Genomic DNA, 55,386 nt, shown 5'->3' on the forward strand with positions numbered 1-55,386 from the left:
TCGATTCGTTCCCAGTTGTTACGGACCTTCTGGGTATCAGAATCACTTAGGTCATCAAAATCCTTGTAGATGTAATGACTTATGAAATAAGTCATGAATACTCTTTCTGACTCCCAGTAATAACCTCTGATGGGTATCTTCTTTATAGCCCAAAAATTTTTGCTGGGTTTTCCATTGTAAGAAGGTAAAACCCCCTCCTTTCTAACACTTAGGTCGGGAGTCCTCTTACCAGAGGCTAATCGCTCTATTTGTAGTCTAAGATTGACTACCATAGTTTTTTGCTTTTTGGCTGGAGTCACGCTCCGGATGACATCAGATAGCGTTTTAAGAGCCCCATTACAATGAGTTACTGTGAAGCAGTTACCTTTAAATGTATGTTGAACCATCTACTAATCCATAGTTAACATATATATTAACTCACAAAATGCACGCGAGCCACCATCATCGTACACAGATAATCCAAAATCGTTGTTAGCAACTTAGCTACCCCACTATGGTAGCGGCTGCGATTGTTGACAGACGAAGCTCACCTTTATTTCCAAGATTCATGTACTTAGAATAAAAAATCATCCAGGTCTTCAGGAAAAGCACATAGATGCGGTACATATTTTGTTGCTCTTCTTCTGGTTGTTAGCGATAAAACTCACAAAACTTACTTTTCCGCTTCACAGTAACACCATTACTGTAACCACTACGAATGCTATCAATAGCACTGCCATAACGATGACCGCAAAAGTTGTTGAGTCCTTAAAGTAAGTCTTTTCATGCCCATTCACAGGACCAATGAGCATGATCCAGATGAAAATGAAGGTAAAGCAAAGAACAGCGATGGAAATTAAAAACAGGCCAGTTTTCAATAATGTCCCTCGCCATTTTCATCAGATGCTTCTTACTCAGTATCACCCTTAATCCGCCGCCCCATGTACTTGGCGTACAACTCGTCGAGTTCCTTCAGACGCAGAGATACGATCCGCAACATGTTCTGCTGCTCTTCTTCCGGCAACTGGCGATAGAGTTCCAGCAGGCGCTGCTCGTCGGGCTTCATACCATCTTTCTCGCCGACATCTTCCCCGAGTAGCCAGGCGATCGAAACGCCAACAGCATCGGCTATAGCCAGTGCTGATTTTTTGCTAATAACGCCTTTTTTAAACCAGCTATTGACCGCCTGAGGCGAGACTCCGGCTATTCGCGCCATATCTGCTTTGGTAATGCCTCTGGCATAGACCTCATTGAGTCGCGCTATCAATGCTTTGTTGGGTTCTTCTTTTCTCATTCTCTCATTGTAAATGGTTAGTTTACACACTCAATAAATTGAATATTGCTTGAAATATAAATCTGTGGTTTACTTTCTTCGTTGATAGTTAGGAGAAGAAAATGACAGCACTTGATAAAGCAATTAAGGCTGCTGGTTCAGCGAGAAAGTTAAGCATGGCACTTGGTGTAACCAGTATGTCAATTAGCCATTGGAAACATCGCGACAGAGGCATTGTGCCGCCAGATTACATATTAAAAATTCACAGCATAACCGGTGTTACCCCCCACGAATTGCGCCCTGATCTGTATCCGAACCCAACGGATGGATTACCGGCGCAGGAAGTGAGGGCGTAACCGTGCATTCAATTTCATTTCAACAAAATACCGGGTTTCCACCCGCAGAGATGATAAATCGCAATCAGCCTGATCCGGCGGATAAGCATGACCAGATTCGGGCTGCCGTTCGTGCGTGGTCGGCATCTCTCGATAACCAGGACGTGGTTGCCGGGATCATCGTTGAGGAGTGGGAACGGCAGGGCGGCACCGGGCTGGATTTTCCCGACGACCTGAGCCGTAAGCGGCAGAAACTTTTCCGCTGGCTGGACAGCGATACCGGATATGCGCGCGAAAACATCCGCCAACTGACTCCGGCGATCCTGGCTGTTTTGCCGCTGGAATTTCGTGGGCGCCTTATCGGACAGGATTGTTTCATGACGCGTTTTGCAGCGATGGAGAAGGAAATCAGCGAGGCGAAACAGGCAGTAATGCTGAATGCGCCAGAGCATCAGCTGGTGAAAGAGGTCAGGGAAGGGATTGAGCATCTGCTGAATATGTTGCCGGGTGAGGCCGTTGTTCAGGTTCTGAGTGGTATCGCGGCCATGGCGCCGGGTGTCATGTGAGGCTATCAGATGAATCATTTGGAGTTCATTGAAAAGCACGTCCGGGAAGAGTTAATCCGGCAGGGCTTCACCGTAGCGGTGGCTCAGGGGGGGGGCATTTCAGGCCGTCGATATGTACAAGCGAATGAGTCAGGCAAGCAGAAAGGGGAGGGTTTTTGATGATGTTTTACGCCACGCGAAATTGTGGGCAGAAAAACAAACATTACCGGCTGACCAGTTTGATTCAAAACGGGCTAAACGGGGCAGGCAACAGGGCTTGTTCTGAAAGGGTGAAGACCGCTGTGCTCCAACACAGACGGCCTTCGGTGTAATTCCAGGCAGAAATTACGAGGAAATTATGACAGAAAAATCAGCCGTCAAAAAGATAGATGGGCCACCACTTTAGCGATTAAGAGGTTTTTATGCGTGATTACGCAACTGTTGCGCCTCAGTTCTGGCTTGGAAAGACCGGTCGTGAGTTGAGGAAACAAGGCGCGGAGGCGCAGGTGGTTTCGTTTTATCTGATGACCTCGCCACACGCAAACATGCTCGGGTTGTATTACCTGCCAATTCTATACATAGCCCATGAAACAGGTCTGGGCTTGGAAGGGGCTTCGAAGGGGCTTAAAAGCGCCATTGAAGCTGGATTTTGTAGCTATGACGAGGACACAGAGATGGTCTGGGTGCATGAAATGGCGGCCTATCAGGTAGGGAAGGCATTAAAGCCCGGTGATAACCGCTGCGCTGGCGTCAGGAATGAATATTCCTCGTTGCCTGAAAATCCTTTTCTTTCATCATTTTATGAACGTTACAAGACGGATTTTCATCTGAGTTTTAAGCGCGAATCACGCCATATTTCAGAAGGGGCTTCGAAGGGGCTAGGAAGCCAAGATCAGGAACAGGAACAGGAACAGGATATTGATCATGATGCATCAGCAGGAGCTGATGACCATCAACAGCCAGTAGAAAAAATAAATTACCAACCCATCTTGGAGGCATATCACGAACTGCTGCCAGAAATGCCACAGATAAAAATTCTGACGGATGCCAGGAAAAAACATATCAGGACGTTCTGGAAGAAATACCAGTTTGACGATCAGCGATGGCGGGCATACCTGGGTTACATAGCGACGCACTGTCGTTGGATGCTGGAAGACCGGCCGAACGGTAATGGTGGGTTCTGGAAACGAAAAAATCTGGATTACCTGATTACTGAGCGCTGTTACGTAGCCGTCAAGGAGGAGCGGGCAAATGACAAATAACCAACAGGTGCACTACAGCGTTGACGCTGAACAGGCTGTGCTGGGCTGCCTCATGGTTAACACGGATCGTGAGCGCACAGACCAGGTGTTTGCAATGCTGAAATCAGGCTCGTTTTATCTCCGGGTGCACAGTGTCATTTTTGAGGTTATTCGGGGGTTATACCGTGCAGAACAGCCGACAGATCTGCTGACGCTTGCTGACAAGATGGAGTCTCTTGGTCGTATTGGCGAGGTCGGTGGTTTCGCATATCTGGCCGAGATAAGCAAGAGTACCACGCCGTCGGCAATGGTCCACTACGCAGGAATTGTCCGTGAAAAAGCGATCATGCGTTATGCGGTGGAAAAGCTGAATTCGTGTATGGAAATCATGTTCAGCACTGCTGACATGACGGCAGTCAGCCGTATTGATGCCGTCCAGCAGGTTATTGGCAGCGTGGTTGAGCATTCCCGTACAGGGAGACGCGGTGGGTTAAGACCAGCCGCCGATGTGGTTAATGACTGGGTTAATGATCTCGAGCGCCGTTTCAGCAACCCGGAAAATGCCGCAGGACTGACATTGGGAATTGAAAGCCTTGATCGCCTTATGGCTCCTAAACAAGCACTGCGTGGTTCCCTGGTGGTGATTGGTGCCAGACCGAAAATGGGGAAGAGCGCAACCCTCAACAAAATCACTACGCATTTTGCACTAAACCATCAGTTGCCCACGCTGGTTTTCAGCCTGGAAATGACAGATCGCAGCCTGATTGAACGCATGGTAGCCCAGGAAGCAAAAGTCAATTCAGAGATTTTTTATGTCGGTGCCCAGGACGATACAGACATGAGCAGGGCGATGGCTAAAGCTCTGGAATTGTCGGAATCCAACCTGATGATCGACAGCACCCCGGGAGTGACGTTGGCGCATGTGGTGACGGAATGCCGGAAGGTGAAACGTCAACGAGGGGTCGTAGGTCTGGTGGCTATCGACTACCTGACACTGATGAAAGCCGAGGCAGCAGAACGCCGCGATATTGCCTTTGGGGATATTACCACCGGTTTAAAAAATCTCGCTAAAGAGCTGGATTGCGTAGTCCTGCTGTTGACTCAGTTAAACCGGAAACTGGAAGACCGCGCCGATAAGCGTCCTAACCCCAGCGACAGCAAAGACACTGGACAGATTGAACAGGATTGCGATGTCTGGATCGGGCTGTATCGCGACATCGTTTACAACCAGAACGCCGATCCGCAACTAATGGAATTGCTGTTGCGTCTGAACAGGGAAGGTGCGACGGGGACAGCTTACGCCCTCATGAGCAATGGTTCTGTGGTTGATATCAGCGACGAGGAGGTTGCTCGCCGCCAGATTTCCAGACCGGAAAAAAGCAAGCGTTACGCGCAGACGGAGGATTTTTAGTGAAACGAATCGACGAGGTTTTAGAAAAAACGTTGTTGCAGTTCGGTCGCGGCAATACCCCGGAACAGTGTCAGCGGAACCAGAGAAATATTGTGTCACTCAGAAAAATGATTGATGCAGTAAAAATTTCAGAAGCTATTGAGAAAGAACAGAAATCTTCAACGCGGAGGGATAATGACGATGGCAAGCAAATCACTGTGGGCAATTGTTGATTTCCTTCGGGAAAACCAGACCATCACGCCGCGACAGGTTCAGAACCTGCTGGGATGCGACTGCAAGAAATCTCACAACTTGCTGCTTCACCTGACACGCAAAGCGGTAGTAATCCGTACAGGCGAGCCGCATCACCCGGTTTATTCGCTGTTGCCCGGCGGAGAGCTGAATATCAAGCGCTTCAAATCGACCGTGAGAAAAAACATGGTTACTTCAGTGTGCCGCACAAGTCCGGCGATGAAGAGAGTTCTGGCATTTTACGGGAGGGCATCAGCATGAAATCAACGGTAGAAACAAAAATCATTGAGTTAGTGAAGTTAGGGCATGAGCTGGCGAAAGAACTGCATTGTGCTGAGTCAGCCGCGCTGGTGAGTGATCTGGCTACGCAGCTTGATGTGCAGTTTGCCCGTAGCAATGCGCTGGCTGCAAAGCTGAGCATGATTAACGGCCTCATGGATGCCGCTGAACAGGCCAACAAACTTGCGCAGGAAGCAACGGAAAAGCTGGTACAGGAGCGTGACGCGCTGGCTGCGGAGAATGCGGCGCTGAAGGCTGTTTTACGCCCATCAGACATCCAGAGTGAGTGGACGGATGCATTTGGCGACACTGCAGTAATTGAGCATGACGCGACAGGAGACAATCAGGGTCATTCAGTCTCATGGTCATGGGTTGGTAATCAGGAAGAGGTTATCAAATCCGTTCTGCTTGCTGTTGATGGCAGTATCAAAACTCCGGCTACCGAAGCTTTCCTGGCTGAAGTGCGTGCGCAGGGTGTGGATGCGGCTATCGAGCACCTGCATAAAAAGTTTGAAGGAACCGGTCAAATCGGCGTGCCAGTGATGACGCTTGAGTGGCTGGCGCAGGAACTTCGCAAAGGCGGTGCAGCATGAGCATTCTGGACGTTCTAAATACCGGACTCGCCTTAATGGGATGGCTATTCATCATGTTCAAAACAGGCCAGTGGTTTATCTCCATTGCGTTAAAACAATGGGATAAACGCAGAAAGCAATCTCGTCGTCAAAAAGCAGTAAACGAATTTTACGATGCGTTTGACCTGTCCAGCATCGAACCCGGAACAACGGTTCGTCTGGCTACTAAAGGCGATCTGACAATCATGATGTTTCGCCAGGAGGCCGCCCAATGAGCAACATCGACAAACGCGCATTACGTGAAGCGGCTGATGCGGCAAACAAAACCTCATGGGGTCGTTGGGAATCATATCACCCACACAAAGGCGCGCGGGGCTATGAGGTCAAAGTAGGGGTGAAAGCAATCGCCCAGCACTGCCTCAAGGTTGATTCAGTATTCATCGCCGCAGCCAACCCCTCCACCGTGCTGGCTCTGCTGGATGAGCTGGAAGCCTCACAATCAGAAAACGAGCGCCTGGCGAAGGCGCTGACTGAAAGAAACGGCGAGCCCGTAGAGGGATTAGTGAAACGTGTTACAGAGCTGGAAGAGATAGCCACCGATTACGGCATGAAATTTCAGAGGGCGCAGGACGCACTGAAACATCAGTCGCTGCTGCATAAATCGCAACTGGAAGCCGCAGAGAAGTACATGGCAGAACTGCGAGACTGGAATGCAGGACTTGCGCAAGAGTCATTCGAACGACAGCAGCGTATTGCTGAGTTTTCTGGTCAGAAACGGCTGATTGGGTGGCGAGCATCAGATTACACCGATGAGACATCAGACCCTGAGTTAGCTAAAAACTGGGCTGCTGCTATTGGTGTGCTGCCTATTTTTGAAGGCGACGTGAATACCAAACTTGCCGCCGCTGGCATCGGTAAGGGGGAGTGATGGCTAGCCTGCTCAACTTCCTCGGTATAGATTCCCGGCGTAGCAGCGTGACTCTCGTTGAATACAAATATGATCCAGAGGCGCGAGAGAAGGTCTCAAAGTATCTCGTCAGGCATACGTCCAGCTTTCGCGGAACAACGCTGGAGCAATACGTCACCGTAGAGCGCGACCGTTATGGCGCATTCAAACCTGTAGTCGCGCTGGACGATTTCCCCAGTGGTATGAGTGACAGGGAGTCAATGCTGAAACTGGCCGATTGGCTGCATCGCCTTGGCGTAGCGATTGAAGATGAATGGAGTACACCATGAAAACTAACAGCCACCCGGCCAACGGCCCGCTTACAACCGAACGCCTTATTCACATCCGCGATGTGTTACAGCGTAATCTTCAATACTCAAATGGCGGAAGTATGGACTACATCATCGCTGACGCTGTGAAAGCGATTGATGAATTGCTGGAAGTGCGAAAGGCGGAGCCTGTGGCATGGATGGTTAGAGATATTGATACGGGCGAAAAAGTTATTCGTCCTGATAGGTCGTATTTCGAAGGTTCTTGTCAGCCGTTATACACCGCCCCGTCAGCGGCGGTAGTGCCGGATGAATGGACTATTCAGGATGCCGTGAAGTTTTGCAGGGAAACTGGCAGACAAGACGCTGGCTCAGCTATGGACGCCTGGAACGCCTGCCGCGCCGCCATGCTTCAGGGTGCCGATGGCAACTCTCCGGTGATTCAGAATGGTTGGGTAATGGTGCCTGTTGAGCCAACAGAAGCGATGATTAACGCTTACAGAGGTGCACTTTATTCAGGGGAGTCGGCTGTCTCCTGTATTGATTTGTACAAGGCCATGATTGCAGCAGCGCCACAGCAGGAGGAATGATGGATCAACTTCTGCAATACGCCACCAATCGGATTATAGAACTGGAAAACCTTCTGCTGGTGAATGTTGAGGAAACGGTCTGGCCAGCAGAGGTTCAGATGGTTTTTAGTCAAATCGAAAACGCCGGGAGTTTCCCGGCGCACCACCAGCGTCGATTGCAGCACCACATCAACAGTATGTGGCTGGAAAAAATGCCAGTTACTTCGATTATTGCCGCAGCGCGCTCGCTGGCAGACGCAATGGAGAAATACGCGTGAGAAATAGCGAAATCATTGTTGATAATTTTGCTGGTGGCGGCGGTGCTTCCACTGGAATTGAGATGGCGACTGGCCGCAGCGTGGACATTGCGATTAACCACGATCCGAATGCCGTTGCGATGCACACGACAAACCACCCCAACACACTGCATTATTGCGAATCTGTCTACGATGTCAGGCCGAAGGTAGCGACCGCCGGGCGTCCGGTGGCGCTGGCGTGGTTCTCGCCGGATTGCCGTCACTTTTCAAAAGCCAAAGGTGCGAAGCCGGTAGAGAAAGCGATCCGGGGTCTGGCCTGGGTAGTTCTGCGCTGGGGGCTGGATGTAAAACCCCGTGTGATGAAACTGGAGAACGTCGAAGAATTTAAAACGTGGGGCCCTTTGCTCGCTGGTGAAATGAGGCCAGACCCGGCCCGTGCTGGAGAAACCTTTGAGGCGTTCATTGGTATGCTGACTACTGGCATCCGGGCTGACCACCCGGCACTGGTGGAGTGCTGCGAATTTCTGGGTATTTCTCTTGATAGTGAAGACGCCGCGAGGCTGATCAAGGGGCTGGGCTACGTCGTCGAGTATCGCGAGTTGCGCGCCTGTGACTACGGCGCGCCGACGATTAGAAAGCGATTCTTTATGATTATGCGTTGTGACGGGAAACCGATTGTGTGGCCTGAGCCAACACATGGCGAACCGAAATCACCGGCAGTCCAGGCGGGCAAACTGGCACCGTGGCGTACAGCTGCTGAGTGCATAGACTGGACAATTCCGGCTCCATCGATATTCGATCGCAAAAAGCCGCTGGCAGAAAATACCCTTAAGCGCATCGCGCGCGGCATCCAGCGATTTGTTATCGACAGTGCGTCGCCGTTTATCGTGAAGTGCAACCACACCAGCAGCCGTTCAAGTTATGATTGTTTCCGTGGGCAGCCACTGGAAGAACCCCTGCAAGCGATCACGAAAAAGCATGGTTACGCCGTCGCAGTACCACATCTGACGAAGTTCCGTACCGGCGCAACCGGGCAGGAAGTCACCGAACCTGTACCGACTGTAACAGCTGGCACGTCGGCGCGCCCGGGCGGGAATGGTCATGCACTTGGTATCGTTGAAGCTGCGCTGACTCCGTTCCTGGCTGGCAGCGGCGGCAGTGAGTACCAGGCTAAGCCGCGCCCGTTGGATAAACCAGTTCACACCATACTGAAACAATCCCGGGCATGTGTCGTTGCGCCGGTTATCGCCCGACAGTTTGGCGCCAGCATCGGCCACCGTGCAGATGAGCCAAGCGCGACTATTACCGCTGGTGGCGGCGGTAAGTCTCAGTTAGTTGTCCCAACACTCATTCAAACTGGATACGGTGAAAGACCCGGTCAACATCCGCGAGTACCCGGGCTTGATAAACCACTTGGCACTGTCGTTGCTGGCGGCTGTAAGCATGCGGTTGTGGGGGCCTTTCTCGCAAAGCACTATGGCGGCAACTATACGGGGCCGGGCGTCGGGCTGGATGAGCCGACTCACTCAGTTACGACGGTTGATCATCATGCTGTAGTGACTTCTCATCTTGTGCATTTGCGAGGGTTCTGCAAGGACGGTCAAAAAATGGATCAGCCGGTGCCAACGATTACCGCCGGAGGCCAGCATGTTGGGGAGGTGAAAACCACTCTGGCAGTTGAGCACTACGACGAACAGCGCGCGCAGCAGACGTTGGCGTTCCTGCGTGAATATTGCGGCGAAGACTGTACCGGGCTGGTGGATATCGACGGGATCACATATCGGATTGTTGACATCGGAATGCGCATGCTGCAACCGCATGAGCTTTACCGCGCGCAGGGCTTCCCGGACTGGTACATCATCGATCGGGATTATCGCGGCGTGAAGTATGCAAAGGATAAGCAGGTTGCCCGCTGCGGTAATGCTGTGCCGCCACCGTTCGCCGAGGCGCTCGTCCGCGCGAATCTGCCTGAGCTTTGTCAGCAGAAAGAAATTGCTGCTTAATAAAATATTGCTAATTCGACCCGCTTCGGCGGGTTTTTTTACGCCTGAAACTTGTGTCTACAGGTTAACAATTCGTGCTCTTAAAACGTTGATCATTTCGTTTTATAGGTATACTGTATAAAAATACAGTATACGCAATGGAGGCCACTATGAAAGTTGAGTTAACTATTGATCGAACAAAGAAACTTCCTGATGGTGCAGTGCCAGCACTGGAAAAAGAATTACTTAAACGACTGAATAATCAGTATGAGAATTGCAGCCTGATAGTCCGTCGCGCCGGATCAGATGGACTGAGCGTTTTCGGTGGCGATAAGGACGATAAAAAGAAAATTGAAAAGATCCTCCAGGAGACCTGGGAAAGCGCTGACGACTGGTTTTACTAACATTGCGCTTGGGGCTGGCGCGCATTTTTTCAGAATACCGCAATTTGCGTATCCCTTTGATGCTGCTGCCGACAATTTTTAACCGCGTCTGTATGTCGCTCGAAGGGAGAATAGAATGTGAGTAATTCAGCTTTGCAAACGTCAGAAGATAACTGGTATGACATTGTAAGACGGTCTGACGGCTGCGTGGTGTTTAGCTTTCCTTCGTCGGGCAGGCATCTTATCTATCGCGTCAATGGTATGGTTTCTATGCGGCCTTTGCTGGATGATGAAGAAGTCTTTACTCCCAATGGCTTTATGCAATTTATTCGCCGTCTCGGCTACCGGGTAACGCCACCTTCTGATAATATGAAATCAACGGTCTGAACAGCCGTTAACCTGCTGCGCCACGGAGTGAACAACCATGGCGCAAACACTGTATTTTGAAAAGACCTTCCAGAACGCCCTGATTTCGGTTGATCCCGGAACCAGCGAATTTTTACAACTGTTGCCAACAGGACAGTTGCTCACTGGTGAGTTCCGCAAGCCGCGAAACTACGCATTCCACAAAAAATTCTTCAAGCTATTGTCGCTTGGCTATCACTACTGGACACCAACCGGCGGACTTGTTGAGGAATCAGAGCGGTCGCTAATCTCCGGGTATATTGATTTCCTGTCATCAAACCCGACACAACGTAACGCGCTCCATAACGCTGCTGATATGTATCTGAATACTGTCGGACTGGTGCGTTCCCGCGAAGTCGTACTGCTGAAGCATTTCGAATCCTTCCGCGAGTGGGCAACCATTCAGGCGGGGTTTTACGACGAATATATCATGCCCGATGGCAGCCGCCGGCGCACGGCTAAATCCATTTCCTTCGCCAGCATGGATGATGCCGAATTTAACGGCGTCTATCAGTCGGTGCTAAACGTTCTCTGGAACTACATACTGCGTCGAAAATTTCGATCAGCGAATGACGCCGAGAATGCCGCCGCCCAGCTTATGAGCTTTGCGGGGTGATGGCGATGAAGTATTCATATTTTCATCATACGGAATGCACCACTAAGCAGGCAGAACGCCTGATTGCCGATTATCAGTCTCGCGGCGTCAGAGCCCAAAAGAGCCTCAATCCTGATTTTCTGACCTGGACAGTCAGCGCGAAATTACAAGAGTGCGAACGTCCGGCGCGGACGCCGAGAACCTTCCGACAAAAAGGCTGGGGATGAGCATGGCTATTTATCGAAATAGGAAATGGCTTACCGCCGTCGGGCAGATTGAGCGTTGCGTTCTATGTGGGGCGTGGGGGACGCAAGTGGCGCACCGCAATGAAGGTAAGGGGATGGGGCTTAAGGTTGATGATTGTGCAACTGCTGCGATCTGCGTGACCTGTCATTCAGAGATTGATAACGGGAAAAACCTCTCTCGTGATGAGCGTCGGCAGTTAATGGATCGCGCTATCGTGCTTACTGTCATTGAGATAGTCCGCCGTGGGCTGGTGGTGCCAGTATGAAAATTTACGACATCACGCCGATCGGCAAGCCCAGAATGACCAGGGCCGACAAATGGAAAACTCGACCAGCGGTCATGCGTTACCGGGCATTCTGCGATGAAGCACGCCTGCGCAAAATTCATCTGCCGGAGTCCGGCGCCCACGTCACGTTCGTTATGCCGATGCCAGCGAGTTGGAGCAAAAAGAAGCGAGAGCAGTTCAACGGCAAGCCGCACCAGTCAAAACCCGACTGCGACAACATGCTTAAAGCACTAATGGATGCCCTGTTTGATGATGATTCCAGCGTCTGGGATTGTCGCATCACGAAAGTCTGGGGTGAGAAAGGGCAGATCATTATTGAGGAGGGCGTATGACAACCGAAACCGAAAAAGAACTGAGTAACGTCGTTGCGTTTCCCGAGAGGAAAGAAGATCTGCGCGACGAACTGGCGATGCGACGAGAAGACGGCGGCAAGATTTATTGTCATCACGATTCTGTCTGGGTGGATGAAAAGGAGCGCACATTACGCTGTCGTCGCTGTGATGCGCTGGTGGACCCTTTCAACTACATTCTGCACCTTTGTGATACCGAAAACAGATATGTCGAGAATGTGAAATATCTGCGTCGGGAAGAAAAGCAGCGCCGACAGAACATCGAAAAGCTGATCCAGATTGAGCGTAATGCTAAATCAAGGATCAGGCGAGCAGGACATAAAGGGATGTTGCCGCTATGGCAAAACGAGAGGGTGGAAAAGTGAAGCCCGAAGTTATTGAGTCTCTTCGCTGGCGCTGGCTGCGTCTCCGCATTTATCGCTACCGTGGATCTTTTCCGGTGGCATACCGCATCCTTCGCAATTATATCCGTATTCAGCAGAAAGCAGGGGAAAATCAGTGAAAAATTTATCCTATATTCGCCAGCAACTGATTGCGGCCACGGCAGATCTGAGCGGAGCGACAAAGGGTCAGTTAATGGCCTGGCTGGAGAACGCGCAGTTCGATACGAATACTTACCCCCGCAAGAAGTTGCGTGTACGCGATGAAGTTACGGGAAAACTGATAACGCTGAACAACCCTCCAATCCCCGGAAAACAATCACACGCCAAAGGATCGCATATCCCGCTGGTGCAGCCGGTCGAATATTCCACTGCTTCATGGCGTCGGGCGCTAATGTCGCTCGACGAGCATCAAAAAGCTTGGTTGCTCTGGAATTACAGCGAAAGCACATGCTGGGATCACCAGGTAATCATTACTCGCTGGGCGTGGGAGCAGTTCAGTAAGCAAATTGGGGGGAAGCGCGTGGCGAAAAAGACAATGGAGCGTCTGCGACAGCTTATCTGGCTGGCGGCGCAGGATATGAAATCGGCGCTGGCAGGGCGTGAGCAGTATCAATATGCCGACCTCGCGGCGCTGGTGGGGGTGGAGGATAAAAACTGGTCCAAGACCTTTACAGCGCACTGGGCGGGTATGCTCCGACTGTTTGCTGAACTGGACAGGGAATCATTACTATCAGTAACCAAAACACGTTCGCAGCAAAAAGCGACAAATTGTGAGCAAAGTATTGCAAAAGTAGATTAAAACGGCTATATTTCGTGTAAATCTGATATTGTCGCCATAGCTTTGATTGTCGACGAACTTAAAGCCTCGCCATCGTGCGGGGCTTTGTCGTTTCTGGAGCCAGTATGTCGCAACCAATTACCGAACAGCTTCATTTCAGACCCGCAAGTGAAAAACCAACCAAAGAATTTGATGGGCGTTGGGTTATCCTTCTTAACCCCTGTGATGGTTGGCATATTGCTCAGGTGCTGGCACTCGAAGAGGACGGCGAGGTTTACCATGTTGGTGCATACGAATTTGCTGGTGGAGAGTTTGAGCCACATGATTTCTATGTCGCCTGGGCATTGCTGCCAGATTCGATAAATTTGGCAAACCATTTTGAAGATCAGCGACTGAGCCCTGAGATTAGAGAGGCCCGCTGGCGAGAATGGGTAGCAAAAAACTGAATCCCTCTACCTTGGGACAATTAGCCCGCGCATTGTGGGCGATTAAAGCCGTGCGCTTATCTTCTATTCCCGCTTCTGGCGGGTTTTTTATTTGTGCCGTTCGGAACGATTCCTCTGTGTTTTGTCGTTAATCCACCGGGCGGCCTTTCCCTTACACACAGCCTCCGAAAAACGCGAGGTAAGAGACCATGAGAATGAACGATCACTCAGGGAACATTTTCACGCAGTTTTTCGCGTGGGTTGGAACCCTCGCGGCAGCATTAGGTTTTACCACACAGGACATGGTCTACATGTTCTTTGGTGCTGTCGGCCTGCTTATTTCTCTGATCTCTTACGTAAATGGCCGAATTGATGCCCGTCGTAAACGTAAAGAAGACGAGAAGCGCACAGCCATGATCCGCGATTACCTGGATGGCATCAGTGATAAACCCATTGCTGAGCGTCCGGCTGCTGTAAGTGTTGTTGCCGACGCGCTTACTAAGGCTGGTGAATGATGAATCCTGCATTAAGAAAATATGTGTGGTCCGCAGTAGGCGGTGGGGCAATTGCAATATCTTCTGCGCTGATTACCGGCCCGACTGGCAATGATGGTCTTGAAGGTGTGCGATATCAGCCTTATCGCGATGTGGTCGATAAATGGACTGTCTGCTACGGACACACTGGGAACGACATCATGCTCGGCAAGACCTATACAGAAGCTGAGTGTAAGGTGCTTCTCAGCAAAGACCTGAACGCTGTCGCCCGCCAGATTAACCCGTATATCAAAGTACCAATCCCCGAAACTACTCGTGGGGCGCTTTACTCGTTCGTCTACAACGTCGGCGCTGGAAACTTCAAGACCTCAACGCTCCTGTACAAAATTAACCAGGGCGATATCAAAGGCGCATGCGAGCAGTTAAGGCGCTGGACTTACGCTGGCGGAAAGCAGTGGAAAGGGCTGGTCACCCGCCGCGAGATTGAGCGTGAAGTGTGTCTGTGGGGTGAGAATCCGCAAAATCTCAGTGATGGATTTGGGCCACTTAACCCTGGAACGCCTGCAACAACGCCGGGAGTGTTCTGATGAAACCCAACAAAATTGCGATTGTTGCGGTTCTGCTGGTGGTCGTCGTAATTATCATCTCGGTGCTCTGTGTTCTGCTGGCGCGCAGCAATGCAGCACTGACCATATCTGAAAGTGACAGCCGGGTACTGCGCAGCGACAACGCGCTACAGGCGACCGTCATAGCGACCCAAGCTTTCAACTTCAACCGGTTTAACCTGGTAGCACAGAACACCAACCGTCTTAACTCGCTGATTGATGCCGGCACCGAGAAAACTGTTATCGAATACCGGGAGATTCTCCGTCGTGAAAAAAACTGTGATCTGCCTGTTCCTGCTGATGTCGCTGGTGGGCTGCTCGAATACGCGAACCGTTTACGTGCCAGCGCAATGCACACCGATTCCGGTAACGCTGACGCAGCCGGTGATAGCGCCGCTGCCGCCAAATCAATAACGTATTGCCAGGCTGTTCTGTGGATTAACCCGCTGCTGTCAGCCATTGAGAAGGCGAATAACCAGCTCGCGGGGATACGCCAAATCGAACAGGAACGACAATAGCATTACAGAAGCTCTTCGCTGAGGGGCTTCGATAATGCTTACCCGACAAGAAGCATAGATTGGCATCAACCAAAGAGGTGATCCACATCTTGGCAGCCGGAACAGACGGAAGTGGCATAGCAACATCGTGAGATGGTGGCGACCGCTGCGACAAGAATGCCCATTGCGCCGATTCGTCGCAGTCTCCACGCCCGAACTAAGACCGCAGCCTCCCTGAGGAGGATTCTCCCTGCGCGAGTGGGCGTGGTTATTCAAAAACGGGTCACGCCGGGTTTTCCTCGCGATGGTAACGCGAGCTTTTACCTTCATAGCGGCCAGCCGGAGCCGTGGCGGGCGAATCTGGTTACTTACCTTTTCTTCAAACAGGATTAACTCATGGCTAACGATGACGAGCGCAGGCCATATCCGCCAGTTAACTTCATCACCTCCGACAACTGGCAGCCATACACGAGGCTGATCCCCGCCAATGAAGTGCATGAGTGGATAAACAGGCAAATCCTCAGTGATACCGGAAGTATTCATAACCCTGACCACGGGCACCTGTTAGAGGCTGATCTCTGCTTCATGTGGGCATCAGAATCGTTCGCGAAAAAAGGGCGCTACGTTTTCGGGCAGGCTGAGCAGGTAATGCTCCGCGCCGGTGGGTGGCAGAAAGCCAGAATTGAACAGCAGATGCATGAATGGTTCGGACGCATACCGAAGTTCATCATCACACTGGCGGCCGATTACTGCTCACAGTGCAGCGATCTCGAATTCTGCGCACTGGTAGATCATGAGCTTTACCACATCGCCCAGGCCACCGATGAGTTTGGGGTGCCAAAATTCAACAAAGAGACCGGGCAGCCAGTGCTTACACTGCGCGGACATGATGTCGAAGAATTTGTCGGTGTCGTACGCCGATATGGTGCCAGTAATGAAGTGCAGGAAATGGTTGATGCGGCGAATAAGCCTGCGGAGGTTGCACATCTCAATATTGCCAGAGCGTGCGGGACGTGCATGCTGAAACTGGCTTGATTTTATGACTGATTATGACGGGCAGGTAAGCTATGGCGACATTAAAAGGTGAGGTTAAAGCCTTCATCGTTCAATCGCTTGCGTGCTTTGACACCCCTTCTCAGGTGGTGGAGGCTGTCAAAAAAGAATTCGGCATCACGATCCCTCGTCAGCAGGTTGAATCTCACGACCCGACAAAAGCTAACGGCAAAGGCCTGGCGAAAAAATGGGTGGAAATGTTCAACGAAACCCGCGAGCGCTTCCAGACGGAAATTGCAGAAATCCCGATCGCTAATAAGGCTTATCGGCTCCGCGTACTGCAACGAATGTCTGTGACCTCCGAGAACATGAAAAACCTCGGCATGACGGCCCAGCTTCTCGAACAGGCTGCGAAAGAGGTCGGTGACGTTTATACCAACAAGCAGAAGGTTGAACAGAACGTTATATCCACTCACAACGTTATGCCCGTTCCATCCTGTGACAACGTTGACGAATGGGAAGCTGCTGCGCAGAAACAACAAAATGAGGTTCTTGGTGGATGAATTACAAGGCTGTATGGAAGCCTCTTCCCGGATCACAGTCTCTTTCGCTGAGTTGCCCGTGTAATGAGATCCTCTACGAGGGAACGCGTGGACCAGGAAAAACCGCTGCGCAGTTGGCTCGTTTTCGCCGCAATGTCGGTGTTGGTTATGGTTCATTCTGGCGCGGTGTTATTTTTGACACTGAGTATAAGAACCTGGCAGACATCATCACGCAGTCTAAGCGTATGTATAACCTGTTCGGCGACGGGGCAAATTTTCTTAGGTCCGCGAGCGAGCTGCGATGGGTTTGGCCTACTGGTGAAGAACTGCTGTTCCGGTTCGGAAGCGAAGCTGATGATTACTGGAACTTCCACGGGCAGGAATTTCCGTTTATCGGCTTTAACGAGCTGACCAAACAACCGAATTCAGATTTCTACGAAGCAATGTTTTCGTGTCGCCGCTCATCGTTCCGGCCTGAAGACTATCCGCGAAAAGATGGCTCGTTGCTAAAACCGATCCCGCTCGAAGTATTCAGCACGACAAACCCATTTGGCATCGGTCATACCTGGGTAAAAAAGCGATTTATCGAACCGGCACCACGCGGAACTGTGCAGCGTCACAAACAGTTAGTGTTCAACCCTCAAACCGAGAGGGAAGAAGAGATCACGTTAACCCGCGTCGCGATACACGGTTCTTTCAAAGAAAATCCGTACCTCGATCCGCAGTACATCGCAACGCTGATGGCAATCAAAGACCCGAACCGTCGCAAGGCGTGGGTTGATGGTTCGTGGGACGTGACCAGCGGCGGACGGTTCGACCACCTCTGGAATGAATCACTGCATGTCATTAAACCGTTCCGTATACCGGATAGTTGGACTGTTGACCGCTCGCATGACTGGGGAGAGTCGAAGCCATTCTCTAACCTCTGGTGGGCGCGTACGGATGGAACTGTTGCGACGCTGCCGGATGGGCGTCAATTTTGCCCGCCTTCCGGATCTCTGATTCTGATTGGCGAGTGGTACGGCTGCCCGCCTGACGAACTGAATAAAGGGCTGAACATGTCATCTACCAACGTTGCAAAAGGCATTGCGTGGATTGATAAGCGGCTAACAGGCCAGGAAGTTGACGAACCGGACGAGATAAAACTCGATGGCGTCACTCAGGGACAACTCAACATTATGCCGGGCATCTGCAAAAAGGTTGTTCCCGGCCCGGCCGATAGCGCGATCTATAACACTGGCGACGATGAACTTTCCATCGCTCAGAAAATGGAAGTGCAGGGCGTTAAGTGGGTTGAGGCCAACAAAAAACCCGGCTCTCGCGTTAATGGTGCTGCGTTATTCGCTGACATGCTGGAGGCGGTTGTTGAAGGCAAAAAACTGGAATCCGGGATACCAGAAAAACCTGCGTTTTATGTTTTTGATTACTGCCGTGGCTGGATAAGCCGTATTCCTGTACTCGTCCGCGACAGCAAAAACCCTGATGACGTTGACACGCAGCAGGAAGATCACGACTGGGACGGAACTCGTTATGCAGTTCTGCACAATCCACCGAAGCCCGCTTTCTCCATCTCACTGGACACAACATTCTGATGGCTAATAACGACATTACCTTTGTTCGTCCTGAGGTCAGGGCGGCGTTGCCTGTATGGAAAAAAATTCGCGATGTTTGTAAGGGGGCGGACGCCGTTAAGGCTGACGGGAACGCGTATCTCCCGTATCTCGATCCCTCCGATAAATCATCACGGAACAAAAAACGCAACGAGGCGTACATTGAAAGAGCAGTGTTCTATGCGGTAACGGGGAATACGAAAATCGGCCTGATGGGCCTTGCCTTTCGCAAAGACCCGACTCTGACCGCACCGGAAAAGCTCGCCTACGTTCAGAACAATGCTGATGGCGCCGGGACAAGTATCTACCAGCAGGCGCAGCAGGTGCTTGAAAATGTTCTTGAGGCGGCCCGTGACGGGCTTTACGTTGATTATGCCAGCGCCAGTGATGAAGCCATTATTCTCCGCTATTTGGCAGAGAACATCATCAACTGGCGCACGGAAAGGATTAACGGACGCGATCAGCTAGTGCTGGTGGTGCTGCGAGAGTGCATTGAAGAGCCTGACGGTTACGGATTTCAGGAACGTATCCAGTATCGTGAACTGGCGCTGGAGAACGGAAAATTCGTTTGCCGGGTCTGGCGCAGGTCGGGCGATACGCAATCCGGGGCGTATGAAATCGATTCCGAATATTGGCCTAAGCCCAAAGGGGAAAAATACTGGGATGAAATCCCGTTTACGTTTGTTGGTGCGCAAAATAACGATCCGACAATTGATGAATCCCCACTTGCAGCGCTGACAGAAATTAATCTGGGTCATTACCGGAATTCCGCTGACTATGAGGACAGTGTGTTCTTCTGCGGTCAGGTGCAGCCGGTTATAAGTGGTCTTGATACAACATGGCGAGACTGGTTGCAAAAGGCTGGCATTAAAGTTGGCTCCAGAACGCCATTCTTGCTGCCAAAAGACGCCAGTTTTAAGTATGCGCAGGCGGAAGCCAATACTCTCGCTAAAGAAGCAATGGACAGCAAGCGTGATTATATGGTGCAGCTCGGCGCCCGGTTAATTGAGCAGAATTCTGCTGTCAAAACAGCCACGCAAGCTACCGGAGAGCAGACGTCATCGACTTCTGTTCTGGGTATCTGTGCAGCGAACGTCACTGAAGCCTATGGCCGAGTTCTCGCGTGGTGCGCGCGCTATCTTGGTGTGAAAAATGAAACACCGACATTCGTTATCAGTCAGGAGTTTATCGCCAGAGTAGCTGAGTCAGGGATAGTCACAGCTATTGTTGCGGCATGGCAGTCCGGCGCGATTCGTGATTCCGATATGGTACGCGCGTTGCAGAAACTGGACATCATAGACCCCGCTGACAGCGTTGAAGATGTGATCGACGCAATCCGCAATCAGGAGCCAACGTTGATCGGAGGCGGGAATGGCGACGGTTAACGAGCAATTGCGTGACGAGTCCATAGCGCACGCAATCTGGATAAGTCGTTACAGTACCGGCGTTGCTAACCGGATGGTGAAACTGCTCAACGAAAGTGATGCGGAGCTGACAGCGCGCCTGCTGGTGGCTATGGATGGGCTTGATGCAGACAGTTTCACTGTAACGCGCCTTCAGGCATTACTCGCCAGTGTCAGGGCAGTGAACCATCAGGCGATTCAGTCAATGCTGCAAGGGTTGTCCACTGAACTGAATGACCTGGCTCAGCATGAGGCTGGTTATCAGTTGAACCTGTTTGATTCTCTTCTGCCTGATTTTGTGGCCAACGTTCATCCTCTGGTGGGTATCTCTCCTGACGCGGTTTACGCGGCGGCGATGGCGAAACCCTTTCAGGGACGATTGCTCAGCGAATGGGCGTCAAACCTCGAAGCGGATCGCCTAAACCGCATCAGCAATACAGTGCGACAGGGCTTTTTGCTGGGCGATACGACAGAGCAGATAGCGCGCAAGGTTCACGGCCACGCTAATCGTGGATACCAGGATGGCGCGTTACAGATGAGTCGCGCCAATGCCGCCAGTATCGCGAAAACGGCGGTGGGTCATCTTGCAGCGACGGCGCGTAACAGCTTCGCTGACGCCAATAACGACCTGATGAAGGGTAAGCAGTGGCTTTCAACCCTGGACAACCGAACGACGCAGATGTGCAGGATTCGCGACCGCCTTAAGTACACGCTGGATAACAAGCCAATCGGTCACAAGATTCCTTATTTGCAGGGGCCTGGAAAAATTCATTTCTGCTGCCGCTCTACTGAAACCTTCATCCTCAAATCAGCGAAAGAACTGGGTATCGATGTTCGCGATATCCCGCCAGCGGAACGCGCCAGCATGGATGGTGTTGTGCCCGGCGATACCAACTATCAGGAATGGTTCTCGCGCCAGTCGTTCGATCGCCAGAAGCAAATCGTTGGCGAGAAACGTGCGCGCCTCATTCGCGATGGTGGCATGTCTCCTGATGAGTTCTACACCGATAAAGGCGAATGGCTGACGCTGGCGCAGTTGCGGGAACGTGACGCACAGGCATTCAGAGAGGCGGGTTTATGATAATCTTCCTGAATATGGTTAAAACCACGGAGTCATCATGACGGATGAAGAATTTACAGCCAGAATGCGGGAAATCGCGAATGGGGTGTTTCAGCCAGAAGTTCAGCGTGGCGAGGCTGATGACTTGATTATCGAATACCTAAAATCAAAGGGGCTTGATGATGCTGTTGCTGCTTATGAGAGCATCCATCGGCTGTTTGGGTAATATAATTATTAGTGGCTAGGGTAGCTCCCGAAAAGCGGCATCGTCACCGCCTGCCACTAATAACCTGACGAGCAACGAGACGAGGTTGTTATGGATTCACAAAAACAAAGAGACCTTATTGCAAGCCTGTATGAAGAGCTGGTAATCGCAAGGGGGCTCATTAAAGAGATTTGCACAGTGCGAAGCATTGCGGAGCCAAAGGCTTCTTTGCAGAGAATGGATAAAGCCATTAAAGACGCAAAAGATATGCTTGAAAATATCTAAATAAAGAGGTCGCCATAGCGCGGCCTTTTTTATTATCTGAAACTCACAACGGGCTGCCTCCGGGCGGCCTTTTTTATTGGGCCAGGCCCACACTGAATATCCCAAGGGGACAACATGCTTATTCGTAACATGCTCATCAAATATTACGCACCAGCTGGTGAAGAAGATAACTCTGGCGGTGGTGGCGATGGCGCACCAGAAATTACGCCGGAAATTCAGAAGCTGATTGATGAGCAGGTATCGGCTCAGGTGTCAGGACTGAAAAACAAAAATACGGAGTTGCTCGGAAAGCTCAAGGAGTCAACCGAGTCCCTCAAACGTTTTGATGGTATCGACCCTGACGCTGTACGCGGCATCCTTAAGCGTTTTTCCGACGATGAAGAAGCAAAGCTGATCGCCGACGGAAAAATTGATGAGGTGCTGAACAAACGTACTGAACGTTTACGCGCTGACGTTGATAAGCAAATCAAGGCCGCTAACGAGCGTGCGGATAAAGCTGAAGCGTTCTCGAATAAATTCCGGGATCGGGTGCTGGCTGATGCAATTCGCGCGGCGGCTGCAACCGTCGGCGCGCTGCCTGAAGCGTCCGACGACCTGATCCTCCGTGCCAAAGGCACATTCCAACTCAACGACGAAGGCGAGGCCGTAGCTGTTGATGCAAACGGTGATGTTCTGTTCGGCAAAGACGGCAAGACCCCGTTAAGCCCTGTTGAGTGGGCGGAATCCCTGAAAGAATCCGCGCCGCACCTGTTCCCCCGCGCTGAAGGCACGGATGCAGGTGGTCATAAGCAGCAGGGAAGCGGCGCTCTTAAACGCTCTGAAATGACATCGGCCGATAAAACAGCCTACATCCGTAAACACGGACAACAGGCCTTCCTCAGGTTACCAAAGTAAGGAACAACAATGGCTACGACCGTTAATACTGATCTGATTATTTATGACGATCTCGCGCAAACTGCGTTTCTGGAGCGCCGTCAGGATAATCTGGATGTTTTTAACCAGGCGTCTAATGGTGCAATCATTCTCGATAACGAACTGATCGAAGGTGATTTCCGTAAGCGCGCTTTCTATAAAGTCGGCGGTTCTATCGAGGCGCGTGACGTTAACTCTACTGATCCGGTAACGGGTAAAAAAATCGGTGCGGGTGAGTCCGTCAGCGTAAAAGCGCCGTGGAAATATGGTCCGTACGAAACTACGGAAGAAGCGTTCAAGCGTCGCGGGCGTGATGTGAGCGAGTTTTCTGAGGTGATTGGTGTCGATGTGGCTGACGCGACACTGGAGGGCTACATCAAGTACGCGCTTCAGGGGCTGATTGCCGCTATCGGTGCCAACGCTGATATGGTCGTGACTGCGGATATTGCCACTGATGGCAAGAAAACGCTGACTCGCGGTCTGCGCACCTACGGCGATAAATTCAACCGCGTTTCCCTGTTCGTCATGCACTCCACTACCTACTTCGATATTGTTGATCAGGCTATCGACAACAAAATCTACGAAGAAGCGGGCGTGGTCGTGTACGGCGGCCAGCCAGGTACGCTGGGTAAACCGGTTCTGGTGACCGATACGATGCCTGTTGATGCAATTCTGGGGCTGGTGGCCGGTGCTGTATCAGTAACTGAGTCTCAGGCGCCGGGGTTCCGCTCCTATGACATCAACGACCAGGAAAACCTCGCGATCGGCTATCGTGCTGAAGGTACGGTGAACGTCGAACTGCTGGGGTACAGCTGGGACACCACCAAAGGCGAAAACCCGGACCTTACCGCCATTGGCACGCAGGGGAACTGGAAGAAACACTTCACCAGCAACAAATCCACTGCGGGGGTTTTGATTCAGCTCGGCGGCGGCAGCTAATCACCAGGGGCTTCGGCCCCTTTTTTATTGCGCACCCACCGCGCCTGACAAACGAGAGTCTTTCAGAAAGTGAGCCTGAGAACGCCGTACAGGTGGCGACCTCTCTCGGGCTGCGTTCTGGTGGACAGGCTCACTTTTCTAAAAGGAAACGCAGATGAAATACCAGATAGCGAAGTTATACCGTGGAGACTATTTCCTTGGTTACGGTATTGCCGTGGATGGTCAGCTACTGGATGGACAGGTCTCGACCAGCATTAACACCGAAACAACTTCCTTACCAAAGGTCACAGTGGTTTTTAACCTCAATAAAGACCACGCCGAAAATCAAATCACCATTGACCTTGACGAGAAGGTATAAGCAATGGATGTCATTGTTGGTGGGGTTCCTTATGTCCGCGCCGATAGCGTTTCCCATAATAAAATCGGAATCGCGATAACCACTCACAACAGGCCGGATGTCCTCGCAAAATCACTTGAGCATCATCGAAAATATTTACCTCCCGGTGTGGTCGTGTTCGTCATTGATGATGGTTCAAATCCGCCAGCAACAGTTCCGGGTTGGAGTAATTTAATCCGGCACGATAATTCAAAAGGCATTGTTGCTTCGAAGAACGCCAGTCTTACGGCGCTGATGGATGCCGGGTGCGAGCATCTGTTTTTATGGGACGATGACGCATGGCCGATTGCCGATGGCTGGCATCTTCCGTATATCGAATCACCAGAGCCGCATCTTGCGTATCAGTTCCTCGACCTTGCCGGCCCGCGAAAACTTAACGATCTCGCGGTGCTTTATAGCGACGATAAGCATGTGGCGTACACGGGGCAGCGCGGCGTGATGCTGTATTACCACCGCAGCGCTATCGAGCGTGTCGGCGGCTTCGACTGGGTTTACGGGCGCGGCATGTACGAACACAGCGACCTTGCCCTGCGCATCCATAACGCTGGACTGACTACCTGGGCTTATGCTGATGTAACTGGCTCCGAAAAGCTGATTCATTCGCTCGATGAACATGAAGCCGTAGACCGTTCAGTGCCAACGGCAGACAGGAAAGCGCTGGTGGAACGTAATGTAAAAATCCACAACGAGCGTCGCGATACGGGTTATACCGGCTATGTCGAATACCGGCGCCAGCGCGACGTTGTGATCACAACATTACTGACGAGCCAACCGGACCCGCAGCGCGGTAGCAGAATGCAGCCTGACCCGGCGGAGCTGACCACCTGGGCTAAATCAATCCGGGGTGCCGATGCCGTAGTACTGGCCGACCAGCTAACCTCCGCTCCCGATGGCGCTCAACTGGTGACAGTTCCAGATGTCGCAATGAACGTCTACTTCCGGCGCTGGCTGCATATCTGGCAGCACCTGCGCGATCATCCTGAATACCGGTTCGTCTGGTGTACCGATGGTACTGATGTCGAAATGCTTTGTGCGCCGTGGGATGAGATGGAACCAGGCAAGGTTTATGTCGGCTCCGAACCAAAAACTTATGCTGATACATGGGCGAAACAGAATCACCCGGAACGCATCTATCAGGAGTTTATCGAACAGCACCGCAACGATGTGATGCTTAACGCCGGGCTGCTGGGCGGTACGCGCGCAGATGTAATGGCGTTCGCTCACGGCATCATCCGCCTTTACTACCGGATTGAGAGCTACCGATTCTGGAAGAAAGAGCAGGCTGGCGCCGCAGTCGGGGACATGCTTGCGTTCGGCATTGTGGCGAAGTCTTTCGGCGATCGGATAGTAACAGGCCCGCGCATCCACACCGTGTTCAAGTCTGATGGTGTCGGTAAGGAGTACGCCTTTTGGAAACACAAGTGAAGTTTGTGGTGGTCGGGCATCACTCAAGAGAACCTCAGGCGCGAGCACTGGCTTACCAAATCGGACCAACTGCTCACGTCATGATCGACCCAGATAACCACGGCGCTAACTGGAATCATCGCCGCGCGCTTGAATGGGCTGCCGGGCAATCCTGCCGGGTTGTAGTGCTGGAAGACGACGCGATGCCTGTTGCTGGTTTCACTGATCTGGTGGGTGAGTGGCTTAACCGCTTCCCTGATTCACTGGTGAGCTTTTACCTGGGCACTGGCCGACCACCTCAGTACCAGATGCAGATAGCCGAACGACTGATAGTGTCCGATAAGACGCAGGCCGACCACATCACGCTACCACGACTGATTCACGGCGTCTGTTATAGCGTGCCGCCACATCATATTGAACGGGTTCTGGCGTGTTGGGACAGCCATAAGGCTGCTGATTATGCAGTAGGTGACGCATATGGTTGCCCTGTGGTCTATCCGTGTTACTCGCTGGTGGATCATGCCGACGGTGAATCGGTAGAGCGTCATCCAGACAGAACACCGCGCACAGAGCGCCGCCGGGCGTGGAGATTATCTCAATGACAACCTATATAACCGTCGCTGATGTTGACCAGTTGCTTGGTGAAAACTGGACTGAGCCAGATAAAAAAGCAAAAGCGGTTCTGATGGCTAATGCCTGGATGACAAGCCTCAATCTTCAGGATATCGACCTCAATAATATTCCTGATGATGTAAAACAGGCTGGCGCATACGCAGCTTCCGTCGCGGCTGTTGGAAACCTTTACCAACAGAAAACCAGTTCTGGCGTCGTTACGAGTGAGTCAGTTACAGCGGATGGAGTGAGTGTATCTGAATCGTATGCTGAATTATCGGTAGACAGTTCATCACTTCTTGACCCTGATCTTCAACTGGCGCTGGCATTGCTGGGCCCGTGGCGGCTGAGTCCTTTTCAAACGTACTTTGTGAGGGCTTGATATGGGCGAAGTAGTCAACATTGAACCGCGCAAGCCGCATGTTTGCCTACAGACTTCTGACGGCAATGTGCATGTCATTCCGGTATCCCTTATGCGAGCGATCGCTGATGGGAAAATGTCGCCAGATGACATTGCTGACAGGGACCAGGTGGTCAGGGCGATTATCGCTGAGTGGTTGAGGCTGATTCATGGGGATTCGTGAAAAATTACAGTCGAAGGTCGCAAAGGCCTTTGATACCAAGCTGGCGGATGCCGTCAACGATTTCACCGGCTCTTACGTCATCCAAACCGGATGGGACCCGGTAACTGAAACAGGCGGTGAAACCACAGTGACCTACACCGGGCGTGGCGTTCTGTCGAAATACAGCCTCAACCGCATTGATGGCGTCAATATCCTGCACGGCGACCTGAAATTAACAGCGCTGACGAATGAAGTTACCGACGAACCGAAAGTCGATCACATCATCACTGCACCAGACCTGATTACCGGCGAACAGCAACGCTACAAAGTCATTACGGCAGGAACCGATCCGGCGAAAGCAACATATTCCATTCAGTTGCGGAGGGTGTAATGCAATTTCTTCTGCTTTATCTAATCTGCGGACTGCCTCTCGGTCTTTTCGAGTTTGTATCCGTATTGCTCGTCAGGGATGGTGGCTCGGTATTATGGCTTAAGGCTACTTATGGTGTAATCGCCGTGCTTTTATGGCCGCTAATTTTTGCTGTACTGTTCGTGCCTGAACGGATTCTTTGCAAGTGGCGGAGAGTATGGGATGACTAAGGCCTGGAGTCTTGACCCTGCATTGTTCGCTGACAAAGTGGAAGAGGATGTCGGAAAACTGCAACGCGTTATAGCCATTCAGTTGCTCAATGAGATCGTTATTCGGTCACCGGTCGGTAACCCTGAAATATGGGCTGTAAACCAGACAGCAGTTCAATACAACAAAGCGGTAAGCGAGTGGAATGAGTCGCAGCTCTCTAACCCCGAAAATCTGACAAAAACAGGACGGCTTAAAAGGAAAGCCCGCGTCAATGACAGCATGGATATAAAACGTCCCGCAGAATATCGAGCAGGAACTTTTCGGGCATCGCATTTTGTTAGCATTGGCTCTCCAAGCAATTACGTGCCAAGCGAGCCAGACCCGAATGGTGCAAACACTATAAATAACGGGACTTCGACAATTCTTGCGGCGCCAAGTTATTCGGTCATCTACATCCAGTCAAACCTTCCTTATTCCGTACCGCTTGAAAACGGGCACTCAAAGCAGGCACCGGCAGGCGTTTATGCGGTTTCATTTAATGGTGTAACACAGGCCTACAAATGACCCTCACAGAAATTCGTAACGCTGTCATCACCAGAATGACGGCGCAGACGGCTATTGCTGAAAGTGACGTGACATACCCTAACGACCCGACATTCGACCCGAAAGGAAAGGATATTTGGGCGCGGGTGACAAACATAGCCGGTCAGGCAGGCGCGACGGAAATCGGCGCGGGTCCCGTTGTACACAGAACGGGGATTGTCATTATCCAACTTTTTGTTCCCACCGGTTCTCACTCATTACCAATAACTCAGGCCGCCGACAAAATTGTTTCTTTGTTCGAGTTCCAGGATGACGGCGCACTGAGCTATTTCGCTGCATCAGCATACGAAGTCGGTGATGCCAATGGTTGGTATCAATGGAACATCAACATCCCTTACCGCGCGACTTAGCGCCAAATAACAGGAGGTAACCAGATGTCATCTGGAGCCAAAGTTCTTAGCGCATTCGTGCGCGAAACCACTCCCGGCGTTACCCCAACGGGTATTCCGTGGAACCTTTTAAAACGCACAAGTTGGGGCGTTGGCCCGTCCCAGAACACCAACGACAACGACGAGATCGGCGGCACCCGAATGGCGCAGGGCGCTACGCTGGGAACGGTCGATGTTGGCGGCGATGTCGGGGCAAAATTCCGCTACGGCCAGCATGATGAATTCCTGGCTTCGTGTTTTGGCGCGGAGTGGGCGGGTAATGTGCTGACGATGGGGAATGACCGTATCTCTTTCTCACTTGCAACGTATGCTTCCGATGTTGGTATTGCCTCTATCGTTCGTGGCGCGCAGGTAAGCGTGTTCCAGTTGGAAGTTCCTAACGACGGTGACGTTACCGCGACGATCACTTTCGCCGGACTGGGCTGGGATTCGAAAGCAGACGATACGAGCTATATCGAAGGTACACCTGCCGATAACGCTGGCGAGCTGCGTTACTCGTTCAAAGAGGTCACGGCAATCAACCTGAACGGCATCGACGGCGGTGATGGTTTCTGTATCGACACCTTCAACATCCAGTTCGACAACAACGTCCAGACTCAGCGCTGTATCGGCACCGGTTCACCGTATGCCGGGGCCAATATCCCAACCACCTTCACGCCTTCAGGTTCGATCACGCTGTCCTGGTCTAAAGCTGCGTGGGAGGTCTGGAGCAAAACGCTTACCGGAGCAACCGTGCCGTTCAGTTTTACGCTGGCGAATGACGAAGGGCAGTACACGTTTAACTTCCCGAAAGTGCAGGTTGCTGGCGACTGGCCGGATGGCGGCAATACCGACATTATCCAGGTTCAACTGGATATCACTGCGGCCGACGAGTCACCGACCATTACCCGGGCCGTTACCATTCCGGCAACCGGTATCACGGTAACCCCGGAAACAGCTTCCGTTGATGTTGGCGATACAACCAGCCTCACAGCAACGCTGGCTCCCGCAGGCGCAACGGATACTGTTACGTGGGAGTCATCCGATCCTGAAGTGGCAACAGTTAGTGCGTCAGGCGTCGTTACTGGTGTTGCGGCCGGAACGGCAACTATCACCGCTAAGGCGCGCACTTTTACCGATACGGCAACCATTACCGTAACTGAACCATAAAATTTCCCTTGCCCGTTCCGCTCTGCATGGCGGCGCGGGCTTTTTTCATGCAGGAGCTTCGAATGATTATCCTAACCCCACGAATTGATGTTGGCGGCGAGCGCTGGTTTACACCGCTGAAAGACCTGAAACCCATTGAAGGGCTGAAATTGCTCGTCAGCAGCATTGATAATGACCAGTATCGCTCGCGTAATGCGCTTATTCGCCGCCATATTGAAAAAATGGATGCCAGTTACCAGGTTGGAACCAGCGAATTTAGTCTGTCAGCGGTCGGGGAAATTGACTCTGCCGATGATCTGCTGATCGACAACTGCGCACGTTTCCTTCTGAAAGGCTGGAAAGGTGTCGGCGAGCTGGTGGAAGGCAAAGAAGCGCCGATTGAGTACACACCTGAACGAGGTGCTGCACTTCTGAAACAGGAACCAGCGATTTACTGGCAAATTCTGGCGGAGGCAGCCAGCATCGCCCAGGGCAAAGAGCAGCAAAAGCAGGAAACCGTAAAAAAGCCATCGAAGCGCAAAAGTGGCTGAGTGAATTCGGTGGAGAGCAGGGAGAAAAGGCAAAGTGGCGAAGGGAGAAATTAAAACTCCCGCCAATTCCCGAACCTGAAATTGACGGTGTTACAGGGGAAATCCTCAACGCTTACTCCGTTATCTCCCGCTCCCGGCTGTATGCCGGGATGGCGGGCGCGCCGCTGCCGATCTCGCTTCATGATATTGAGCGCTTTCTTTCTGCACGTCCCGTCCTCATTGATCGTGATGAATTTGACGCGGCCATATTTGCCCTCGATGACGCATGGCGTGAGCAGTGGGCGCAGGAACAGAAAAAACACGGCAAACCCAAATAGCCCAGGCTCAGTCCTGGGCTTTTTATATCCGCAGTAAAAGTTACCGCTGGCGAATTTTCTGTATTCGCTTTCGGCATTTTTGAAAACTGATTCAAACGCGCATCTCACGCGCACTTCACACAGAACCTTTCAGGATGACCCTTGAGGATGCCGGCTGGCTGTCGGTGCCTTTCTGTGGGCCGAATTCCTGTGAGACAAGGTTCATCACTAAAAGGTATCACCGATATGAATTACCCAACAGTTTCAGTAAACGGCGTATCCGTTCGTGTCGATAACGAAGGGCGTTACAATCTTAACGATCTCCACGCAGCGGCGGTGGCTGAAGGTAATGCTACAGAATCACAACGACCCAGTAACTTCACAAAAAGCAAATCTATCAAGGCATTCATTCGGGAATTGACCGCCGCTACGAAAATAGCGGCGCTAAAAACCGTTAATGGCGGCCCTAATCATGGCGTCTGGGGGCTTGAGCTTATAGCTATCAGATATGCGGCATGGCTTAGTGCGAAGTTTGAGATAAAGGTCTATCAGACATTCCAAATGGTGATCCGCAATGGCATTGATGCCATGTCTCGTCTCAACAAAATCGACCATGTGATTAACACCGAAACAAAAGCGATTAGCCAGTGCGCCAGCCAGATGGCCCGGTGGGGAGTTGGTGGGCGCAAAAAGCTACTCCACGCAGCGCGCGCGAGAGTTGCTGATGAAGTGCAAATGTATTTGCCTGGACTTTAAACAACACTGAAATATCCCGCTTCGGCGGGTATTTTTATGCCCGGAGATCGCAATGTCAGAACAGACATCCCGCCTCGCCGTCATTATTGACAGCACCGGCGCTGAGAAAAACGCAGAAAATCTGACGACAGCCCTCAGTGGTCTGACTGAATGGGGCATGAAGGCTGCGGCCAGTGCCGGGAAGGTGACTAAAGCCACCGAGGAAGAAAAGGAGGCGATGAGTAAACTTCGCGCCGCTATCGATCCTGTTGGTGCAGCCATTAACACCGTTGGGCGCCGCTTTACCGAATTAAAAAAATATTTCGACAAAGGGTTAATTGATAAGGAAGAGTTTGAGTTTCTGTCGAGAAAACTCAACGAAACCACAGAAGAGTTGAGTGGAGTAGCTCAGGCTCAGCGTGAAGCGGAAAAAGCAGGTAAATTAGCAGCCGCGCAGCAAGAGGCGCAGGCACAAGCCTTCCAGCGCATGCTGGATAAAATTGATCCGCTAACTGCTGCCCTGAGAAATCTTGACCAACAGCAAGAAGATCTTAACGCTGCGCTCTCAGCCGGAAAGCTCAACACTTCGCAGTTCGATGCCTACAGTAAAAAATTGCAGGAAACTCGTCGGGAAGTCACCGGAGAAGCACAGGCTGAGAGAGAGGCGGCGAAAGCTCATGATGAGCAGCGCGCGGCATTGCAACGCCTGGTCGCTCAGCTTGATCCAGTTGGCGAGGGATTTCGCCGACTCGCGGAGCAGCAAAAGCAGCTCGACTCTGCGAAATCGTCAGGGCTGCTTTCCCCTGAGTCATACACAAAACTTTCCGGCACGCTCGGTGAAATGCGTACCGAGTTAGAAAAAACGCAGGCGCAGTTAGGCAAAACTGGCATGTCAGCAAAGCAAACTGCTTTTGCGATGCGCATGATCCCTGCTCAGATGACCGATATCGTCGTGGGTCTGTCTACCGGGCAAAGTCCGTTCATGGTGCTGATGCAGCAGGGCGGTCAGTTAAAAGATATGTTCGGCGGCATCGGCCCGGCGATTAAAGGCGTTAGCTCCTATGTGATGGGCCTGATCAATCCTTTCACGCTGGCGGCTGCTGCGGTCGGCGTGCTGGGCGTGGCGTACTACAAAGGCACGCAGGAACAGGACGCTTTCAATAAATCACTCATCCTGACGGGTAACCAGGTAGGGAAAACATCGGGTCAACTGGCGGACATTGCCGCGCGCGCTGGTGTAGCGGCGAACTCAACCACTGGCAAAGCGGCATCGGCGCTAAACCTACTGGTGGAATCTGGAAAGGTTGCCGGTGACTCGCTTGAGCGCGTGACCACTGCCGTTGTTAAAACGAGTGAAGCCACTGGTATTGCGACCGATAAACTGGTGGACGATTTCAACAAAATTGCCGCCGATCCGGTTGCGGCAATTACCAAACTGAACGATCAGTATCACTTCCTTACGCTGGCAACTTACAACCAGATTAAGGCCCTCCAGGATGAAGGGAATCAGCAGGAAGCGGCGCGCGTTGCTACTGATGCTTACGCCACCACCATGCAGCAGCGTGCCGCAGATATTCAGGATAACCTCGGTTATCTCGAAAAGGCATGGAACGGACTCACCGGCGCAGCAAAAGGCGCATGGGATGCAATGCTGGGCGTTGGGCGCGAGCAGTCTCTTGAACAACGCCTGGCTGATGCGACTAAAAAGGCAAATGATGCGCGCGGCAAAGCCGTGGGTAATATTTTCGGTGTGCCAGGGTGGCAAACTGAAGCAGCAGCAGCGGCTAATTTTCTGCAAAGTGCTATCGACCTGCAAGGCGACCTTACAAAAGTTGTCGCGGCTGGCAGAGAAGAGCAGGATAAGGCAATTAAAATACAGCAGGAAGCTGATCGCGTTAACCAGCAGTTCCTGTCGAATGCTGATAAGCGAAACAAGGCGATTCAGCAGCAGAAGAAATTCCTTGATGCCGGGGCCATCAGTGCAGATCAGTACGCGAAAAATATCGCGCGCATCAATGAAATGTACAAAGACCCTAAATCGCCAACAGCACCGAAGGGAAAAGCATATAGCGAAGATGCAGCGACACGACTGCTGGATCAGATTAACCAGCAGACATCCGCTATGCAGTCCCAGCTTGACGCCAGCGATAAGCTCACCAGCGCCACCCAGGCGCGAGTGAAATTTGAACAGCAGATAGCTGACCTCAAATCGAAAACGCAGCTCACCGCCGATCAAAAATCGCTTTTGTCCCGCTCTGAAGAAATTATTCAGGCCTACAAACGACAGGAGGAGTTGCAAAACTCCGTTAAAACGCTCGACGATTACCGGAAAATGCAGGAGCAGGTTAAAGCGAAGGATGAGCAGCAGAATGATTTGCTTCGCGAACGGCTTGCGCTGCTGGAAAAAGCAAAAGCCACAGGGAAGCTGGCGCCGGGGGAATACGAGCAAACCCGATCTGATATTTACAAAAACACTCCAGCGGAGTTGCCTTCTTCAGTGAAGAGTGTGGTTGGCAACCTGTCACCGACTGGCGGCCAGTTATCCGGCACGTTCGGCGGTATGCAACAGCAGTACATTCAGCTCGATCAGGCGCAACAGCAGTTACAGACGTGGTTGCAGGCTCAGGAAACGGCATATGCCCAGGCTGCGCAAATCACCACGGAAGGCGAAGCGCGTATGACAGCAATCCGCCAGCAGGCGGCGCAAGCCAACCAGGTTATTGAATCCCAGAAAAACGAAATCATCACCAGTGCGACGCAAACCATGATCGACAGTGGTTTGCAGATTCTGGCGACTGGTTTCGGGGAGCAATCCGGGATTTATAAAGCAGCGTTCGCCGCCAGTAAGGCATTTGCTATTGCGCAGTCTCTGGTTTCCATTCAACAGGGTATCGCGATGGCGGCTGCCAACCCGTTCCCGTACAACATCGCTGCGATGGCATCCGTTGCAGCGGCGACGGCGAGCATCGTTTCTAATATCGCAGCTGTTGCGGATGTCGGTTTTGCTGCCGGTGGTTTTACGGGCCCGGGCGGAAAATACCAGCCCGCCGGGATAGTGCATAAAGGCGAGTATGTTTTTGACCAGGCTGCAACCAACCGGATCGGCGTCTCGAACCTTGAGGCGCTGCGCAATGGTGGTTCTCTGGATGCAACGCTGAGCAAGCCCGGTTTCGGTACGGGGGCGCAGAACGTCAATAACAACAGCAATGCTATGACCCTGAACGCCCCCATCAACCAGAACTTCAATATTCAGCAGGGTGTAACCCCCGATCAGATGAATCTGTCGCTGGCGCAGACTCAGAAACAGGCAACCAGCGATGCTCTGGATCAGGTCGCCAATCAGATCGTGAAAGGCAACGGAAAAGTGGGTAACGCAATGCGAGGAACGTACACCGGAAGGAGAACTACCTGATGGCTGAAAAATACTATCCTCACGATTATCTTCCCATGCCACTACAGGACGGTTATGCATTCCAGCCAGTCAGTCCGTTAAAGCGTACCGAAATGACCACCGGCCGCGCCCGCCAGCGCCGCGCGTTTATTTCGACGCCGACACAGGCAAATGTGCAGTGGCTTTTCGAAAACGATGCTCAGGCTCAGCTTTTTGAGGGCTGGTATCACGAAACCATCACTGACGGCGCCGACTGGTTTTTTATGCGGTTGCAAACGCCGCTGGGCGTTGAACTCTACAAATGTCGGTTTACGGACATCTATCAGGGGCCGACGCTGGTCGCCCCGATTTACTGGCAGTTCTCCGCGACGCTTGAGCTGTGGACTCGACCCGTCCTCGGCGATGGCTGGGCTGAGTTCCCGGATTACATCATCAACAGCAGCATCATCGATATTGCACTTAACAGGGAGTGGCCGGAAGCATGACCAGTCCGACTTTAAAACGACTGTACGCCTCTTCCGGTGAAGAGGTCATTATCAAAACTTTGCAGATCAACATCGGTGATGATGTCATGTATCTCTGCGATGGCTACGACAATATAACAGCGACGACGGAAACTGGTGAAGAGGTCACATTCATCGCCAGCGCCATCGATGTTGCGCTACCGGCGCGGAACAGTGACGGCACGCAGGACTTGCAGTTTGCTGTCTCAAACATCAAAGGAGAAGCATCCACATCCGTGCGTAGCGCGCTGGAAAATCTACGTGGCGCCACGGTGACCTACCGACAATATACCTCTGACGATTTAGCCGCGCCCGCAGACCGCCCTTATACCCTGACGGTTAAAAACGGGTACTGGACTGCAACGCAGGCGCAGATTATCGCTGGATACATGAATGTGCTGGATACTGCCTGGCCCCGCTATCGCTACACACTCCCGTTCTATCCTGGCCTTCGTTACATGAGCTAAGGAGTTTCAATGTTCAATCAAGATAAATACCTTTCGGTCAGATGGCTGAAGGGCGGACGCGCTTACCCTGAACTTGACTGTTTCGGCATCGTGAATGAAGTGCGCCGCGATCTGGGGCTTCATGAGTGGCCGGATTTTGCCGGGGTAACGAAAGATGGTGGAGGGCTTAATCGAGAAGCGCGGAAACTGATGCTCTCCCTGCAACGCTGCGAGCCATGTGAAGGCGCTGGTGTGGCGTGTTATTCAGGATCAACAGTGACGCATGTCGGCGTTGTCGTGGTGCTTAATGGCCGTTTGCATGTGGCTGAATGCAACCCTAAATCCAACGTTTCTTTCACGCCGGTGGCGCAGTTTGTTCGCCGCTTCGTTAAAGTGGAGTTCTGGAAGTGACCATCAGAATTTACCCCTCCCGGTTACCCGGCGAACCGCTGGAAACGCATGAACATAGTGCAATCACGATCCATCAATGGATGACGCGGAACGTTGATAATTACCGTGCTGATATGAAGCATCCGATCGCCATTGAAGTGGACGGCGTGAATATCCCGGCTGCGGCATGGTTCGATTATGCGATCAGGCCAGACAACGATGTAAAAATTTACCCTGTACCCTATGGAACGGGTCTTGAGATCGCTGCGTGGGCTGCGATTGCCGTGTCTGTTGCTACCGTGGCATATGCTCTTTTCTTTGCGCCTGGCGCATCAGATCCCGGTGGTTTCTCTTCGTCGACAGGCGATTCCCTTGACGTTAACCCGGCGAAAGCGAACCGGGCAAGACTCGGAGATCCCATTCGTGAATTATTTGGGCGCCGTCGAATTTACCCTGATTATGTTGTTCAGCCGGTGACGCGCTTTGATAAAGACGACCCGACAAAAATGACCGTGGATATGTTCGTTTGTCTGGGTGTAGGTGATTTCTCTTTCTCTACGGGGGATATTCGGGTTGGTGCAACGCCCGTTACTTCGCTGGACGCAGGGTTCTCCTACGAAGTCTATGCGCCCGGCGCGAATGTTGCGGGAGACAGCCGTAGTGAGAACTGGTTCAACTCAACAGAGGTTGGGGGAACGTCATCAGGAACCGGGCTGGATATGGGGCAGACGGCTCCTGACTCGGAGGATATAGTTGCGGATTCACTGACTGTGAGCGGCGCCACCGTTACTTTCAACGGGTTAAGCACCGATGAAGAAGATCCAGCAGAAAATGAGTTACCAGATTCGTGGGTGGACGGCGCCACCGTGGAATTAATAGTGCCGGATTCATTTGTGGTTACGAACGATGGCGCATACAGCAGAATTACCAGTGACAACCTGGCAGAAATCGCGCCGTATGTCGGAATGCCTGTAACACTCTGGTACAACAGCATTGATTATGATCTTTTTATCGCGTCTTACGTGCCTCATGAAGATGCGTCAGGGGATGATGACGAGGTTACTGCATCGGTAACTCTCGCCTACGACAGCGCTACCGGGCCAGCATTCACCGGTATTCCTGAAGGGCTTCCAAGGCTGGCGCTCTCCCACGCCGGATATCAGTATAAAATTTTTGAAGTTGACGGTAGTTCTGTGACGCTTCAGCGCCTGGTTGATGGTGTAACTGATCCTACATGGCCCGGCTTTTCTTCCCGCACCGTTCTGGATTTTGATGCTTCTGGTATCAACGAGAATGACTCCTGGATGGGGCCGTTTCTGGCATGCCCTGAAAATGAAACTATCGACATGTTTGAAGTGAACTTCTCGTTCCCCAACGGGATCTGTGGGTTCAATAAAAAGGGAAGAAAAGAAAACAGGCAGGTTAAATGGGAAATACAGTACCGCGTGTATGGTTCAGGCTCTGGCTGGACAAGTAAGATCGGAGCTTACAACCTTCAGAATGTTAACGGCCTCGGCTTTACCGAGCGCATTGTTCTGGATAACACGGGTCTTGTTGAAGTTCGTTGCAGGAGAACGAATGAGCAGGGTGAGAATAATGCGCGCGATAATATGTACTGGCAGGCATTACGCGGTCGGTTACTGGCGAGGCCATCAGCGTATGCTGGTGTTACAACGATGGGAGCGACTGTTGAGACAGGGGGGAAACTGGCAGCTCAGTCTGACAAGCGGGTAAATGTTGTTGCGACCAAAATCTATGGAACGGGAGCACCTCGAAGTATCTCCGGCGCGCTGTACCACGTCGGTAACTCGCTGGGTCTGGACATGGACACCGACGCCATTGATGCGCTGGAAAGTGCGTACTGGACGCCTGACAATGAGTTTTTCGACTTCGAGACGACCGACAGTACATCTGCGCTGGAGGTTTTACAGAAGATCGCCAATGCCGGGAAAAGCTATTTTCTGCTGGCAGACGGGCTTGCCTCGGTTGCGCGCGAAGGAGTTAAGCCCTGGTCGGGGGTTATCAGCCCGCATGAGATGACCGAAGACCTGCAAACCGCGTTCGTGGCTCCGTCTGACGACGACTATGACGGCGTGGACGTTACGTATATCAACGGAACGACGTGGGCGGAGGAAACGGTACAGTGCCGGACACCAGATAATCCAACGCCCGTAAAAATCGAAGACTACACGCTTGATGGTGTGCTCGACCGTGACCGGGCATATCAGATCGGCATGCGGCGGCTGATGAAGTACCTACAGCAACGGCTGACACATACGACCTCAACAGAACTGGACGCCCTTTGCTATAACGTCGGCGACCGCATAGTGCTGACAGACGATATTCCTGGCAATAAAACTATTTCCTGTCTGGTTGATGAAATGACAACCGAAAATGCGCTGACAACATTCACGGTAACCGAGCCACTGGATTGGAGTTATGAAAACCCGCGAGTGATCATCCGATTTCAGGACGGGACCGCATCATCTCTTCTTACGGCAATCAGGGCTGATGATTATCAGGTGACAGTGCGATACCTGAATGAATTTGCTGAAATCGTCCTCAATGATCCGGCTATTGAGCCACCACGCCTTATTTTTTGCGACTCTTCGCGCGTTGGCTATAACGCCATTATCTCTGAGATCGCGCCTCAATCTGATGGCACATGCCAGGTAACGGCGAAGCAGTATAAACCCAGCTTCTACGATTACGACAATGCCACTTATCCCGGCAACGTCGCATAACAACAATCTCTCCAATACAGACCCGCTTCGGCGGGTTTTTTCGTTTATGAGGCCCATATGACGACTTACAACACCGGCAATCCGCTGGGGTCTGCTGCTGCAAAAGATTTGTACGATAACGCCCAGAACTTTGATCACCTCTCAAATGACCGGGTTCATGAAACGTGGGATGACCGTTTTGGCGTGCCGCGCCTTACGTGGCATGGAATGGAAGAGCGTTATAAAACAGCGCTCGCGAACCTCGGCTTAAATCCAGTCGGGACATTTCAGGGCGGGGCGGTTATTAATTCCGCTGGTGACATCATTCAGGATGAAACAACAGGCGCATGGTATCGCTGGGATGATCTCACGACCCTGCCGAAAACCGTTCCGCCAGGCTCTACTCCAGATTCATCCGGCGGTACAGGTGTCGGAAAATGGCTGGCCGTAGATGTCAGCGATGTCCTGCGCCGCGAACTGGCGCTGCCAACCGGTGCAGAACAGATCGGCTATGGTGATGTGACGGTTGCCGAACGGCTGTCTTATGTTGTCTACATTACTAATGCTGATCCAACCGGCAGCACCAGTGCAGTAGCCGCAATACAGGCTGCTATTGATGCCAACAAGGGTAAGCGACTCGTTCTTCCGGCTGGCGACTATCTGATCGACGACACGATTTTCATCCCACGAAATACGCAACTGTGTGGCGTAGCACCGATTCCAACCATGTATCATGACATGGTGCATAACAATGCAATCGTTGATCTGATTGCTGAGAACGGCTATACGAAACTTCATCTGCGTGGAGAGCCGACGAAGAGAATCCTCACCGATGTTGTTCACGGATCTGACGATCCGGCGTACAGCATGGGTATTGTTTTCGCTGAATCCGGCGCTGTGCTGGATAATATTGCCGTCATTGGCTGGCGTAAACGTACAGACGGGACTTATGAACCGCCGTCGCTGACAGCTCAGAACGATGTTGGGGCAGTCCCGTGTTTTGACATTCCAGTATTCAACGCATCAGTAATGAGCGTGAGAATGCACGACACTATGATCGCCGGTTATATCCCGGAAGGAAGCGCGTGCTACTGGATTGATGCTTCGCGCGGTGAGCAACGGAACGGAAGCGGAAATGATTTTAACGTTGATGATCGCATTAAATCTGTAGGCCCTAACGACTCTCGACAAATCGACTGCTGCTTCTGGTGGTTTCACCCCAATACACCATCAACAGAGCGTGCAGATAACTACTATGCGGTAAAAATGCAAGGTCATGACGATGATATTCGTAATCTGGAGCGCTATCCAGGAACTGAATCGTCTGGCGGCGTTGCAGCAGGCAACTGGATTTGGGGAGGCCCAGGAACAAGCGATCATAAATTTCGTGGGAGTGTGATTAAGGGCGTATCCCTTGACTGCACTTGTCGATCATATGTAGGTGATGATCGTCTTAACTACCTAGCCTCAGGCACAGTTGGAGGGACTAATGGTTATCCAGGTGCTTGGCAAAACCTTACCGGTGCAGGTGGTAAGATTAGCTTTAATGACTGTGTTATCCGTCAAGGTGATATTAACCTTAACCGTGTCGCTTATGTCTGGTTTAATAACAGCTATGGGGAATCTGGTTATTTCAAAATGACCAACCTCACAGGGTTCGTTACTCAATCTGATGGTTTTCTGGGGCATGCTGGTGTTGATATTACCGTTAATAATCCAGATGGATCTACCCCAACTGCTTATAATCGACTTACTTCCCCACTATACAAAGTGATTAACTGCGGAAACCAAGACAGGTTTGGCCTGTTCTATTCTTCAGGTTCTCAGGCATATCTTCGCCCACACTTAGATGGAAAAGTGTCTTGGGGGTTTGATGATGGTTCTACTCGTCTTCGCTGGGGTAACGTGCACGCAGTCCAGGTTACTGCAAGTTCGTGGACATCCAATTCAGATCGAACTACTTGTCAGGTAATTAAGCCTTTGCAGTTACCATCGTACACTACTGCAAATCGGCCTGCATTAGGGGCAAGCGCTGCTGGATCTATGATTCTTGATACTACACTTGGTTATCAGATCACATGGACAGGAAGTGCCTGGAAAAATGGGGTTGGAACCGTGGTGTAAACTCAGCCCTCCCGCAGACTAATGCGGGAGGGCTTTATTTACTTGCACTTATCACCGAAAATAACCGCGACAGTTGTTTTTTCATTCTTTATCAAGTAAGACTCATCCTTGTAAATTGTATCCCACGCACATACACGACTTAACTTTAATGATGAATTATCGATTAAGGTAACGCCCATACCATGGTGCATCATCAAAAACCTAGACCACATTCTGTTTCCAGATAAATACATTTGTATCAATCTTTTTATCGATGGGTATTTATTTTCAGCAATAATTGATTGTTTTGTTTTTGGAGACTCACCGTATATAATGAGATTCTTAGCATCAATCCCTTTAATGCCGACTGCATATCTTAATGTCTCAACTATTCTTCCATCGCTTTCACTTTGCGATTTAGAGGCATTTCCATACGTATATACATAAGATAAAGAACATAGAATAAACAAAGCCAATAGTGCTTTTGCTGATCTACCTGACAGCATAGAGATACTAATTCCAAAAAACATAATTGTCGCACAAAACGACATCATCGTTCTTGGAAGTATTACTGGATTCTTGAGCGGCACTAAATGAATAAATGAGAATAGAACTGCAAAAAATGGCGATGCAATAACAATTACTGCTGAGGCAATTGAATATAAGGATACCTCGTTTTTGATAGCACCTCTAGCAATCATTAATGATGAAAGCATAGAAAGCACCACTGATGCTATAAGAATATATCCATATATGTAATTAAGCTCAACAATCATGCTTGCAAAGTTTGCTGTGTTTTTTATCGCCGCAGTAATTGACTCGGCTGTTAGTGGTAATAGCTCTGAGTGGTTTTCACCATAAAAACCCACAACAAAGTAAGGTGATATGAGTTTTGTGTATATAATGAATGATGTTAAGAACTGAGCCACCCTCTTAATTAGGGTCAAGATGTTGTCAAATGACCTTTGGCTTGATTTTGTTTTTATGCAAAATTCTAAAATTGAAAGTGTAAAAAATACACCAATAGTAGCCTGGTACGTACAAAGCGAAAAAATTACCAGCAAAGCACCAATAGCTAATGCTTTAATGTCAGTGCTTTTTATTGTAAATGCTAAAATGATAAATGACAGTGATGCAGCCATGGTGACCGAGTCATATCTAAACGACATATTCTCTATCATAAATGGGCTGCACATTACGCTGACTGTGAGCATGAATATAACTTTGGTATCAGTTATTATTCTGATTGATTTTACATACTTAAACACGCTAAAGGATATCAGTAACACAGATAGTATTAGTGTTAACGGGAATGTGTCACCAGCTAACCCACCAAGCGTTATAACTTTTAATATTAAATCTGATAATGGCCTTCCAATCTGTGACCATCCTAAATCACCCCATATAGAACGCCTTAAGTCATCTATGTAGAATTGTCCAGATAGTATTATTGGAAGCACATAAAAAAATGATGCGACCAAAATTGCGATAAATAACATTCGCTCTTTTTTGTCAATCGTAAAAATTCCCATCACTATTTTCTCTTTGTTATATATCTTGGTCTGCTTTTAACTTCAATATAAATTCTACCGATGTACTCACCAAGAACACCAATCCCAATAAGTTGAATACCCCCCAAGAAAAGTATTGATACAAGCAGTGACGGATAGCCAGGAACGCTGTTGCCGAAAAATAACTTATCAACAATCATCCATGCCCCATACAGGAATGACAGACCTGCGACAAAAAGCCCAATGTATGTCCACATGCGTAAAGGGAAAGTTGAGAACGAGGTGATACCTTCAAGAGCCAGGTTCCATAATTTCCAGCCATTGAACTTAGAGTCACCGGCCACACGTTCGGCGCGGGCATACTCCACAACGTCAGTCTTACCACCAACCCAGCTAAGAACGCCTTTCATGAACAAGTTACGTTCTGGCATTAACTTAATATTTTCCACAACCTCACGGGACATGAGACGGAAATCCCCCACATTCTCTTCGATCTGCGGGTTGCTGATCTTGTTGTGTAACTTGTAGAACCATTCTGCGGTCTTTCGTTTTAGCCTTCCATCCGTTGAACGATCGGTGCGTTTAGCCAGAACCATATCAGCGCCAGTCTGCCATTTCTCTATCAGATGCGGGATAACTTCAATGGGGTCTTGTAAATCGACATCGATAGGGATAACAGCATCACCTGTTGCGTGATCAAGCCCGGCAAACAAAGCTGGCTCCTTGCCAAAATTACGGGTAAATGACAATGGCATGACGAGCGGATCGGATACAGCAAGCGCATTGATAATTGATTCCGTTGCGTCTTTGCTGCCATCGTTGATGAATACTATCTCAACTTCATGTTGTTTTAATTCGTCGAATTCCCGAACCGTTTTGTAGAAAATCGGTATCGTGGCCTCTTCATTGAAGACCGGAACGATCAGAGAGATTTTCATTTAGCATCCCTAAATACTATGAATTTTGAGTAGATAAATCCCGCGATCAGGCTGAAAGCCGAGAACGCCACAAGCGTTAAAATCGGTGGTGCCTTGAGTTGATCTGCAATAAACCCAGTGAGCATAGCCATAACCCCCATGAATACGACGAACGCAATGTAACGCCCGGTCGTAGCCTGAGCGTTGAAAGTAAACTTTGCATTAGCGAAGAAGCTAAAAGTTACAGCCACGCAAAATGCCGTAACATTGGAAATGGCCTGGCTGGTGCCAAAGACGTGAAGCAAACCAGCAAAGCATAACCAATGAATCGCGGTGTTCACTACACCAACCGAAACATATCGACTAAATAGCTTTAACATATGAAAAATCAGCAGATTCTGAAAGGGTGAAAGTGTATCACCAACGATTGAATTGATCGATAGCAGTACTTGATTACTGTACTGTTTATATATACAGGGGGTTCATGAAGTCTCTCCAATGACTTCATGAACCCCCTGAGGTATGCTAAACGTAGTGTCATAGGGTTGGGGAGTTTAAAAAACATGAAAGTGAAAATCATGGCAGGTTTGCTGCTGGGTTCTGTGATGTTTTTAGGCTTATTTTTCTTCGTAGAGCAGTCTCCGAAAAAAGTAAATATGTTAGTTGTCGGTTACGGACAAAGTTTAATGACTGGAATGGAGGGATGGCCAGCATTAACGACCAAGACTAGTGTTGATAATGCATTTATGATCGGTGATTCGGTCAGACCAGATTCAAGGAGATCACAACATTACAAACCTGTTGGTAATTCCGTTAGGCCATTAACTTCAACCGTTCAGCAAGTGGATGACTCATCTAAGTTGGTTAGTCCAGAGTATGTTAGTAAGCTAAAACGAGGGGCTATCAACGAGGGTGAAGAGCCTATAGTTGGTGCAGTTACTGCGTTTTCTGGTTTTAGAATCAACTCCTTTGAGTCAATTTTTGGTATGAATGCCGGGGTTTCAGGTTCAGATATACTACAGATTTCAAAAGGAAGTGGCTATTATAAAAGGTTTACCGATGCCGTTAAAATATTTAACGCCATTTCCATTAATGAAAAAAGAGATCCAGTTGTCTCTTCTATAGTATTTATGCAGGGCGAAATGAACTACATGCCCACATATGAAAATGCACCTCAAGATTATAATAGATACTTATCCGCTTTAAAAAAACTCCACAATAATATGTTGAGCGATGCGGTATCAATTACGAAACAGAAAGATAAACCATTATTTTTCATGTATCAAACAGGTGGTAGCTTTTCCAGGGATACAAACGATTTATCTGTTGGCATGGCTCAACTTGATTTTTCCAATACAAATGATGGGGTCTATATGGTTGGACCGACATACCAATACCCAGATAAAGGTGGGCATCTGGGACCAAATGGTTACCGATGGTTTGGTGTACAGATAGCAAAGGTTATGCATCAGGTTGTCGACAAAGGGGTAAACTGGAAGCCATTGCAACCACTATCCGTCTCCTTATCTAATGATACGGTGGTTGTAAGGTATAATGTTCCTTACCCGCCGCTAAAGTTCACGGAAGCATACGTGAAGTATGATCCTGTGATGTACGATGATAAGGGCTTTACACTATATGATAGCAGCGGTCGCGTTGATATTTCATCCGTAGAAATTACTTCACAAGATGAAATAACAATTACTCCAGTTCGTAAGATTACTGGTCCTGCAAAATTGTTTTATGCCGACAAGTCGTACCATAATGGAAACGGCAATGTTTCAGACAGTGACGATACAGTATCTCCATATAAATACGAATATAAGGAAGGTAGCGGGCAATACCCTGAATCAAATATTAAAGAACTCGTAGATAAGCCATATCCCTTAAATAATTTTAGTGTGGCATTTTGCTTGCCAGTTACAATGTAATTTAGCATTTATAAAAACGATGTATGGCATGATAATTTTAGGATAACTGTGATTTAAGCTGCCGCACCAGAGCCTGTGTGGGGATCGGGCCAGGTCTCGGGCGCGGCCAGTTTGCGATCGTTCGACAGAGAGCACCAGTCGCCGATGATGTTCCACAAAACTAAATTTCACCTCACGCCAGTTACTTACCGTGTTGTACTTCTAAGAGACTTGATCGCTGCCATTGATACAATAATACTGTATATATAATCAGTATCAATTAAGGTGATTATCATGCAGTTTTTCACGCCTACAGATCTACGCCATGTGGCGCTCCCAATGTTTAGTGACCTTGTGCAATGCGGGTTTCCTTCCCCTGCTCAGGACTATGTTGAGTCGCGTATAGACCTTAACGAATTGCTGGTGAGGCACCCAAGCGCGACGTATTTCGTGAAGGCCACAGGAGATTCTATGCGTGATGCCGGAATCGGCGAAGGCGATTTGTTGGTAGTCGACAGTTCACGAAAAGCAGGGCATGGGGACATTGTCATTGCAGCGGTCGACGGTGAGTTCACAGTTAAGCGCCTGTTGCTGCATCCTGCTGTCATGCTCAAGCCTGAAAACTCTGTGTATAAACCAATCATGATTGGAAGTGAAGACAATCTGGAGGTTTTCGGCGTCGTAACTTACATCGTGAAGTCTGCTGGCTGAGTATGTTTGCACTCGTAGACGTGAACAGCTTCTATGCGAGTTGTGAAACGGTGTTCAGGCCAGACCTAAAAGGAAGGCCGGTTGTCGTTCTCTCTAACAATGATGGCTGTGTTATTGCCCGTTCAGCAGCAGCGAAGTCCTTTGTTAAAATGGGGGAGCCCTATTTCAAACAAAAAGAGACTTTTCGCCGTCACGGCATCGTCGCGTTCTCCAGTAACTATGAGCTTTACGCTGATATGTCGAATCGCGTAATGACAACGCTGGAAGAAATTAGTCCCCGCGTCGAAATTTACAGCATAGACGAGGCATTTTGTGACATGACTGGCGTGCGAAACTGCCGTGATCTTACTGAATTTGGCCGGGAGATCCGCACTACAGTATTACAGCGTACACATCTCACCGTCGGTGTCGGTATTGCGCAGACAAAAACCCTCGCGAAACTGGCTAACTATGCGGCAAAGAAGTGGCAACGACAGACTGGTGGTGTTGTTGATTTATCGAACGTGGGCCGGCAGCGTAAACTGTTAGCTGCGCTGCCAGTTGGCGAGGTGTGGGGTATAGGGCGACGCATCTCTAAAAAGCTGGAGGGGATGGGCATCGAAACTGCTCTTGACCTGGCTGACACAGATATCCGGTTTATCAAGAAGCATTTCAATGTTGTGCTCGAAAGAACGGTACGCGAGCTGCGTGGTGAGCCGTGTCTGGAACTGGAAGAGTTTGCACCAGTAAAGCAGGAAATCGTCTGCTCACGCTCCTTCAGTGGTCGTATCACTGATTACGAAGAGATGCGTCAGGCGATTTTCAGTTACGCCAGCCGGGCGGCGGAGAAGCTGCGCGGCGAGCATCAATATTGCCGGTTTATCTCCGCGTTCGTGAAGACAAGCCCGTTTGCACTGAACGAACCGTATTACGGCAACAGCGCCTCTGTGAAGCTTCTGACCCCGACGCAGGACAGCCGGGACATTATCGGCGCGGCCACGCGATGCCTGGATGCTGTCTGGAAAGATGGACGCCGTTACCAGAAGGCAGGCGTTATGCTCGGCGACTTCTTCAGCCAGGGGGTGGCACAACTCAACCTTTTTGATGATAACGCGCCGCGGCGCAATAGCGACAAACTGATGAAGGTGCTGGATCATCTCAACACCAAAGACGGCGTAGGTACGCTCTACTTCGCCGGACAGGGCATACAACAGCAGTGGCAGATGAAGCGGGAGATGCTCTCACCGCGATACACCACTCGATATGAAGACCTTTTGCGTGTGAAGTGAAAAAAGTGTCTGTCGTGAATTGTATCTGCCCGGCATAGCCCATCAATGTGTCTAATCTTTATTGGTTTTCGGTATGGATTTTGGGGGCGGATTTGGGGGCAAATAGTTGGTTAGGGGTAATTTTAGGGGCGATAAAATACCTGATATTGTCTGCTATTGTCCGATAACTACATTCCCCAACTTCTTGATATTGTTATAAATGCATGTTTCTCAAACTGTTTATTTTTTTCATTCGCAGTCTAACGCTGATTATGTTGCGGCGGGGATAAACATTTCGTAAACCGGGGGGAGAGTTATGCCGGATGAGTCTCCGGCATTGGGGGCGCTGAATATCGGCCGGATAAGATGCGTTAGCATCGCTATCCGGCAGGGGGGATTACTTCAGCTCGTCAACCATAGTGATGGCGCGGCCAATATAGTTGGCCGGGGTCATCGCCTTCAGGCGCGTTTTCTCTTCTTCCGGCAGGGCCAGACTGTCGATAAACTGCTTCATGCCTTCGGCGTCAACACGTTTGCCGCGCGTTAACTCTTTCAGCTTCTCGTACGGTTTCTCAATGCCGTAGCGGCGCATTACGGTCTGGATCGGCTCTGCCAGCACTTCCCAGTTGTGATCCAGTTCATCCAGCAGACGATCGCGGTTCACTTCCAGTTTGCTTACGCCTTTCAGGGTGGACTGATACGCGATCAACGCATAGCCAATACCGACGCCCAGGTTACGCAGCACGGTGGAGTCCGTCAGGTCGCGCTGCCAGCGGGAAACCGGCAGTTTGCTTGCCAGGTGTTGCAGTACGGCGTTAGCCAGCCCCAGGTTGCCTTCGGAGTTTTCGAAGTCAATCGGGTTAACCTTGTGCGGCATGGTGGAAGAACCAATTTCACCCGCGATGGTTCTCTGTTTGAAGTGGTTGAGCGCGATATAACCCCAGACGTCGCGATCGAAGTCAATAAGGATGGTGTTAAAGCGCGCGACGCAGTCAAACAGCTCTGCGATGTAGTCATGCGGTTCAATCTGTGTGGTGTACGGGTTCCACTGAATACCCAGCGACGTCACAAACTCTTCGCTGAAATGGTGCCAGTCCACTTCCGGGTAAGCGGCAATGTGGGCGTTATAGTTACCGACCGCGCCGTTGATTTTACCAAGGATTTCCACCTGGTTTAACTGGCGGAACTGGCGTTCCATACGGTAAGCCACGTTAGCCATCTCTTTCCCCATCGTGGACGGCGTAGCCGGTTGACCGTGGGTACGGGAGAGCAGGGGAATGTCGCGATACTGAACGGACAGATCTTTTACCGCGTCGATCAACTGACGCCAGTACGGCAGGATCACTTCGTCGCGCGCGGTTTTCAGCATCAGCGCATGAGACAGGTTGTTGATGTCTTCAGAAGTACAGGCGAAGTGGATGAACTCCGAAACCGCATGCAGTTCCGGGATATCCGCCACTTTTTCTTTCAGGAAATACTCAACTGCCTTCACGTCGTGGTTCGTCGTGCGCTCAATGGTTTTGATACGTGCGGCATCTTCTTCATTGAAGTTCGCGACGATCGTATCCAGGAAACCGTTTGCGTCGGCAGCAAAAGCAGGAACTTCCTTGATCGCTGTGTGCGCGGCCAGTTTTTGCAGCCAGCGTACTTCAACCTGTACACGGAATTTCAGCAAACCGTATTCGCTGAAAATCCCGCGCAGCGCGCTGACTTTATCGCCGTAGCGTCCATCGACAGGGGAAACGGCGGTCAGTGAGGATAATTCCATAGATTACAACTCCGGGGTTAAATGAGCAAGAATTTGTTTTGCCTGAGTGGTCAGGCGATTACGAGAAAACATTAATTGCAGGCGGCCACCGCCGACCTGGTGCCAGAGCACTGCGGCACGGATACCGGCCAGAAGCGAGGCGCGAACTTTTGCCTGCACCTGCGGGCTTTGCAGCACGGCGGGTGAGCCCGTCACCTGAATGCGCGGCCCCAGTGGGCTGATGACATCGACATAAATACCGGCCATCGCGCTCATCAGCGTTTCTGATTGCAGGTCAAAATGGTCAAGCTGACGCTGTAAGCCGTTAATGCGCTCGCCCAGCATGTCCAGCGCGCCTTTGGCGGCTGACAGTTTGCGCTCCAGCACCATCAGGCTCAGCGTATAGCGCGTCAGCTCTGCGTTCAGCCCCTGGCGGCTACTGGCATTCAGGACGCCGAGCAGGGTTTCCAGACCGAGGCGAAGGTTCGCTTCGCTGCCGCCGAATACGCCCAGCGTAGAGCTGGGGTTCATATCGATAACGCTGTTCAGTGAAACGTGTAGCGCATCGGCATCACAGTGCCCCTGGTGCGCCAGCTGTTGCACCAGGCGTGCTGACTGGCAAATACCTGCCAGTGCGAGGGTGATGTCATAATAATTCTTTGCCACGATCACTGCTTCCTTGTATCAGTTATAGAGAATAATTATACCGGCAGGGGCAGGCGCTGCTCGATAATACCGCCGCCGAGGCACACTTCTCCGTTATAAAAGACAGCCGACTGACCCGGCGTTACTGCGGCTACCGGCTCATCAAAAATCACTTCAATGCGTTCGTCATCCAGTGCTTTCACGGTGCACGGAATGTCGGTCTGGCGGTAGCGGGTTTTCACCGTGCAGCGTAGGGTGCCGCTAAACGGTTCGCGATCGACCCAGTGAAGCTGTTGGGCAATCAGGCCGACGGACATCAGACGTGGATGCTCATGACCCTGAGCGACAACCAGAATGTTGTTCTCGACATCTTTATCGACCACGTACCACGGATCTTCGGTGCCTTCTTTGGTGCCGCCGATACCCAGACCTTTACGTTGGCCCAGCGTGTGGTACATCAGCCCCTGGTGCTGACCGATTTCGTCGCCGTCTACGGTGATAATTTTTCCTGGCTGCGCCGGGAGATAGCGACCGAGGAACTCGCGGAATTTACGTTCGCCGATAAAGCAGATGCCGGTAGAGTCTTTTTTCTTCGCGGTGATCAGACCGAGGTCTTCGGCAATTTTGCGTACCTGCGGTTTTTCCAGCTCACCGACCGGGAACAGGCTTTGGGCGATCTGCTCATGGCCGAGTGTGTAAAGGAAGTAGCTCTGATCTTTGTTACCGTCGAGCCCGCGCAGCAGGCGGCTTTTGCCGTCCACATCCGCGCGACGGACGTAGTGACCGGTGGCGATATAATCAGCGCCCAGGTCCTCAGCGGCAAATTCGAGGAAGGCTTTAAATTTGATCTCTTTATTACACAGAATATCCGGGTTCGGCGTACGGCCCGCTTTGTACTCTTCCAGGAAGAGTTCAAAAACGTTGTCCCAGTATTCTGCGGCAAAGTTTACGGTATGCAGTTCAATGCCAAGTTTGTCGCAAACGGCCTGCGCATCAGCCAGGTCGGCTGCCGCTGTGCAATATTCCTCACCGTCGTCCTCTTCCCAGTTCTTCATGAACAGGCCTTCTACCTGGTAGCCCTGTTGTTGCAACAGCCAGGCGGAAACGGAGGAGTCGACACCGCCGGACATGCCGACGATCACTTTTTTTGGGCTTTCTGACATTGGAATACTCACGACATTGAACTTCAAGGCGGCGTATTCTATCACGCAGCCCTTTTACTTGACACCCTCTGTAAACGGCCAGTTAAATTCGCCAATGATCGCCAGCGGATAACGTTGCCCGTTCTGCCAGCAACGAATGCTCTCGGCAACCAGCGGCGAACGCAGGTTGGGGGCGTTGAGGATCGCGTCGGCGCTGACCCAGCGACAGCAGTCAATGTCGTTGTCGTGAGGTTCAGTGGCGCACATCCTGGCAAGCTCAATGGAGAACAGGAAACGCAGGAACGGCGTGTTGTCCGGCGCGATCCATTGATGCAGACGAATAAAGTGCTGGGGTTGCGCGGTAATCCCTGTCTCTTCCCAGAGTTCGCGCGCGGCGGCTTCCACCAGCGTTTCGTCGGCTTCCAGGTGTCCGGCTGGCTGATTCCAGAGCGCTTTGCCGTTAATGGTCTCTTCCACCACGAGGAATTGACCTTCTGCATGGACGATGCAGGCGACGGTGACGTGCGGTTTGAACATGGTTTTTCCTTAATCGGTAGCGTCTCGCCATTCACCGTTGGCAAGATTATCCAGCGTGTAGTTGCCCATTGCGTAGCGGATCAGTCGCAGCGTAGGGTAGCCGACGTGCGCCGTCATACGCCGTACCTGACGGTTACGGCCTTCATATAAGGTCACTTTGAGCCAGCGGGTGGGAATACTTTTTCGTTCGCGAATCGGCGGCGTTCTCGGCCACAGCCATTCGGGTTCGTCCACTACCTCAATGCCCGCAGGCAGAGTGGGGCCATCATTGAGCGTCACGCCATTGCGCAGGGCTTCCAGCGCTTCTGCGGTGGGTTCGCCTTCAACCTGAACGTAATAAATCTTACCGGTACGTTTGCCGGGCTGCGTCAGACGAGCCTGCAATGCGCCATCGTTGGTGAGCACCAGAAGACCTTCGCTGTCCCTGTCCAGACGACCTGCTGCATAGACGCCCTGGACAGGAATATAGTCTTTTAATGTGCTGCGCCCGGCCTCATCCGTAAATTGCGGCAAAACATCGTAAGGTTTATTGAACAAAACCACGCGTTTTGGCTGGTTTTCTTTCCGCCGCTTAGTGACTTGTCGTGAGCTGAATCGCTCAACCCGGTGATTTCTAAAAGAAGTTTTTTGCATGGTATTTTCAGGGCTTATCAATTGCCGCATTATAGCCTAATAACGAGTGTCTTTCATGGCAGCAAACAATAGGGTAGTATTGACACGCTCATTACAAATCATTAACAAAAAAGTTGCTCTAATGCATCCGTGTCGCAGGACGCAAACGCACATGCAGCGTGATGACAGACGAGCAAACCAGAAGCGCTCGAAGGAGAGGTGAATGGAAAGCAAAGTAGTTGTTCCGGCGGAAGGTAAGAAGATCACCCTGCAAAACGGCAAACTCAACGTTCCTGAAAATCCGATTATCCCGTTCATTGAAGGCGACGGTATCGGTGTTGATGTAACCCCAGCCATGCTCAAAGTGGTCGATGCCGCTGTCGAGAAAGCCTATAAAGGCGAGCGTAAAATCTCCTGGATGGAAATTTACACCGGTGAAAAATCCACTCAGGTTTATGGCCAGGATGTCTGGCTGCCTGCTGAAACTCTGGATCTGATTCGTGATTACCGCGTGGCCATCAAAGGCCCTCTGACTACCCCGGTCGGCGGCGGTATTCGTTCCCTGAACGTGGCGCTGCGTCAGGAACTCGACCTGTACGTGTGTCTGCGTCCGGTTCGTTACTATCAGGGCACCCCAAGCCCGGTTAAACACCCTGAACTGACCGACATGGTCATCTTCCGCGAAAACGCTGAAGATATTTATGCAGGTATCGAATGGAAAGCCGACTCTGCGGATGCCGAGAAAGTGATCAAATTCCTGCGTGAAGAGATGGGCGTGAAGAAAATTCGCTTCCCTGAACACTGTGGTATCGGTATTAAGCCGTGTTCCGAAGAAGGAACCAAACGTCTGGTGCGTGCGGCGATTGAATATGCCATCGCTAACGACCGTGATTCTGTGACCCTGGTTCACAAAGGCAACATCATGAAGTTCACCGAAGGCGCGTTTAAAGACTGGGGCTACCAGTTAGCGCGTGATGAATTCGGCGGTGAGCTGATCGACGGCGGCCCGTGGGTCAAAATCAAGAACCCGAACACCGGCAAAGAGATCGTGATTAAAGACGTGATCGCCGATGCGTTCCTGCAACAGATCCTGCTGCGTCCGGCTGAGTACGACGTGATTGCCTGTATGAACCTGAACGGCGACTACATCTCTGACGCTCTGGCTGCGCAGGTTGGCGGTATCGGTATCGCGCCGGGCGCGAACATCGGTGACGAGTGCGCGCTGTTCGAAGCGACTCACGGTACTGCGCCGAAGTACGCGGGCCAGGATAAAGTTAACCCGGGCTCCATCATTCTGTCTGCTGAGATGATGCTGCGCCACATGCAGTGGTTCGAAGCCGCAGATCTGATCGTCAAAGGGATGGAAGGCGCGATTGCCGCGAAGACCGTCACTTACGATTTCGAACGTCTGATGGAAGGCGCTAAACTGCTGAAATGTTCAGAGTTTGGCGACGCGATCATCGCAAATATGTAATCCAGTTTCTGGGTTAAACAAGAACGGGAGCCTGAGGGTTCCCGTTTTTTATTATTAGCATTCGAACTTGTTTTTTGAATGTCGAACCCGCAGAGGATTAAGACGATACTTCGCAAGTCTCCAGACGGGGAAGATGCGCATCTGCCAGTGGCTCAGACGTTTAGCCCATCAGCGAATATGGCTACGGAGCATTGTGCAAAACGGGCATGAACAACCTGGAACGGGTGAAGCATCACAGGTTCCCAAAAATGTTGTCTGCGGCTCAGTACCATGCTGACTGTAAAAACTTCCCAGAATCTTACTTTCGAGTGTGCGAACGTTATCAGGAGCCGTACCGGGTACTACGTTGGGCGGCGATTTGAATGCCAGACAACTGAACGACGAGGCAGCCAGTGATATGGCGAATATGTTTCTGACTTTCATCTGATGATTACCCTTTTCACTAAAAGTTATGTAATAACATAACATCAATTGTGCTTAATGAATAGACCTGAAATTGTCCGATCGGTCACGTGGCGGCGAAAAGGTAAATGACGTTTTTACGACCTCGCGGTGAGCAGGGGATAAGTCGCAAAAAATGACAAAACGACTTTTTCGTCTTTTTATAGACTTTTTGTGCTAACCGGGGCTTTAGTTTTCCCCTCTTTGTAATAGTCAGATAGCTAACACCGCAGTTATCAGTAAACCGGAACGTATTTTACTCAATGACGAGACTCCCAACATTTTCATTCGCTTTTTTTCATCCTCGCTACTGGCTGCTATGGCTGGGTATTTTCTTCTTACGATGTGCTGTTTTGCTGCCTTATCCCATTCTGCTCAGGCTTGGCGCTTGTTTGGGGAGAGTGGCCATGCGCGCATTGCCTCGCAGGGTAACAATAGCCCGTCGCAACCTGGAACTTTGCTTTAAGGCGTTACCTGCGAAGGAGCGTGAGAAATTACTGATTAAAAATTTTGAGTCGGTAGGCATGGGGGTACTTGAAACCGGTATCGCCTGGTTCTGGTCAGACAGGCGTTTACGCAAATGGTTTACGGTTACGGGTTATGAACATATGGAAAGTGCGCGAGCTGAAAATAAAGGCGTGCTTCTCATCGGTATGCACTTTCTTACTCTTGAACTTGGGGCGCGCATATTTGGGATGCTCAATCCGGGCATTGGTGTATACAGGCCGAACAATAACGCGCTGTATGACTGGTTGCAGACGCGAGGACGTCTTCGCTCAAATAAAACCATGCTCGATCGCTATGATTTAAAAGGCATGATACGAGTGCTCAAACAAGGTGAGATTGTCTGGTATGCACCTGATCATGACTATGGCGCTCGTAACAGCGTGTTTGTTCCTTTTTTTGATGTTCCCGATGCGGCAACTACCGCAGGCAGTTATATGCTTGTCAGAAGCGCGCGCCCGGCGGTTGTTCCTTTTGTCCCCCGACGCCGAGCGGATGGAAGAGGGTACGACCTGATCATCCTCCCGGATATCGGCCATGAACTGTATGACGAGGGCAAGGAAACCGTTGCGACCAGAATGAACCGGGCGATTGAACGCGCAATCAACCTGGCTCCTGAACAATATATGTGGCTACACCGTCGCTTTAAGACCCGACCAGCAGGCAAGCCGGCCCTGTATGGGAAGAAGGAAAACGCGATTGAGAGTAACGGCGAATAGCTCGCTTCCTGGTTTCAAACCGCCTCCGGGTGGTTACTGGTCAATAATGCCGTCATAAACCTGTCATGTGTTCGTGCTATTGGGAATTTAGTCATTCATTTTCTGCGGTCAGGGGAGGTGAAAATGGGCACGGAACATGAACGCATTCGGTCAGTATTAACGGGGCTGCTTATCGCGCTGCTGATGCTGCTTGTCATGGCCGGGTGGCCTTATCTTGTGCGTATGATCTCCGGTTATATCGCCGGGTATCTGTAAATATGCACCTGAGGATAAACAAGAACGGGAACCTGTCAGTTCCCGTTTTTTTATGTCAGTAGAATGGCGTGTTGTGAGAGTGACGACTCTGCACCTGCAATCACCAGCCAGGCAGCGTACCCCCGACACTCCACTCTTCGGAGCCAAAATCGGGTTTCTCGCCTCGGATCACACGGTTTCTTTCTTCTTTTGTCGGTTTATGGGTGGCGGCGCGGCTGGGAAGTTTCCCGGGAGTTTTTACGCAGCCGAATCCCTGACAAATTGGGCTGGCGGAAGAGGGCGCGGGTTGTACTTCTGAGTCGACACAAGCCGTCAACAATACGATTGAAATCGTGCCGGCAACTCTCTTTATGTTCATAAATATCCTTTTAATGTTTAACGACTCACATGCCCTTTTCCCTGAGAGCATGAATACTCTGGCAAAAAAAGCCCGCAACAGAGTGCGGGCAAAATCATACTGGAAGCAATGTGAGCAATGTCGTGCTTTCAATACCTGTATTAGGCGCTAAGGTATTTACAGCAAGAGAATGATAACCATTATCATTTAATGATTCAACCATTCGTTTCATAAGGCTGTTTTTATCGGGGGGCATTCATCAGAAAACAGGTGTGATACAAGAACGGGAGCCTGTTGGCTCCCGTTTTCGCCAGGGTTAGCGAGCGGTATTAGCGTACAACCAGAACAGGGCAGTTTGCATGGCGAACAACGGCCGCAGCAGTTGAACCCAGCAGATAGGTGCTGAAACCCGGTTGATGCGACGCAATGATAATCAGGTCGGCTTCTACCGCATCCGCCAGTTTGAGGATCTGATCTTTGGGCGGGCCGTAGACAACATGGGACTGGCTCCTGCCCTCGGGGATATTGAATTGTTTAACAATTTCCTCCAGTTTGACGGCGGCCTTTGACTGAAGACC

67 protein-coding genes and 2 pseudogenes (1 of these 69 only partly in view) are annotated in these 55,386 nt (G+C 50.9%); 59 read left to right on the top strand and 10 right to left on the bottom strand.

The features are described from left to right. Positions 1 to 889 precede the first annotated feature (889 nt). The gene (locus OGV82_RS18400) at positions 890 to 1,273 is read right to left on the bottom strand and encodes a helix-turn-helix domain-containing protein (protein WP_233596634.1); all 384 of its coding nucleotides are present in this window, start codon (positions 1,271 to 1,273) and stop codon (positions 890 to 892) included. A 101-nt stretch (positions 1,274 to 1,374) separates the two neighbouring features. Here OGV82_RS18400 and OGV82_RS18405 point away from each other — a divergent pair, with 101 nt between their 5' ends. The 53 genes and pseudogenes from OGV82_RS18405 (at position 1,375) to OGV82_RS18660 (ending at position 40,120) form a co-directional block, all read left to right on the top strand. Next, positions 1,375 to 1,608 (top strand): transcriptional regulator, encoded by a 234-nt coding sequence (locus OGV82_RS18405; protein ID WP_044245067.1) that lies wholly within the window; start codon positions 1,375 to 1,377, stop codon positions 1,606 to 1,608. A 2-nt stretch (positions 1,609 to 1,610) separates the two neighbouring features. After that, positions 1,611 to 2,153: a toxin YdaT domain-containing protein gene (locus OGV82_RS18410; RefSeq protein ID WP_258527158.1), complete on the top strand. Its 543-nt coding sequence runs from the start codon at positions 1,611 to 1,613 to the stop codon at positions 2,151 to 2,153. A gap of 401 nt (positions 2,154 to 2,554) precedes the next feature. After that, positions 2,555 to 3,061, top strand: a pseudogene (locus OGV82_RS18415) (DNA-binding protein); the annotation flags it as partial. Between the two features lie 322 nt (positions 3,062 to 3,383). Further along, the gene (locus OGV82_RS18420) at positions 3,384 to 4,784 is read left to right on the top strand and encodes a replicative DNA helicase (RefSeq protein ID WP_199977209.1); all 1,401 of its coding nucleotides are present in this window, start codon (positions 3,384 to 3,386) and stop codon (positions 4,782 to 4,784) included. After that, on the top strand, positions 4,784 to 4,996 hold the full coding sequence (locus OGV82_RS18425) for a hypothetical protein (protein WP_199977207.1): 213 nt from the start codon (positions 4,784 to 4,786) through the stop codon (positions 4,994 to 4,996). The genes OGV82_RS18420 and OGV82_RS18425 overlap by 1 nt, the downstream gene beginning before the upstream one ends. Next, entirely contained in the window at positions 4,959 to 5,276 is a 318-nt protein-coding gene (locus tag OGV82_RS18430) for a hypothetical protein (protein ID WP_407056890.1), read from the top strand. Before OGV82_RS18425 ends, OGV82_RS18430 begins: the two co-directional genes overlap by 38 nt. Then, positions 5,273 to 5,887, top strand: coding sequence for a hypothetical protein (locus OGV82_RS18435; protein WP_286450300.1), 615 nt, complete (start codon positions 5,273 to 5,275; stop codon positions 5,885 to 5,887). Before OGV82_RS18430 ends, OGV82_RS18435 begins: the two co-directional genes overlap by 4 nt. Next, positions 5,884 to 6,141 (top strand): DUF4752 family protein, encoded by a 258-nt coding sequence (locus OGV82_RS18440; protein ID WP_200029295.1) that lies wholly within the window; start codon positions 5,884 to 5,886, stop codon positions 6,139 to 6,141. The genes OGV82_RS18435 and OGV82_RS18440 overlap by 4 nt, the downstream gene beginning before the upstream one ends. Further along, positions 6,138 to 6,794, top strand: coding sequence for an ead/Ea22-like family protein (locus tag OGV82_RS18445; protein ID WP_286462755.1), 657 nt, complete (start codon positions 6,138 to 6,140; stop codon positions 6,792 to 6,794). The genes OGV82_RS18440 and OGV82_RS18445 overlap by 4 nt, the downstream gene beginning before the upstream one ends. Further along, a complete protein-coding gene (locus OGV82_RS18450) occupies positions 6,794 to 7,102 on the top strand; it encodes a hypothetical protein (RefSeq protein WP_044076532.1) in 309 nt (102 codons plus the stop codon). Before OGV82_RS18445 ends, OGV82_RS18450 begins: the two co-directional genes overlap by 1 nt. Next, a complete protein-coding gene (locus tag OGV82_RS18455; RefSeq protein ID WP_286462756.1) occupies positions 7,099 to 7,671 on the top strand; it encodes a hypothetical protein in 573 nt (190 codons plus the stop codon). Before OGV82_RS18450 ends, OGV82_RS18455 begins: the two co-directional genes overlap by 4 nt. Beyond that, positions 7,671 to 7,928 carry a hypothetical protein gene (locus OGV82_RS18460; protein WP_286462817.1) on the top strand — a complete coding sequence of 86 codons (258 nt, stop codon included), beginning with the start codon at positions 7,671 to 7,673 and terminating at the stop codon, positions 7,926 to 7,928. The genes OGV82_RS18455 and OGV82_RS18460 overlap by 1 nt, the downstream gene beginning before the upstream one ends. Then, the gene (locus OGV82_RS18465; protein WP_200098960.1) at positions 7,925 to 9,910 is read left to right on the top strand and encodes a DNA cytosine methyltransferase; all 1,986 of its coding nucleotides are present in this window, start codon (positions 7,925 to 7,927) and stop codon (positions 9,908 to 9,910) included. The genes OGV82_RS18460 and OGV82_RS18465 overlap by 4 nt, the downstream gene beginning before the upstream one ends. Positions 9,911 to 10,059: 149 nt before the next feature. Beyond that, complete coding sequence (locus OGV82_RS18470) at positions 10,060 to 10,293, top strand: DinI-like family protein (protein WP_275147323.1); 234 nt, start codon at positions 10,060 to 10,062, stop codon at positions 10,291 to 10,293. A gap of 117 nt (positions 10,294 to 10,410) precedes the next feature. Next, positions 10,411 to 10,659 carry a hypothetical protein gene (locus tag OGV82_RS18475; RefSeq protein ID WP_012132752.1) on the top strand — a complete coding sequence of 83 codons (249 nt, stop codon included), beginning with the start codon at positions 10,411 to 10,413 and terminating at the stop codon, positions 10,657 to 10,659. Between the two features lie 37 nt (positions 10,660 to 10,696). Beyond that, complete coding sequence (locus tag OGV82_RS18480; RefSeq protein ID WP_286462757.1) at positions 10,697 to 11,293, top strand: DUF1367 family protein; 597 nt, start codon at positions 10,697 to 10,699, stop codon at positions 11,291 to 11,293. Beyond that, positions 11,293 to 11,499 (top strand): hypothetical protein, encoded by a 207-nt coding sequence (locus OGV82_RS18485; protein WP_286462818.1) that lies wholly within the window; start codon positions 11,293 to 11,295, stop codon positions 11,497 to 11,499. Before OGV82_RS18480 ends, OGV82_RS18485 begins: the two co-directional genes overlap by 1 nt. 2 nt (positions 11,500 to 11,501) lie before the next feature. Then, positions 11,502 to 11,783: a hypothetical protein gene (locus OGV82_RS18490; protein ID WP_286462758.1), complete on the top strand. Its 282-nt coding sequence runs from the start codon at positions 11,502 to 11,504 to the stop codon at positions 11,781 to 11,783. After that, the gene (locus OGV82_RS18495) at positions 11,780 to 12,136 is read left to right on the top strand and encodes a RusA family crossover junction endodeoxyribonuclease (protein WP_286462759.1); all 357 of its coding nucleotides are present in this window, start codon (positions 11,780 to 11,782) and stop codon (positions 12,134 to 12,136) included. The genes OGV82_RS18490 and OGV82_RS18495 overlap by 4 nt, the downstream gene beginning before the upstream one ends. Further along, positions 12,133 to 12,519, top strand: coding sequence for a hypothetical protein (locus OGV82_RS18500; RefSeq protein WP_275147325.1), 387 nt, complete (start codon positions 12,133 to 12,135; stop codon positions 12,517 to 12,519). The genes OGV82_RS18495 and OGV82_RS18500 overlap by 4 nt, the downstream gene beginning before the upstream one ends. After that, entirely contained in the window at positions 12,516 to 12,656 is a 141-nt protein-coding gene (locus tag OGV82_RS18505) for a YlcG family protein (RefSeq protein WP_024130418.1), read from the top strand. Before OGV82_RS18500 ends, OGV82_RS18505 begins: the two co-directional genes overlap by 4 nt. Continuing rightward, positions 12,653 to 13,336 (top strand): bacteriophage antitermination protein Q, encoded by a 684-nt coding sequence (locus OGV82_RS18510; RefSeq protein ID WP_275147326.1) that lies wholly within the window; start codon positions 12,653 to 12,655, stop codon positions 13,334 to 13,336. Before OGV82_RS18505 ends, OGV82_RS18510 begins: the two co-directional genes overlap by 4 nt. A gap of 104 nt (positions 13,337 to 13,440) precedes the next feature. Next, complete coding sequence (locus tag OGV82_RS18515) at positions 13,441 to 13,761, top strand: hypothetical protein (RefSeq protein ID WP_199971489.1); 321 nt, start codon at positions 13,441 to 13,443, stop codon at positions 13,759 to 13,761. Positions 13,762 to 13,949: 188 nt separating this feature from the next. Beyond that, positions 13,950 to 14,255, top strand: coding sequence for a hypothetical protein (locus OGV82_RS18520; RefSeq protein ID WP_012132741.1), 306 nt, complete (start codon positions 13,950 to 13,952; stop codon positions 14,253 to 14,255). Then, positions 14,255 to 14,821 (top strand): lysozyme, encoded by a 567-nt coding sequence (locus OGV82_RS18525; protein ID WP_200053000.1) that lies wholly within the window; start codon positions 14,255 to 14,257, stop codon positions 14,819 to 14,821. Before OGV82_RS18520 ends, OGV82_RS18525 begins: the two co-directional genes overlap by 1 nt. Continuing rightward, on the top strand, positions 14,821 to 15,357 hold the full coding sequence (locus OGV82_RS18530) for a hypothetical protein (protein ID WP_200052982.1): 537 nt from the start codon (positions 14,821 to 14,823) through the stop codon (positions 15,355 to 15,357). Before OGV82_RS18525 ends, OGV82_RS18530 begins: the two co-directional genes overlap by 1 nt. A 375-nt stretch (positions 15,358 to 15,732) precedes the next feature. Further along, positions 15,733 to 16,371, top strand: a complete 639-nt coding sequence (locus OGV82_RS18535) for a putative metallopeptidase (RefSeq protein ID WP_200052983.1) — start codon at positions 15,733 to 15,735, stop codon at positions 16,369 to 16,371. A 32-nt stretch (positions 16,372 to 16,403) separates the two neighbouring features. Next, a complete protein-coding gene (locus OGV82_RS18540) occupies positions 16,404 to 16,892 on the top strand; it encodes a DUF2280 domain-containing protein (protein ID WP_200052984.1) in 489 nt (162 codons plus the stop codon). Then, on the top strand, positions 16,889 to 18,463 hold the full coding sequence (locus OGV82_RS18545; RefSeq protein WP_286462762.1) for a terminase large subunit domain-containing protein: 1,575 nt from the start codon (positions 16,889 to 16,891) through the stop codon (positions 18,461 to 18,463). The genes OGV82_RS18540 and OGV82_RS18545 overlap by 4 nt, the downstream gene beginning before the upstream one ends. Next, the gene (locus OGV82_RS18550) at positions 18,463 to 19,866 is read left to right on the top strand and encodes a DUF4055 domain-containing protein (protein ID WP_200052986.1); all 1,404 of its coding nucleotides are present in this window, start codon (positions 18,463 to 18,465) and stop codon (positions 19,864 to 19,866) included. The genes OGV82_RS18545 and OGV82_RS18550 overlap by 1 nt, the downstream gene beginning before the upstream one ends. Further along, positions 19,853 to 20,965: a phage minor head protein gene (locus OGV82_RS18555; protein ID WP_200052987.1), complete on the top strand. Its 1,113-nt coding sequence runs from the start codon at positions 19,853 to 19,855 to the stop codon at positions 20,963 to 20,965. Before OGV82_RS18550 ends, OGV82_RS18555 begins: the two co-directional genes overlap by 14 nt. Before the next feature lie 37 nt (positions 20,966 to 21,002). Further along, positions 21,003 to 21,170 carry a hypothetical protein gene (locus OGV82_RS18560; protein ID WP_275150774.1) on the top strand — a complete coding sequence of 56 codons (168 nt, stop codon included), beginning with the start codon at positions 21,003 to 21,005 and terminating at the stop codon, positions 21,168 to 21,170. A gap of 90 nt (positions 21,171 to 21,260) precedes the next feature. Further along, a complete protein-coding gene (locus tag OGV82_RS18565; RefSeq protein ID WP_200028120.1) occupies positions 21,261 to 21,434 on the top strand; it encodes a hypothetical protein in 174 nt (57 codons plus the stop codon). Positions 21,435 to 21,548: 114 nt separating this feature from the next. Next, positions 21,549 to 22,328 (top strand): hypothetical protein, encoded by a 780-nt coding sequence (locus OGV82_RS18570; protein WP_286462764.1) that lies wholly within the window; start codon positions 21,549 to 21,551, stop codon positions 22,326 to 22,328. A 9-nt stretch (positions 22,329 to 22,337) separates the two neighbouring features. Then, positions 22,338 to 23,285, top strand: coding sequence for a major capsid protein (locus tag OGV82_RS18575; protein WP_060816039.1), 948 nt, complete (start codon positions 22,338 to 22,340; stop codon positions 23,283 to 23,285). A 154-nt stretch (positions 23,286 to 23,439) separates the two neighbouring features. After that, the gene (locus OGV82_RS18580) at positions 23,440 to 23,643 is read left to right on the top strand and encodes a hypothetical protein (RefSeq protein WP_200052990.1); all 204 of its coding nucleotides are present in this window, start codon (positions 23,440 to 23,442) and stop codon (positions 23,641 to 23,643) included. A gap of 3 nt (positions 23,644 to 23,646) precedes the next feature. After that, a complete protein-coding gene (locus OGV82_RS18585) occupies positions 23,647 to 25,107 on the top strand; it encodes a glycosyltransferase family 2 protein (protein WP_200052991.1) in 1,461 nt (486 codons plus the stop codon). Continuing rightward, complete coding sequence (locus tag OGV82_RS18590; RefSeq protein WP_112002341.1) at positions 25,092 to 25,688, top strand: hypothetical protein; 597 nt, start codon at positions 25,092 to 25,094, stop codon at positions 25,686 to 25,688. The genes OGV82_RS18585 and OGV82_RS18590 overlap by 16 nt, the downstream gene beginning before the upstream one ends. Further along, positions 25,685 to 26,080, top strand: coding sequence for a hypothetical protein (locus tag OGV82_RS18595; protein ID WP_060937471.1), 396 nt, complete (start codon positions 25,685 to 25,687; stop codon positions 26,078 to 26,080). The genes OGV82_RS18590 and OGV82_RS18595 overlap by 4 nt, the downstream gene beginning before the upstream one ends. A 188-nt stretch (positions 26,081 to 26,268) precedes the next feature. After that, positions 26,269 to 26,652 carry a glutamate 5-kinase gene (locus OGV82_RS18600; protein WP_286462765.1) on the top strand — a complete coding sequence of 128 codons (384 nt, stop codon included), beginning with the start codon at positions 26,269 to 26,271 and terminating at the stop codon, positions 26,650 to 26,652. Between the two features lie 201 nt (positions 26,653 to 26,853). Continuing rightward, positions 26,854 to 27,405 carry a hypothetical protein gene (locus OGV82_RS18605; protein WP_012132722.1) on the top strand — a complete coding sequence of 184 codons (552 nt, stop codon included), beginning with the start codon at positions 26,854 to 26,856 and terminating at the stop codon, positions 27,403 to 27,405. Next, a complete protein-coding gene (locus OGV82_RS18610; protein ID WP_200073771.1) occupies positions 27,402 to 27,794 on the top strand; it encodes a phage tail terminator-like protein in 393 nt (130 codons plus the stop codon). Before OGV82_RS18605 ends, OGV82_RS18610 begins: the two co-directional genes overlap by 4 nt. A 24-nt stretch (positions 27,795 to 27,818) precedes the next feature. Next, a pseudogene (locus OGV82_RS18615) lies at positions 27,819 to 28,751 on the top strand (phage tail tube protein); the annotation flags it as partial. Beyond that, on the top strand, positions 28,749 to 28,982 hold the full coding sequence (locus OGV82_RS22910; RefSeq protein ID WP_309472193.1) for an Ig-like domain-containing protein: 234 nt from the start codon (positions 28,749 to 28,751) through the stop codon (positions 28,980 to 28,982). The pseudogene OGV82_RS18615 and the gene OGV82_RS22910, both read left to right, overlap by 3 nt. 62 nt (positions 28,983 to 29,044) lie before the next feature. Continuing rightward, positions 29,045 to 29,512, top strand: coding sequence for a phage-derived protein YdaY family protein (locus OGV82_RS18620; RefSeq protein WP_286462766.1), 468 nt, complete (start codon positions 29,045 to 29,047; stop codon positions 29,510 to 29,512). Between the two features lie 149 nt (positions 29,513 to 29,661). Further along, a complete protein-coding gene (locus OGV82_RS18625) occupies positions 29,662 to 29,829 on the top strand; it encodes a hypothetical protein (RefSeq protein ID WP_286462767.1) in 168 nt (55 codons plus the stop codon). Positions 29,830 to 30,054: 225 nt separating this feature from the next. Beyond that, complete coding sequence (locus tag OGV82_RS18630; protein WP_286462768.1) at positions 30,055 to 30,564, top strand: KilA-N domain-containing protein; 510 nt, start codon at positions 30,055 to 30,057, stop codon at positions 30,562 to 30,564. Positions 30,565 to 30,616: 52 nt separating this feature from the next. Next, positions 30,617 to 33,955, top strand: a complete 3,339-nt coding sequence (locus tag OGV82_RS18635; RefSeq protein WP_286462770.1) for a phage tail length tape measure family protein — start codon at positions 30,617 to 30,619, stop codon at positions 33,953 to 33,955. After that, a complete protein-coding gene (locus OGV82_RS18640) occupies positions 33,955 to 34,419 on the top strand; it encodes a hypothetical protein (protein WP_286462772.1) in 465 nt (154 codons plus the stop codon). The genes OGV82_RS18635 and OGV82_RS18640 overlap by 1 nt, the downstream gene beginning before the upstream one ends. Further along, a complete protein-coding gene (locus tag OGV82_RS18645; protein WP_012132714.1) occupies positions 34,416 to 34,904 on the top strand; it encodes a DUF1833 family protein in 489 nt (162 codons plus the stop codon). Before OGV82_RS18640 ends, OGV82_RS18645 begins: the two co-directional genes overlap by 4 nt. Positions 34,905 to 34,913: 9 nt before the next feature. After that, positions 34,914 to 35,294 (top strand): nitrite transporter, encoded by a 381-nt coding sequence (locus tag OGV82_RS18650; protein ID WP_286449675.1) that lies wholly within the window; start codon positions 34,914 to 34,916, stop codon positions 35,292 to 35,294. Beyond that, complete coding sequence (locus tag OGV82_RS18655) at positions 35,291 to 38,017, top strand: host specificity factor TipJ family phage tail protein (protein WP_286462774.1); 2,727 nt, start codon at positions 35,291 to 35,293, stop codon at positions 38,015 to 38,017. Before OGV82_RS18650 ends, OGV82_RS18655 begins: the two co-directional genes overlap by 4 nt. 57 nt (positions 38,018 to 38,074) lie before the next feature. Further along, positions 38,075 to 40,120, top strand: a complete 2,046-nt coding sequence (locus OGV82_RS18660) for a tail fiber/spike domain-containing protein (protein ID WP_286462775.1) — start codon at positions 38,075 to 38,077, stop codon at positions 40,118 to 40,120. 38 nt (positions 40,121 to 40,158) lie between these two features. Here OGV82_RS18660 and OGV82_RS18665 read toward each other — a convergent pair whose 3' ends face one another. Genes OGV82_RS18665 through OGV82_RS18675 form a run of 3 tightly spaced genes read right to left on the bottom strand, consistent with a single transcriptional unit; the run spans position 40,159 to position 42,907 of the window. Further along, a complete protein-coding gene (locus OGV82_RS18665; protein WP_286462819.1) occupies positions 40,159 to 41,631 on the bottom strand; it encodes a glucosyltransferase domain-containing protein in 1,473 nt (490 codons plus the stop codon). Between the two features lie 2 nt (positions 41,632 to 41,633). Further along, positions 41,634 to 42,548 carry a glycosyltransferase family 2 protein gene (locus OGV82_RS18670; RefSeq protein ID WP_286462777.1) on the bottom strand — a complete coding sequence of 305 codons (915 nt, stop codon included), beginning with the start codon at positions 42,546 to 42,548 and terminating at the stop codon, positions 41,634 to 41,636. Then, on the bottom strand, positions 42,545 to 42,907 hold the full coding sequence (locus OGV82_RS18675; protein ID WP_286462778.1) for a GtrA family protein: 363 nt from the start codon (positions 42,905 to 42,907) through the stop codon (positions 42,545 to 42,547). Before OGV82_RS18675 ends, OGV82_RS18670 begins: the two co-directional genes overlap by 4 nt. Positions 42,908 to 43,090: 183 nt before the next feature. Here OGV82_RS18675 and OGV82_RS18680 point away from each other — a divergent pair, with 183 nt between their 5' ends. From OGV82_RS18680 to OGV82_RS18690, 3 genes are all read left to right on the top strand, one after another. Continuing rightward, the gene (locus tag OGV82_RS18680) at positions 43,091 to 44,458 is read left to right on the top strand and encodes a hypothetical protein (RefSeq protein WP_286462780.1); all 1,368 of its coding nucleotides are present in this window, start codon (positions 43,091 to 43,093) and stop codon (positions 44,456 to 44,458) included. A 273-nt stretch (positions 44,459 to 44,731) separates the two neighbouring features. Continuing rightward, a complete protein-coding gene (locus OGV82_RS18685; RefSeq protein WP_012132706.1) occupies positions 44,732 to 45,148 on the top strand; it encodes a translesion error-prone DNA polymerase V autoproteolytic subunit in 417 nt (138 codons plus the stop codon). Positions 45,149 to 45,150: 2 nt separating this feature from the next. Then, complete coding sequence (locus tag OGV82_RS18690) at positions 45,151 to 46,416, top strand: Y-family DNA polymerase (RefSeq protein ID WP_012132705.1); 1,266 nt, start codon at positions 45,151 to 45,153, stop codon at positions 46,414 to 46,416. Positions 46,417 to 46,792: 376 nt separating this feature from the next. On the opposite strand, the gene purB is transcribed toward OGV82_RS18690, so the two are convergent. The 5 genes from purB to rluE are packed head-to-tail and all read right to left on the bottom strand — an operon-like array spanning position 46,793 to position 51,129. Beyond that, positions 46,793 to 48,163 (bottom strand): adenylosuccinate lyase, encoded by a 1,371-nt coding sequence (purB, locus tag OGV82_RS18695; RefSeq protein WP_047457468.1) that lies wholly within the window; start codon positions 48,161 to 48,163, stop codon positions 46,793 to 46,795. Between the two features lie 3 nt (positions 48,164 to 48,166). Further along, on the bottom strand, positions 48,167 to 48,808 hold the full coding sequence (gene hflD / locus OGV82_RS18700; RefSeq protein ID WP_024130407.1) for a high frequency lysogenization protein HflD: 642 nt from the start codon (positions 48,806 to 48,808) through the stop codon (positions 48,167 to 48,169). A 35-nt stretch (positions 48,809 to 48,843) separates the two neighbouring features. Then, on the bottom strand, positions 48,844 to 49,950 hold the full coding sequence (mnmA, locus tag OGV82_RS18705; protein WP_024130406.1) for a tRNA 2-thiouridine(34) synthase MnmA: 1,107 nt from the start codon (positions 49,948 to 49,950) through the stop codon (positions 48,844 to 48,846). Positions 49,951 to 50,004: 54 nt separating this feature from the next. Beyond that, positions 50,005 to 50,466 (bottom strand): NUDIX hydrolase, encoded by a 462-nt coding sequence (locus tag OGV82_RS18710; RefSeq protein WP_047457463.1) that lies wholly within the window; start codon positions 50,464 to 50,466, stop codon positions 50,005 to 50,007. Positions 50,467 to 50,475: 9 nt separating this feature from the next. Continuing rightward, positions 50,476 to 51,129 carry a 23S rRNA pseudouridine(2457) synthase RluE gene (rluE, locus tag OGV82_RS18715; RefSeq protein WP_047457460.1) on the bottom strand — a complete coding sequence of 218 codons (654 nt, stop codon included), beginning with the start codon at positions 51,127 to 51,129 and terminating at the stop codon, positions 50,476 to 50,478. Positions 51,130 to 51,301: 172 nt separating this feature from the next. On the opposite strand from rluE, the gene icd reads away from it, so the two are divergent. The 3 genes from icd to OGV82_RS18730 all read left to right on the top strand — a co-directional run bounded on the left by icd (position 51,302) and on the right by OGV82_RS18730 (position 54,471). Next, on the top strand, positions 51,302 to 52,552 hold the full coding sequence (gene icd, locus OGV82_RS18720; protein WP_047457457.1) for an NADP-dependent isocitrate dehydrogenase: 1,251 nt from the start codon (positions 51,302 to 51,304) through the stop codon (positions 52,550 to 52,552). A gap of 704 nt (positions 52,553 to 53,256) precedes the next feature. Beyond that, positions 53,257 to 54,216, top strand: coding sequence for a Kdo(2)-lipid IV(A) acyltransferase (locus OGV82_RS18725; protein ID WP_052194395.1), 960 nt, complete (start codon positions 53,257 to 53,259; stop codon positions 54,214 to 54,216). A 123-nt stretch (positions 54,217 to 54,339) separates the two neighbouring features. Then, positions 54,340 to 54,471 carry a hypothetical protein gene (locus OGV82_RS18730; protein ID WP_012132696.1) on the top strand — a complete coding sequence of 44 codons (132 nt, stop codon included), beginning with the start codon at positions 54,340 to 54,342 and terminating at the stop codon, positions 54,469 to 54,471. Between the two features lie 666 nt (positions 54,472 to 55,137). Here OGV82_RS18730 and uspF read toward each other — a convergent pair. Continuing rightward, a protein-coding gene (gene uspF, locus OGV82_RS18735; RefSeq protein WP_012132695.1) for a universal stress protein UspF crosses the window boundary here: on the bottom strand, positions 55,138 to 55,386 show its 3' portion. The gene runs 180 nt beyond the window's last position; only the last 249 of its 429 coding nucleotides appear in the window; the start codon falls outside the window, past its right edge; it ends in the stop codon at positions 55,138 to 55,140.

The organism is Citrobacter sp. CK191 (assembly GCF_030333435.1).
GTDB classification, from domain to species: domain Bacteria; phylum Pseudomonadota; class Gammaproteobacteria; order Enterobacterales; family Enterobacteriaceae; genus Citrobacter_B; species Citrobacter_B koseri.

Excerpts from the sequence above, each read along its gene's own strand:
- OGV82_RS18400 (WP_233596634.1), bottom strand. The coding sequence starts at position 1,273 with ATGAGAAAAGAAGAACCCAACAAAGCATTGATAGCGCGACTCAATGAG.
- OGV82_RS18405 (WP_044245067.1), top strand. The coding sequence starts at position 1,375 with ATGACAGCACTTGATAAAGCAATTAAGGCTGCTGGTTCAGCGAGAAAG.
- OGV82_RS18420 (WP_199977209.1), top strand. The coding sequence starts at position 3,384 with ATGACAAATAACCAACAGGTGCACTACAGCGTTGACGCTGAACAGGCT.
- OGV82_RS18430 (WP_407056890.1), top strand. The coding sequence starts at position 4,959 with ATGACGATGGCAAGCAAATCACTGTGGGCAATTGTTGATTTCCTTCGG.
- OGV82_RS18435 (WP_286450300.1), top strand. The coding sequence starts at position 5,273 with ATGAAATCAACGGTAGAAACAAAAATCATTGAGTTAGTGAAGTTAGGG.
- OGV82_RS18440 (WP_200029295.1), top strand. The coding sequence starts at position 5,884 with ATGAGCATTCTGGACGTTCTAAATACCGGACTCGCCTTAATGGGATGG.
- OGV82_RS18445 (WP_286462755.1), top strand. The coding sequence starts at position 6,138 with ATGAGCAACATCGACAAACGCGCATTACGTGAAGCGGCTGATGCGGCA.
- OGV82_RS18450 (WP_044076532.1), top strand. The coding sequence starts at position 6,794 with ATGGCTAGCCTGCTCAACTTCCTCGGTATAGATTCCCGGCGTAGCAGC.
- OGV82_RS18455 (WP_286462756.1), top strand. The coding sequence starts at position 7,099 with ATGAAAACTAACAGCCACCCGGCCAACGGCCCGCTTACAACCGAACGC.
- OGV82_RS18460 (WP_286462817.1), top strand. The coding sequence starts at position 7,671 with ATGGATCAACTTCTGCAATACGCCACCAATCGGATTATAGAACTGGAA.
- OGV82_RS18470 (WP_275147323.1), top strand. The coding sequence starts at position 10,060 with ATGAAAGTTGAGTTAACTATTGATCGAACAAAGAAACTTCCTGATGGT.
- OGV82_RS18480 (WP_286462757.1), top strand. The coding sequence starts at position 10,697 with ATGGCGCAAACACTGTATTTTGAAAAGACCTTCCAGAACGCCCTGATT.
- OGV82_RS18485 (WP_286462818.1), top strand. The coding sequence starts at position 11,293 with ATGGCGATGAAGTATTCATATTTTCATCATACGGAATGCACCACTAAG.
- OGV82_RS18490 (WP_286462758.1), top strand. The coding sequence starts at position 11,502 with ATGGCTATTTATCGAAATAGGAAATGGCTTACCGCCGTCGGGCAGATT.
- OGV82_RS18495 (WP_286462759.1), top strand. The coding sequence starts at position 11,780 with ATGAAAATTTACGACATCACGCCGATCGGCAAGCCCAGAATGACCAGG.
- OGV82_RS18500 (WP_275147325.1), top strand. The coding sequence starts at position 12,133 with ATGACAACCGAAACCGAAAAAGAACTGAGTAACGTCGTTGCGTTTCCC.
- OGV82_RS18515 (WP_199971489.1), top strand. The coding sequence starts at position 13,441 with ATGTCGCAACCAATTACCGAACAGCTTCATTTCAGACCCGCAAGTGAA.
- OGV82_RS18520 (WP_012132741.1), top strand. The coding sequence starts at position 13,950 with ATGAGAATGAACGATCACTCAGGGAACATTTTCACGCAGTTTTTCGCG.
- OGV82_RS18525 (WP_200053000.1), top strand. The coding sequence starts at position 14,255 with ATGAATCCTGCATTAAGAAAATATGTGTGGTCCGCAGTAGGCGGTGGG.
- OGV82_RS18530 (WP_200052982.1), top strand. The coding sequence starts at position 14,821 with ATGAAACCCAACAAAATTGCGATTGTTGCGGTTCTGCTGGTGGTCGTC.
- OGV82_RS18535 (WP_200052983.1), top strand. The coding sequence starts at position 15,733 with ATGGCTAACGATGACGAGCGCAGGCCATATCCGCCAGTTAACTTCATC.
- OGV82_RS18540 (WP_200052984.1), top strand. The coding sequence starts at position 16,404 with ATGGCGACATTAAAAGGTGAGGTTAAAGCCTTCATCGTTCAATCGCTT.
- OGV82_RS18545 (WP_286462762.1), top strand. The coding sequence starts at position 16,889 with ATGAATTACAAGGCTGTATGGAAGCCTCTTCCCGGATCACAGTCTCTT.
- OGV82_RS18550 (WP_200052986.1), top strand. The coding sequence starts at position 18,463 with ATGGCTAATAACGACATTACCTTTGTTCGTCCTGAGGTCAGGGCGGCG.
- OGV82_RS18555 (WP_200052987.1), top strand. The coding sequence starts at position 19,853 with ATGGCGACGGTTAACGAGCAATTGCGTGACGAGTCCATAGCGCACGCA.
- OGV82_RS18560 (WP_275150774.1), top strand. The coding sequence starts at position 21,003 with ATGACGGATGAAGAATTTACAGCCAGAATGCGGGAAATCGCGAATGGG.
- OGV82_RS18565 (WP_200028120.1), top strand. The coding sequence starts at position 21,261 with ATGGATTCACAAAAACAAAGAGACCTTATTGCAAGCCTGTATGAAGAG.
- OGV82_RS18570 (WP_286462764.1), top strand. The coding sequence starts at position 21,549 with ATGCTTATTCGTAACATGCTCATCAAATATTACGCACCAGCTGGTGAA.
- OGV82_RS18575 (WP_060816039.1), top strand. The coding sequence starts at position 22,338 with ATGGCTACGACCGTTAATACTGATCTGATTATTTATGACGATCTCGCG.
- OGV82_RS18580 (WP_200052990.1), top strand. The coding sequence starts at position 23,440 with ATGAAATACCAGATAGCGAAGTTATACCGTGGAGACTATTTCCTTGGT.
- OGV82_RS18585 (WP_200052991.1), top strand. The coding sequence starts at position 23,647 with ATGGATGTCATTGTTGGTGGGGTTCCTTATGTCCGCGCCGATAGCGTT.
- OGV82_RS18595 (WP_060937471.1), top strand. The coding sequence starts at position 25,685 with ATGACAACCTATATAACCGTCGCTGATGTTGACCAGTTGCTTGGTGAA.
- OGV82_RS18600 (WP_286462765.1), top strand. The coding sequence starts at position 26,269 with ATGGGGATTCGTGAAAAATTACAGTCGAAGGTCGCAAAGGCCTTTGAT.
- OGV82_RS18605 (WP_012132722.1), top strand. The coding sequence starts at position 26,854 with ATGACTAAGGCCTGGAGTCTTGACCCTGCATTGTTCGCTGACAAAGTG.
- OGV82_RS18610 (WP_200073771.1), top strand. The coding sequence starts at position 27,402 with ATGACCCTCACAGAAATTCGTAACGCTGTCATCACCAGAATGACGGCG.
- OGV82_RS18620 (WP_286462766.1), top strand. The coding sequence starts at position 29,045 with ATGATTATCCTAACCCCACGAATTGATGTTGGCGGCGAGCGCTGGTTT.
- OGV82_RS18625 (WP_286462767.1), top strand. The coding sequence starts at position 29,662 with ATGGCGGGCGCGCCGCTGCCGATCTCGCTTCATGATATTGAGCGCTTT.
- OGV82_RS18630 (WP_286462768.1), top strand. The coding sequence starts at position 30,055 with ATGAATTACCCAACAGTTTCAGTAAACGGCGTATCCGTTCGTGTCGAT.
- OGV82_RS18635 (WP_286462770.1), top strand. The coding sequence starts at position 30,617 with ATGTCAGAACAGACATCCCGCCTCGCCGTCATTATTGACAGCACCGGC.
- OGV82_RS18640 (WP_286462772.1), top strand. The coding sequence starts at position 33,955 with ATGGCTGAAAAATACTATCCTCACGATTATCTTCCCATGCCACTACAG.
- OGV82_RS18645 (WP_012132714.1), top strand. The coding sequence starts at position 34,416 with ATGACCAGTCCGACTTTAAAACGACTGTACGCCTCTTCCGGTGAAGAG.
- OGV82_RS18650 (WP_286449675.1), top strand. The coding sequence starts at position 34,914 with ATGTTCAATCAAGATAAATACCTTTCGGTCAGATGGCTGAAGGGCGGA.
- OGV82_RS18660 (WP_286462775.1), top strand. The coding sequence starts at position 38,075 with ATGACGACTTACAACACCGGCAATCCGCTGGGGTCTGCTGCTGCAAAA.
- OGV82_RS18665 (WP_286462819.1), bottom strand. The coding sequence starts at position 41,631 with ATGGGAATTTTTACGATTGACAAAAAAGAGCGAATGTTATTTATCGCA.
- OGV82_RS18670 (WP_286462777.1), bottom strand. The coding sequence starts at position 42,548 with ATGAAAATCTCTCTGATCGTTCCGGTCTTCAATGAAGAGGCCACGATA.
- OGV82_RS18675 (WP_286462778.1), bottom strand. The coding sequence starts at position 42,907 with ATGTTAAAGCTATTTAGTCGATATGTTTCGGTTGGTGTAGTGAACACC.
- OGV82_RS18680 (WP_286462780.1), top strand. The coding sequence starts at position 43,091 with ATGAAAGTGAAAATCATGGCAGGTTTGCTGCTGGGTTCTGTGATGTTT.
- OGV82_RS18685 (WP_012132706.1), top strand. The coding sequence starts at position 44,732 with ATGCAGTTTTTCACGCCTACAGATCTACGCCATGTGGCGCTCCCAATG.
- OGV82_RS18690 (WP_012132705.1), top strand. The coding sequence starts at position 45,151 with ATGTTTGCACTCGTAGACGTGAACAGCTTCTATGCGAGTTGTGAAACG.
- purB (WP_047457468.1), bottom strand. The coding sequence starts at position 48,163 with ATGGAATTATCCTCACTGACCGCCGTTTCCCCTGTCGATGGACGCTAC.
- mnmA (WP_024130406.1), bottom strand. The coding sequence starts at position 49,950 with ATGTCAGAAAGCCCAAAAAAAGTGATCGTCGGCATGTCCGGCGGTGTC.
- OGV82_RS18710 (WP_047457463.1), bottom strand. The coding sequence starts at position 50,466 with ATGTTCAAACCGCACGTCACCGTCGCCTGCATCGTCCATGCAGAAGGT.
- rluE (WP_047457460.1), bottom strand. The coding sequence starts at position 51,129 with ATGCGGCAATTGATAAGCCCTGAAAATACCATGCAAAAAACTTCTTTT.
- icd (WP_047457457.1), top strand. The coding sequence starts at position 51,302 with ATGGAAAGCAAAGTAGTTGTTCCGGCGGAAGGTAAGAAGATCACCCTG.
- OGV82_RS18725 (WP_052194395.1), top strand. The coding sequence starts at position 53,257 with ATGACGAGACTCCCAACATTTTCATTCGCTTTTTTTCATCCTCGCTAC.
- OGV82_RS18730 (WP_012132696.1), top strand. The coding sequence starts at position 54,340 with ATGGGCACGGAACATGAACGCATTCGGTCAGTATTAACGGGGCTGCTT.